52 protein-coding genes and 1 pseudogene (2 of these 53 cut by a window edge) are annotated in these 56,340 nt (G+C 73.9%); 29 read left to right on the plus strand and 24 right to left on the minus strand.

Translation table 11 applies throughout. The annotated features are described in order from the left end of the window. Positions 1-26: the start of a phage tail protein gene (locus tag H1226_RS09355; protein WP_224959754.1), read on the minus strand. The gene continues 415 nt to the left of window position 1, outside the view; the window shows 26 of its 441 coding nt (coding positions 1-26); the start codon lies at positions 24-26; its stop codon lies off the left edge, out of view. Between the two features lie 121 nt (positions 27-147). After that, on the minus strand, positions 148-1,668 hold the full coding sequence (locus tag H1226_RS09360) for a phage tail sheath family protein (protein ID WP_258348442.1): 1,521 nt from the start codon (positions 1,666-1,668) through the stop codon (positions 148-150). Positions 1,669-1,901: 233 nt separating this feature from the next. On the opposite strand from H1226_RS09360, the gene H1226_RS09365 reads away from it, so the two are divergent. Further along, positions 1,902-2,465 (plus strand): eCIS core domain-containing protein, encoded by a 564-nt coding sequence (locus H1226_RS09365; protein ID WP_258348445.1) that lies wholly within the window; start codon positions 1,902-1,904, stop codon positions 2,463-2,465. Positions 2,466-2,550: 85 nt separating this feature from the next. Here the strand turns inward: H1226_RS09365 and H1226_RS09370 are convergent, their stop codons facing one another. Both H1226_RS09370 and H1226_RS09375 read right to left on the minus strand, forming a co-directional pair. Continuing rightward, complete coding sequence (locus H1226_RS09370) at positions 2,551-2,883, minus strand: VOC family protein (RefSeq protein ID WP_258348448.1); 333 nt, start codon at positions 2,881-2,883, stop codon at positions 2,551-2,553. Positions 2,884-3,271: 388 nt separating this feature from the next. After that, positions 3,272-3,505, minus strand: a complete 234-nt coding sequence (locus H1226_RS09375) for an immunoglobulin domain-containing family protein (protein ID WP_258348452.1) — start codon at positions 3,503-3,505, stop codon at positions 3,272-3,274. A 574-nt stretch (positions 3,506-4,079) separates the two neighbouring features. Between H1226_RS09375 and H1226_RS09380 the strand changes: the two genes are divergently transcribed. Then, positions 4,080-4,664, plus strand: coding sequence for a DUF5753 domain-containing protein (locus tag H1226_RS09380; RefSeq protein ID WP_258348454.1), 585 nt, complete (start codon positions 4,080-4,082; stop codon positions 4,662-4,664). Further along, a complete protein-coding gene (locus H1226_RS09385) occupies positions 4,661-4,864 on the plus strand; it encodes a DUF397 domain-containing protein (RefSeq protein WP_258348456.1) in 204 nt (67 codons plus the stop codon). The genes H1226_RS09380 and H1226_RS09385 overlap by 4 nt, the downstream gene beginning before the upstream one ends. Positions 4,865-4,929: 65 nt before the next feature. Here H1226_RS09385 and H1226_RS09390 read toward each other — a convergent pair whose 3' ends face one another. Continuing rightward, entirely contained in the window at positions 4,930-5,991 is a 1,062-nt protein-coding gene (locus tag H1226_RS09390; protein ID WP_258349380.1) for an aldo/keto reductase, read from the minus strand. A 134-nt stretch (positions 5,992-6,125) separates the two neighbouring features. Between H1226_RS09390 and H1226_RS09395 the strand changes: the two genes are divergently transcribed. Continuing rightward, positions 6,126-6,956 carry a helix-turn-helix transcriptional regulator gene (locus H1226_RS09395; protein ID WP_258348458.1) on the plus strand — a complete coding sequence of 277 codons (831 nt, stop codon included), beginning with the start codon at positions 6,126-6,128 and terminating at the stop codon, positions 6,954-6,956. 6 nt (positions 6,957-6,962) lie between these two features. On the opposite strand, the gene H1226_RS09400 is transcribed toward H1226_RS09395, so the two are convergent. Continuing rightward, on the minus strand, positions 6,963-7,580 hold the full coding sequence (locus H1226_RS09400) for a TetR/AcrR family transcriptional regulator C-terminal domain-containing protein (protein WP_258348459.1): 618 nt from the start codon (positions 7,578-7,580) through the stop codon (positions 6,963-6,965). Between the two features lie 49 nt (positions 7,581-7,629). Here H1226_RS09400 and H1226_RS09405 point away from each other — a divergent pair, with 49 nt between their 5' ends. Next, positions 7,630-9,081 (plus strand): FAD-dependent monooxygenase, encoded by a 1,452-nt coding sequence (locus H1226_RS09405; RefSeq protein ID WP_258348460.1) that lies wholly within the window; start codon positions 7,630-7,632, stop codon positions 9,079-9,081. A 6-nt stretch (positions 9,082-9,087) separates the two neighbouring features. Here the strand turns inward: H1226_RS09405 and H1226_RS09410 are convergent, their stop codons facing one another. From H1226_RS09410 to H1226_RS09430, 5 genes are all read right to left on the minus strand, one after another. Further along, positions 9,088-9,483, minus strand: a complete 396-nt coding sequence (locus tag H1226_RS09410; protein WP_258348461.1) for a hypothetical protein — start codon at positions 9,481-9,483, stop codon at positions 9,088-9,090. A 73-nt stretch (positions 9,484-9,556) separates the two neighbouring features. Continuing rightward, positions 9,557-11,518, minus strand: coding sequence for an ATP-binding protein (locus tag H1226_RS09415; RefSeq protein ID WP_258348462.1), 1,962 nt, complete (start codon positions 11,516-11,518; stop codon positions 9,557-9,559). Beyond that, the gene (locus H1226_RS09420; protein ID WP_258348465.1) at positions 11,515-12,207 is read right to left on the minus strand and encodes a DUF4255 domain-containing protein; all 693 of its coding nucleotides are present in this window, start codon (positions 12,205-12,207) and stop codon (positions 11,515-11,517) included. Before H1226_RS09420 ends, H1226_RS09415 begins: the two co-directional genes overlap by 4 nt. A gap of 82 nt (positions 12,208-12,289) precedes the next feature. Beyond that, positions 12,290-15,358, minus strand: coding sequence for a hypothetical protein (locus H1226_RS09425; RefSeq protein ID WP_258348466.1), 3,069 nt, complete (start codon positions 15,356-15,358; stop codon positions 12,290-12,292). A gap of 119 nt (positions 15,359-15,477) precedes the next feature. Continuing rightward, a complete protein-coding gene (locus H1226_RS09430) occupies positions 15,478-16,104 on the minus strand; it encodes a helix-turn-helix transcriptional regulator (protein ID WP_258348467.1) in 627 nt (208 codons plus the stop codon). A gap of 138 nt (positions 16,105-16,242) precedes the next feature. Between H1226_RS09430 and H1226_RS09435 the strand changes: the two genes are divergently transcribed. From H1226_RS09435 to H1226_RS09460, 6 genes are all read left to right on the plus strand, one after another. Then, entirely contained in the window at positions 16,243-17,568 is a 1,326-nt protein-coding gene (locus H1226_RS09435; RefSeq protein ID WP_258348468.1) for a COG1470 family protein, read from the plus strand. A gap of 474 nt (positions 17,569-18,042) precedes the next feature. After that, positions 18,043-19,503, plus strand: coding sequence for a helix-turn-helix domain-containing protein (locus tag H1226_RS09440; RefSeq protein WP_258348469.1), 1,461 nt, complete (start codon positions 18,043-18,045; stop codon positions 19,501-19,503). Between the two features lie 106 nt (positions 19,504-19,609). Further along, positions 19,610-20,515 carry a diacylglycerol/lipid kinase family protein gene (locus H1226_RS09445; protein WP_258348474.1) on the plus strand — a complete coding sequence of 302 codons (906 nt, stop codon included), beginning with the start codon at positions 19,610-19,612 and terminating at the stop codon, positions 20,513-20,515. A 235-nt stretch (positions 20,516-20,750) separates the two neighbouring features. Continuing rightward, positions 20,751-23,861: a DEAD/DEAH box helicase gene (locus H1226_RS09450; RefSeq protein ID WP_258348475.1), complete on the plus strand. Its 3,111-nt coding sequence runs from the start codon at positions 20,751-20,753 to the stop codon at positions 23,859-23,861. Between the two features lie 162 nt (positions 23,862-24,023). Then, the gene (locus tag H1226_RS09455) at positions 24,024-24,977 is read left to right on the plus strand and encodes a DUF4333 domain-containing protein (RefSeq protein WP_258348476.1); all 954 of its coding nucleotides are present in this window, start codon (positions 24,024-24,026) and stop codon (positions 24,975-24,977) included. Between the two features lie 52 nt (positions 24,978-25,029). Then, the gene (locus H1226_RS09460) at positions 25,030-26,250 is read left to right on the plus strand and encodes a GNAT family N-acetyltransferase (protein ID WP_258348478.1); all 1,221 of its coding nucleotides are present in this window, start codon (positions 25,030-25,032) and stop codon (positions 26,248-26,250) included. Positions 26,251-26,274: 24 nt separating this feature from the next. Here H1226_RS09460 and H1226_RS09465 read toward each other — a convergent pair whose 3' ends face one another. Beyond that, positions 26,275-27,186 (minus strand): 5'-3' exonuclease, encoded by a 912-nt coding sequence (locus H1226_RS09465; RefSeq protein ID WP_258349381.1) that lies wholly within the window; start codon positions 27,184-27,186, stop codon positions 26,275-26,277. A gap of 398 nt (positions 27,187-27,584) precedes the next feature. Between H1226_RS09465 and H1226_RS09470 the strand changes: the two genes are divergently transcribed. The 5 genes from H1226_RS09470 (at position 27,585) to H1226_RS09490 (ending at position 34,109) form a co-directional block, all read left to right on the plus strand. Beyond that, positions 27,585-28,733 carry a M24 family metallopeptidase gene (locus H1226_RS09470; protein ID WP_258348480.1) on the plus strand — a complete coding sequence of 383 codons (1,149 nt, stop codon included), beginning with the start codon at positions 27,585-27,587 and terminating at the stop codon, positions 28,731-28,733. Further along, positions 28,730-29,194, plus strand: coding sequence for an Lrp/AsnC family transcriptional regulator (locus H1226_RS09475; RefSeq protein ID WP_373690034.1), 465 nt, complete (start codon positions 28,730-28,732; stop codon positions 29,192-29,194). The genes H1226_RS09470 and H1226_RS09475 overlap by 4 nt, the downstream gene beginning before the upstream one ends. A 455-nt stretch (positions 29,195-29,649) precedes the next feature. Continuing rightward, positions 29,650-31,215: a hypothetical protein gene (locus tag H1226_RS09480; RefSeq protein ID WP_258348483.1), complete on the plus strand. Its 1,566-nt coding sequence runs from the start codon at positions 29,650-29,652 to the stop codon at positions 31,213-31,215. Continuing rightward, positions 31,212-32,645, plus strand: coding sequence for a condensation domain-containing protein (locus H1226_RS09485; RefSeq protein ID WP_258348488.1), 1,434 nt, complete (start codon positions 31,212-31,214; stop codon positions 32,643-32,645). Before H1226_RS09480 ends, H1226_RS09485 begins: the two co-directional genes overlap by 4 nt. A 6-nt stretch (positions 32,646-32,651) precedes the next feature. Next, positions 32,652-34,109, plus strand: coding sequence for a condensation domain-containing protein (locus H1226_RS09490; RefSeq protein WP_258348490.1), 1,458 nt, complete (start codon positions 32,652-32,654; stop codon positions 34,107-34,109). Here H1226_RS09490 and H1226_RS09495 read toward each other — a convergent pair. From H1226_RS09495 to H1226_RS09505, 3 genes are all read right to left on the minus strand, one after another. Continuing rightward, positions 34,096-34,923: a DMT family transporter gene (locus H1226_RS09495; protein WP_225045277.1), complete on the minus strand. Its 828-nt coding sequence runs from the start codon at positions 34,921-34,923 to the stop codon at positions 34,096-34,098. The two genes, H1226_RS09490 and H1226_RS09495, sit on opposite strands and share 14 nt — an antisense overlap. A gap of 360 nt (positions 34,924-35,283) precedes the next feature. Beyond that, positions 35,284-35,715 (minus strand): OsmC family protein, encoded by a 432-nt coding sequence (locus H1226_RS09500; RefSeq protein ID WP_258348491.1) that lies wholly within the window; start codon positions 35,713-35,715, stop codon positions 35,284-35,286. 267 nt (positions 35,716-35,982) lie between these two features. Further along, positions 35,983-36,678, minus strand: coding sequence for a TetR/AcrR family transcriptional regulator (locus H1226_RS09505; protein WP_258348492.1), 696 nt, complete (start codon positions 36,676-36,678; stop codon positions 35,983-35,985). A 174-nt stretch (positions 36,679-36,852) separates the two neighbouring features. Here H1226_RS09505 and H1226_RS09510 point away from each other — a divergent pair, with 174 nt between their 5' ends. From H1226_RS09510 to H1226_RS09540, 7 genes are all read left to right on the plus strand, one after another. Beyond that, a complete protein-coding gene (locus H1226_RS09510) occupies positions 36,853-39,576 on the plus strand; it encodes an MMPL family transporter (protein ID WP_258348493.1) in 2,724 nt (907 codons plus the stop codon). A gap of 20 nt (positions 39,577-39,596) precedes the next feature. Next, the gene (locus H1226_RS09515; RefSeq protein ID WP_258348496.1) at positions 39,597-41,522 is read left to right on the plus strand and encodes a YhgE/Pip domain-containing protein; all 1,926 of its coding nucleotides are present in this window, start codon (positions 39,597-39,599) and stop codon (positions 41,520-41,522) included. Between the two features lie 113 nt (positions 41,523-41,635). Then, positions 41,636-42,358, plus strand: a complete 723-nt coding sequence (locus tag H1226_RS09520) for a dienelactone hydrolase family protein (RefSeq protein ID WP_224966003.1) — start codon at positions 41,636-41,638, stop codon at positions 42,356-42,358. Next, positions 42,355-42,831, plus strand: coding sequence for a pyridoxamine 5'-phosphate oxidase family protein (locus H1226_RS09525; RefSeq protein ID WP_224955466.1), 477 nt, complete (start codon positions 42,355-42,357; stop codon positions 42,829-42,831). Before H1226_RS09520 ends, H1226_RS09525 begins: the two co-directional genes overlap by 4 nt. A 171-nt stretch (positions 42,832-43,002) precedes the next feature. Next, the gene (locus tag H1226_RS09530) at positions 43,003-43,908 is read left to right on the plus strand and encodes a bifunctional methylenetetrahydrofolate dehydrogenase/methenyltetrahydrofolate cyclohydrolase (RefSeq protein WP_258348504.1); all 906 of its coding nucleotides are present in this window, start codon (positions 43,003-43,005) and stop codon (positions 43,906-43,908) included. 257 nt (positions 43,909-44,165) lie between these two features. Further along, positions 44,166-45,164, plus strand: coding sequence for an aldo/keto reductase (locus H1226_RS09535; protein ID WP_258348506.1), 999 nt, complete (start codon positions 44,166-44,168; stop codon positions 45,162-45,164). 371 nt (positions 45,165-45,535) lie between these two features. Then, positions 45,536-45,901, plus strand: coding sequence for a cupin domain-containing protein (locus H1226_RS09540; RefSeq protein ID WP_224955469.1), 366 nt, complete (start codon positions 45,536-45,538; stop codon positions 45,899-45,901). A 152-nt stretch (positions 45,902-46,053) separates the two neighbouring features. Here H1226_RS09540 and H1226_RS09545 read toward each other — a convergent pair whose 3' ends face one another. From H1226_RS09545 to H1226_RS28280, 4 genes and pseudogenes are all read right to left on the minus strand, one after another. Further along, positions 46,054-46,518: an STAS domain-containing protein gene (locus H1226_RS09545; protein WP_258348507.1), complete on the minus strand. Its 465-nt coding sequence runs from the start codon at positions 46,516-46,518 to the stop codon at positions 46,054-46,056. 203 nt (positions 46,519-46,721) lie between these two features. Further along, positions 46,722-47,810, minus strand: coding sequence for an NAD(P)-dependent alcohol dehydrogenase (locus H1226_RS09550; RefSeq protein ID WP_258348508.1), 1,089 nt, complete (start codon positions 47,808-47,810; stop codon positions 46,722-46,724). Between the two features lie 23 nt (positions 47,811-47,833). After that, positions 47,834-48,091: a DUF4334 domain-containing protein gene (locus H1226_RS28115; protein WP_373690072.1), complete on the minus strand. Its 258-nt coding sequence runs from the start codon at positions 48,089-48,091 to the stop codon at positions 47,834-47,836. Beyond that, positions 48,065-48,226, minus strand: a pseudogene (locus H1226_RS28280) (GXWXG domain-containing protein); the annotation flags it as partial. The gene H1226_RS28115 and the pseudogene H1226_RS28280, both read right to left, overlap by 27 nt. A 23-nt stretch (positions 48,227-48,249) precedes the next feature. Between H1226_RS28280 and H1226_RS09560 the strand changes: the two are divergent. The 5 genes from H1226_RS09560 to H1226_RS09580 all read left to right on the plus strand — a co-directional run bounded on the left by H1226_RS09560 (position 48,250) and on the right by H1226_RS09580 (position 52,075). Then, a complete protein-coding gene (locus H1226_RS09560; protein WP_258348510.1) occupies positions 48,250-48,666 on the plus strand; it encodes a hypothetical protein in 417 nt (138 codons plus the stop codon). A 32-nt stretch (positions 48,667-48,698) separates the two neighbouring features. Continuing rightward, on the plus strand, positions 48,699-49,427 hold the full coding sequence (locus H1226_RS09565) for a Clp protease N-terminal domain-containing protein (protein WP_258348512.1): 729 nt from the start codon (positions 48,699-48,701) through the stop codon (positions 49,425-49,427). A gap of 10 nt (positions 49,428-49,437) precedes the next feature. Further along, positions 49,438-49,887 (plus strand): acyl-CoA thioesterase, encoded by a 450-nt coding sequence (locus tag H1226_RS09570; RefSeq protein ID WP_224966006.1) that lies wholly within the window; start codon positions 49,438-49,440, stop codon positions 49,885-49,887. A gap of 69 nt (positions 49,888-49,956) precedes the next feature. Beyond that, positions 49,957-50,781: an SAM-dependent methyltransferase gene (locus H1226_RS09575; RefSeq protein WP_258348517.1), complete on the plus strand. Its 825-nt coding sequence runs from the start codon at positions 49,957-49,959 to the stop codon at positions 50,779-50,781. Positions 50,782-50,884: 103 nt separating this feature from the next. Further along, complete coding sequence (locus tag H1226_RS09580) at positions 50,885-52,075, plus strand: DUF418 domain-containing protein (RefSeq protein WP_258348519.1); 1,191 nt, start codon at positions 50,885-50,887, stop codon at positions 52,073-52,075. On the opposite strand, the gene H1226_RS09585 is transcribed toward H1226_RS09580, so the two are convergent. Beyond that, positions 52,072-52,854: a nuclease-related domain-containing protein gene (locus H1226_RS09585; protein WP_224955478.1), complete on the minus strand. Its 783-nt coding sequence runs from the start codon at positions 52,852-52,854 to the stop codon at positions 52,072-52,074. The two genes, H1226_RS09580 and H1226_RS09585, sit on opposite strands and share 4 nt — an antisense overlap. A gap of 179 nt (positions 52,855-53,033) precedes the next feature. On the opposite strand from H1226_RS09585, the gene H1226_RS09590 reads away from it, so the two are divergent. Next, the gene (locus tag H1226_RS09590) at positions 53,034-53,759 is read left to right on the plus strand and encodes an enoyl-CoA hydratase (RefSeq protein WP_258348522.1); all 726 of its coding nucleotides are present in this window, start codon (positions 53,034-53,036) and stop codon (positions 53,757-53,759) included. A gap of 10 nt (positions 53,760-53,769) precedes the next feature. On the opposite strand, the gene H1226_RS09595 is transcribed toward H1226_RS09590, so the two are convergent. The 4 genes in view from H1226_RS09595 to H1226_RS09610 are tightly spaced (each overlapping or abutting the next) and all read right to left on the minus strand, a layout consistent with a single transcriptional unit that may run on beyond the window. After that, entirely contained in the window at positions 53,770-54,534 is a 765-nt protein-coding gene (locus H1226_RS09595) for an ABC transporter permease (RefSeq protein ID WP_258348524.1), read from the minus strand. Next, on the minus strand, positions 54,531-55,481 hold the full coding sequence (locus H1226_RS09600; RefSeq protein WP_258348525.1) for an ABC transporter permease: 951 nt from the start codon (positions 55,479-55,481) through the stop codon (positions 54,531-54,533). Before H1226_RS09600 ends, H1226_RS09595 begins: the two co-directional genes overlap by 4 nt. Further along, positions 55,478-56,143: a class I SAM-dependent methyltransferase gene (locus H1226_RS09605; RefSeq protein WP_258348526.1), complete on the minus strand. Its 666-nt coding sequence runs from the start codon at positions 56,141-56,143 to the stop codon at positions 55,478-55,480. Before H1226_RS09605 ends, H1226_RS09600 begins: the two co-directional genes overlap by 4 nt. After that, positions 56,140-56,340: the final stretch of an ABC transporter substrate-binding protein gene (locus H1226_RS09610; RefSeq protein ID WP_258348527.1), read on the minus strand. The gene runs 1,308 nt beyond the window's last position; 201 of the gene's 1,509 nt are visible here — the last part of the coding sequence; the start codon falls outside the window, past its right edge; it ends in the stop codon at positions 56,140-56,142. The genes H1226_RS09605 and H1226_RS09610 overlap by 4 nt, the downstream gene beginning before the upstream one ends.

Here is a 56,340-nt window from a genome sequence, read left to right on the forward strand (position 1 = left end):
ACGGAAAGGCTGTCGCCTTCTGCCATGACTACCCCTTCGAGGTGAAGTGTGTCGTGCCTTCGTCTTGCCTGCGGCGAAGCCGCTCAGCGGCGACCACCCGAGCCACCGGCACCGCCGCGGTTCCGCCACCCGGACGGGCGAGCGGAGTCATTCGCTCAGGAGGCTGGAGCTGTCGGAGAACTGGGAGAGGCGGAAGATGACGAACTCGGCGGGCTTCACCGGGGCCACGCCGATCTCGCAGACGACCTGGCCGAGGTCGATGGATTCCTGCGGGTTGTTCTCCCGGTCGCACTTCACGTAGAAGGCCTCGGCGGGGGTGCGGCCGAACAGGGCGCCGTCCCGCCAGGTCTGGGTGAGGAACGCGCCGATGTTGCGCCGGATGCTGGACCACAGCCGGTCGTCGTTCGGCTCGAACACCACCCACTGGGTGCCGAGCAGGATCGACTCCTCCAGGTAGTTGAACAGCCGCCGCACGTTCAGGTAGCGCCACGCCGGGTCGGAGGACAGGGTGCGGGCGCCCCAGATGCGGATGCCGCGGCCGGCGAACGCGCGCACGCAGTTCACCCCGACCGGGTTGAGCAGGTCCTGCTCGCCCTTGCTGAGCGTGGTCTCCAGGTCGACGGCACCGCGGATCACCTCGTTCGCGGGCGCCTTGTGCACCCCGCGCTCGGTGTCGTTGCGCGCCCACACCCCGGCGATGTGCCCGCTCGGCGGCACCATCTTGTTCCGGCCGGAGGACGGGTCGAACACCTTGATCCACGGGTAGTACAGCGCCGCGTAGTTCGAGTCGTAGCCGGTTTCGTCCATCCGCCAGGTCCGCACCTGCTGCGCGTTCAGCCCGGGCGGGGCGTCGAGCAGGGCGACGCGGTCACCGAGCTGCTCGCAGTGCGAGATCGCCGCCAGCTGCACGGTCTTCACGCCTTCGGCGTCGATGAGGCCGCGCTGGTGGGCGCTCATCAGGTCGGGGACGGCGACGATGGTGATCTCGTCGATGGTCTCCAGGCCGCCGAAACCGGTGCGGGCGGCCAGATCGCCCACGTACTCCTGCGCGTCGACCTTCGCCGGGGTGGTGGCGCTGGGCGGCGTGCCGGGGACGGTGACGCTCTGGTTGTCGGGGCGAGCGAGGGCACCGCCGGACGGCTCGGTGACCTCGATGAGCTTCGAGTGCTCCTTGACCTGGTTCACCACGTAGCTCTTGACGTTCTTGCGGGTGGAGACGTCGTGGGTCTCGGCGACCTTGCCGCCTTGGCGCACCACCAGCTTGAACCGGTCGTCCGGCGGGTTCTCGCCGTCGGCGTCGGCGACCTCCACGGTCACGTCGGAGGTGGTCGCGGACAGCGCGGAGACCCGCAGCCCGCCCAGCTCCACCGGCTTCGGCGCGGGAGCGGCGGGTGCCGCGGCCTCGGACGGGCCGCCGATGCGCACCACGTAGGCGGAGCCGCCGCCGTTGGCGAAGTAGCCGTAGACGGCGTGCGCGAGGTACCCGTCGTCGAACCCGCCGAAGTTCTGCACGTACTGGTTCCAGTTCGTGACCAGCGTCGGCTGGTGGAAGGGCCCCTGCGGCGCGAAACCGACGAAGGCGGCCACCGCGGTCCCGACCCCTTCGATCGGCCTGGCCCCGCTCTGGACTTCCTCCACGTACACGCCAGGGGACAGGTACGACGGCATGCTCGCTCCTTCGTCTGCGGCGTTCGTGCACCCAGAGCTTTCGCCACCGCCCGCCCGCGCCACCATGTCCGCCCGACCTGCGCCGAGGGCAGCACCGCTGCCTTCCGGGGCAATCCCGCACTGCCTGCGCAGGCAGGAAGTGGGCGTTGCCCGGAGCTCTGCCCCTTCGTGCATTCCCCGCCGGGCCGCGCTCCCGGTAGGTCTGGAGCCGTTGCCGTGTCCGAGGAGGGACCATGCGGGACCGCGAGCAGCGCGACGCGGCGAAGTCCGAGGCGAGGCCCCAGCAAGCGGCGCGCACCCCCGACCACTCCGGGCCGGTCGAAGAGCTGCTGCACCTGCAGCGGACCCTCGGCAACGCCGCCGTCAGCCGGATGGTCCAGCGGCGGATGGCGCCTCCGGAGCCGGCACCGGAGCCGGTCTGGTCCGGGGAGGACGTGCTGAAGTCGGCCGGGAAGCCGATGGACGCGCCGGTGCGCCAGGAGATGGAGACCCGGCTGGGCGCGGACTTCTCCGACGTGCGGCTGCACACCGGCGCCACCGCGCAGCGCTCGGCGTCCGAGATCGGCGCGCGGGCCTACACCTCCGGCAGCGACGTGGTGCTCGGCTCGGGCGCCTCCGACAAGCACACCCTCGCCCACGAGCTCACCCACGTCATCCAGCAGCGCTCCGGCCCCGTCGCGGGCACCGACAACGGCAGCGGCCTCAAGATCTCCGACCCCTCCGACCACTTCGAGCGCGCGGCGGAGGAGAACGCCCACCGCGCGATGCGCATCCCCCTAGAAGATCAGGACCCCTGATCCCACCGCCAGGTGAGTGGCCTGGCCCACCCGCCCACGCAGCACGGGCGAACGGGACACCCACCTGGGCGCATTCGGGTGACGGTCAGCCGAGCGGTTCGGCGAGGGCGACGAGGCCGCCCGCGGGGTCCACCGCGAACATCACGCTGCGCAGGCCCAGCGCGTTCGGCGGTTGCGAGGTCCCGCCGATCGCGGCCGGGTTGTGGAAGTTCGTCAGTTCCAGCTGACCGTGCCCGTCCGGGATTCGCATCATCACGATGTCGACCCGGACGTCGTCGATCCCGTTGACCCGGTCCACCCACGGCCCCTCGACGGGAGTGCGGCCCGCCTCCTCCATCCCGAGCTCGGTGAAGAACGCGACGGCACCGTCGAGATCCTCGACGTTCACCCCGACATGGTCCATTCGCAGAGTCGCCATCCGGTGACGGTAGAGGCGACCACCGAGATTCGGCGCGGAACACGGCCGTCACCAGCCGATCGAAGCCTCGGCGGAGATCGCTCGGGCCGCTCGCGCAGGCTGCGCGTGCTGAACGAAAACAGCCCGATCGCCGGGTAAAAGGCCAGGTCGAGAAGTATCAGACCTGCGCAGACGGCGACGGCCCCAGCGCACGGTCAGAGCTTTCTGAGGCCGTGCAGCACGCGTTCGTAGAGCGTGATGGTGCGATCCGGGGTGGTGTCGGCCTGAAGGTGACCGGTCAGGTGGAGGACGTACCCGGTCGCCCCAGGTCGGGAGAGGAGACCGGGGCGTCGGCCGGGCGGGGTCGCCGAGTCCGGGTCGGTCGGGGGCTGCTCGGGCATCGCGGGGCTCAGCCGCGGGGGTTGTTCTTGGCCCAGGTGTGGGCCTTTCGGGCGACGTCGTGGTCGTTCACCCAGGGCTGTGCGACGGGAACGGTGTCGATGAGGGCGTGGTCGCCGCGGTCTCCGCGCCGGTCGCCGGAATGCACCGTGAAGACCGGGTCGGGCCGGCCCCAGCGCACGGTGATGTCGCGGCCCGGCTCGTAGTGCCAGGCGCAGGGAAGCCCGTAGGCCCTGGGAATCATGAGGCGTCCTGGGGGGAGGGACCGTCCGGGCCTCTGCTCGGGCGGAAGGGGAAGTCCGGGCGGCGCGCACGGGGATGCGGGAAGCGGGAATCCGGCCGCACGACCGGGGGAGGGAAAGTCGTGCGGCCGGACGTTCCGGGCCGCGCTCGGGGAGGACGCGGTCCGGCCCGGGACCGGCACCGGTCGAGGGGCGTCGTCAGGTGCCGGTCCACCCCGGCGGGACGTCGGTGGACATCCCGCCGGGAACCGGTGGATCAGTGGAACCCCGCCGACCGCCCGAGTTCGGGGCGTCGGCGGCCGACGGGGCGATCACCCACCGGAGCATCGGCACGGCGCGCGACCGGGACCGTTGTCTCACCGCCACCTGCCGGAGGGTGGAACGAGAAACGCGTAGTCGGGTCAGAACGGCAGAGTTCTCCGTTGTGGCAAGGTTTTCCGGCGACGCCGAAGCCGGTGGGCGGAGTGCTCGTAGCAGACGTCCACGGGTACCTCCTGCGACTGGCCGCCTGCGCGAGGGAGGCCCGCGCCGACGGGAAAGATGCGGTCCACCGGATCCCACTGGCTCTCGGTCGGCATGCCGGATCAGCAGCGGCAGGTCGCGACCCTGCTGGAGATCGAGCGCGAGGCCAAACAACTCACGACCGTGTCGCCACTGTTGATTCCGGGACTTCTGCAAACGGCTGAATACGCGCGTTCGATCATGAACCTCGCCGGGGTCCCGGCCGACGAGATCGATACCCGAGTGGCAGTGCGGGTGGGGCGACGCGATGTCATCGCGGGGAGGAATCCCGCACAGTTTCGGGCGTACGTGGGAGAAGCCGCGCTGCGCACGATCATCGGTGGCCCTGCGGCGATGTCCTACCAACTGGAGCAGTTGGTGCAGCTCGGGCAGTGGGACAACGTCGAGCTCCAAGTGGTGCCGCTTCGCGCTGATTGGCATCCAGGGCTGGAAGGGCTCTTCTCGATCGCCTCGTTCGGTGACGGCCGAGATCCCGTGGTGCACCTGGAAAATCGGATCTCAGGGTTGTTCCTGCATGAGACCGCCGAAGTCTCCGCCTACGAAGAAGCACTTGGCAGGATGGACGAAGTGGCGTTGAGTCCGGCAGAGTCGACCAAGTTCATCGTCGGCATCATCGAGGAGACGGAGGCGACGGTATGACGGCGCGGCAGGAGATTCCCAGCGGCTGGCGGAAGTCGAGCCGGAGCAGCCAGACCGACAGCTGCGTCGAAGTCGGCCGGGTGACCGGTGGTGCTGCGGTCCGGGATACGAAGGACCGGGCTGCGGGTCACTTCACGGCGACCAACGCGCAGTGGTCGGCGTTCGTGGGCGCGATCAGGCACGGCCGCTTCGACGCGTGAGCGAGGACGAGCCCTGGCGGAGGAATCCGCCGGGGCTCGTCCCGTAACGCGTGCCTCTGCGCTCGTCAGCGTGGTTCGAGCTTCAGATCTCCCGCCGTCGCTCGGCGGATGTGGTCGCCGGCGAGCATGTCGTGCGGCAGGCCGAGTTCGATCGCGCTGGCCGCGTCGAGGCGGGACAGCTGGGTTTCGGTGAGCTCGACGTCGAGGGCGCCGAGGTTGTCCACCAGCTGCGCGGTCGTGCGGGCGCCGATGATCGGTGCCGTCACGGCCGGGTTCCGCAGGGTCCAGGCCAGCGCGACCTGGGCGGGGCTGTGCCCGAGTTCGGCGGCGACCTCCCGCACGGTCTCGGCGACGGCGAGATTGCGTTCGGTGACGGTGCCGAGGGCGTGGTTGAAGCTCTTGCGGTTGCTGCCCTCGGAGGCGGTGCCGTTCCCGGTGAGGTCCGCGCGGGTGTACTTGCCGGTGAGCACGCCACCGGCCAGCGGCGAGTACGGCACCACGCCGAGCCCCATCTCGCGGGCCATCGGGATCAGGTCGCGTTCCCCGCCGCGCTCGGCCAGGTTGTACTCGATCTCCAGCGCGATCAGCGGTGACCAGCCGCGCAGGTCGGCGATGGCCTGCATCCGCGACACCTGCCAGGCCGGGGCGTTGGAGATCCCCACGTACAGCACCTTGCCGCTGCGCACCAGGTCGTCGAGCCCGCGCAGGATCTCCTCGACGGGCGTCGTGAAGTCCCAGACGTGCAGGTACAGCAGGTCGAGGTGGTCGGTGCCGAGCTGCCGCAGGCTCGATTCGACGGAGCCGACGAGGCTCTTGCGGTGCGCGCCGCGCGAGTTCGGGTCGCCGGGCCTGCGCAGCGTCGTGTACTTCGTCGCCAGCACCAGGCGTTCGCGGTCGTGCCGGGTGAATTCGCCGAGGAGCCGTTCGGAGCTGCCGTCGGTGTAGGTGTTGGCGGTGTCGATGAAGTTGCCGCCGCGCTCGACGTAGGTGTCGAACAGCGCGCGGGATTCGTCCCGCCCGGCGCCCCACCCCCATTCGGTGCCGAAGGTAGCCGCGCCCAGCGCCAGCGGCGAGACCCGCAGCCCGGAGCGGCCCAGCGGCCGGTAGGTGTCCAGGGTGAGCGGCATCGCGTCCTGCTGAGTTCCCATCGTGTTCTCTCCCGTGTTCGTCGTGCTGCGGCGAGCCTGCGCCGACGCGGGGCGGGCGGTAAGGGAAGGCACTTCCTGGGAACACCGGTCCTCCCCCGGCTGTTGGAGCTGTCATGACGACCAGCACGGTGGACCCGACGCGGGAACTGGCCGCGTTCCTGCGGTCCCGGCGCGAACGCCTGGACCCGGACGACTTCGGCCTGCCGAAGCGGCGGTCCCGCCGCACCCCGGGATTGCGCCGCGAGGAGGTCGCCGAGCTGGCGGGGATCAGCATCGACTACGTGGTGCGGCTGGAGCAGGCGCGCGGGATCCGGCCCTCGGTGTCGGTGGTGGAGGCGCTGGCCAGGGCGCTGCGGTTGAACCCCGACGAACGCGCCTACCTGTTCGCCCTCACCCGGCACTACCCGCGCGGGTCCGACGACGTCGCCACCACCGCGCCGCCGCCGCTGGCCGGGTTGGTCGAGGACCTCTCGCCGCTGCCCGCGATGCTGGTGAACCACCGCTTCGACGTCCTCGCCTGGAACGCGGAGATGGCGGGGATGCTGCTGGACTTCAGCACGTTGCCCGCGCCGCACCGCAACGCGATGTGGTTGTGCCTGGCGCACCCGGAGATCCGCGAGTACTACGTCGACCGCGACCGCGTCCTCCGCGACGGCGTCGCGCACCTGCGGACCGCGTGGGCCGCGCACCCGGAGGACCGGGCGCTCACCGGCCTCATCGCCGCGATCACCGAGCACGACGCGGAATTCGCGCGCCTGTGGTCGCAGCGCGACGTGAAGCTCAACGGCCGCGGTGGCAAGGCGATGCGGCATCCCGAACTCGGCCCGATCGAGGTGCAATTCGAAGTCCTGGTCCCGGTGCAGGACTCCGGCCAGCGCCTCATGATCTGCCGCCCGGCCGACGAACCGACCCGCCTGGCCCTGTCCCGGCTGCGAGCCTCCTGACCCCGGTCAGTCCGGGTCGGCGTTCTTCCCCAGCAGCCGCCGGATGCCGTCTTCGAAGCGGTCGTCGAAGGTGTCGGCGGCGAGGGCGTGCAGCGAGGCGATCAGGGCCGGATGGGCCTCGGGGTCCGCTGCGCGGGCGAGGCGGTCCTGATCGGCGTCGCCGGTGGTCTGCTGCTCCTGGGCGAGGCCGAGGGTGAAGTAGACGAGCGCGTAGAAGATCCGGGTGGCGGCCACGGGATCGTCGTGCGATGCGCGGAGGGCGGCGAGCAGCGCTTCGCCGAAGCGCAGCGTGTGCGGTTCGGGGACGTGGGTTCCGGTCACGAGGGCGGCGCCGTCGCGGTGGGCGAGGAGTGCACCCCGGTAGCGGCGGATCAGTTCGGCCGCCCGCTCGTCGGCCGCGTCCGGCAGGCCGGTGTGGTCGATGGTGCCGACGACCGCGTCCGCCATCAGCTCCAGCAGCCGCTTCTTCGTCTTGACGTGCCACAGGACGGTGTTCATCTGCACGCCGAGCCGGTCGGCGACCGCGCGCACCGTCACGGCGTCGAGTCCTTCCTCGGCCAGCAGCCGCATGGCCGCGTCGACGACGTCCGCCGGGGTGAGCGCCGCTCGTTGCGCCTTGGTCATTGACCTAGTTTACTGGAGGAGCCCATTGGTCACTGACTAAGGAGCGCGCGTGGAAGACGTCGTGATCGTCGGAGCCGGACCCACCGGGCTCTGGCTCGCCGCGGAGCTGCGGCTGCAAGGGGTGTCCGCGACCGTGCTGGAGGCGAAGCGCGAACCCGAACCGCACTCCAAGGCGCTCACCCTCCACCCGCGGACCATCGAGATCTTGGGGATGCGCGGCATCGCCGACGAGTTCGTCGACGCGGGGATCCCGCTGCCCACCGGCCACTTCGGCGCGCTGGACGCGCGGCTCGACTTCCGCGGGCTCGACACGCCCTACCCGTTCACCCTGTTCCTGCCGCAGGTCCGCACCGAGGAACTCCTGGCGGCGCACGCGAGCGACCGGGGCGTCCCGATCCACCGCGGACACCAGGTCACCGGCCTCGACCAGGGCCCGGATTCGGTCCGCATCGCGGTCGAGGGGCCCGCCGGGACGTACGAGCTGGCGGCCCGCTACGTCGTCGGCTGCGACGGAACCCGCAGCACCGCGCGGACCTCGGCCGGCATCGGATTCCCCGGCACCGGCAGCACGATCTGGGGCTGGCTCGCCGACGTCGTCCTCGCCGACCCGCCCGCCGGAGCGGTCAGCGCGTTCGGGCCCGACGGCGGCGTCATGGCCGTCCCGATGCCCGGCGGCCGCACCCGGTTCGTCGGCATCGCACCGGAGGACCACCGGGCCGAGCACCCCGGCGAGCTGACCACCGCGGAAGTGCGGGACAAGCTGCGGCGCGCGCTGGGCACGGACTTCGGGCTGCACTCGCCGAGCTGGAGCTCCCGTTTCGGCAACGCCACCCGGCAGGCCGACGCCTACCGGCGGGGGCGCGTGCTGCTCGCCGGGGACGCCGCGCACAGGCACTTCCCGACCGGCGGCGTCGGGCTCAACGTCGGGTTCCAGGACGCGACCAACCTCGGCTGGAAGCTCGCCGCCACCCTCCGCGGCACCGCCGAACCCGGACTGCTCGACAGCTACCACGCCGAACGGCACCCGGTCGGTGCGGACCTGCTCGAATCGACCCGGGCGCAGACCGCGCTCATGACCACCGGGTCCGTCGAAGGGCTGGCACTGCGCGGATTCCTGTCCGGCATGATCCGCGAGGTCCCCGAGTTCTCCCGCGCGCTCGCCGAACGCCTCGGCGCGCTCGACGTCCGCTACCCGGCCGCCGACACCGCGCACCCGCTGACCGGGCGGCGGGCGCCGAACCTGGCGTTCGCGGACGGCGGCGAGCTGTTCCCCCTGCTGCGCGGCGGGAATCACGTGCTGCTCGACTTCACCGCGGGCGGAGCCGACACCGCGCTGCCGCCCGGGACGCGGCGGCACCGGACCGAGCTGCGCGGCGCCGCCGAACCCTGGGCGAGCGCCGAGGCCGTGCTCATCCGCCCGGACGGCCACGTCGCCTGGGCCATCGGCGGTGACGGGCGGTCCGGCGGTGCTGCGACCGAGCAGCCCGACCGGACCTGCTGAGCACGGCTACCGCTGCTCGTCCTGGACGATCCAGGGCATGTTCTCCGGTTCGGCCCGGCCGGGCAGCTGGGCGTTGAGCACCGGGGGCAGCCAGGTCGTGATCGGTGCGCCGAGTTCGGCGGACCACCGCTCCAGCAGCGCGGCCTGCTCGGCGTTCGGGCGGATGCGGACCTGCACCGGACCGGAGCCGAGGTAGTGCACCTCGTCCCTGGCGTGCGGCGACCGGAGCCGCGCCCGCGCGCCGCGCACCACGTCCGGCACCCGGTCGCGCACCGCCTCGATCGCCTCGAACACCACCGCGGTGGCCGTGCGCCCGTCCGCGCAGCACGCGTCCAGCCGCGCCTGCAACGCGTCCGACACGAACACCGTCCAGAGCACCGATCCGCCCTCCCGCAACGCCATGCCGGATGTCTACCAAACGGTGCTCACGGCCTGGTGGCCGAGCCGCACGGGCCAGGTCATGACAGGGCAGCCCCTACTCGAATTCGGCGTCGAGGGTGAGGCGGCCGAGCTTGGCGTACTCCTGGCGGACGGCGGTGAGCAGATCGGCCGTCGTGACCGGGCGGTCGGCTTCGGCGGCGAGGTAGGCGGCGGTGACGGCGCAGGCCCGGATGGAGCCCCCGGCGAGTTCGAAGCGCTCGGCGCAGCGGTCCAGGTCGAGGTCGTCGGCGCGGGGGAGTTCGGCGCCGAGGGTGCGGTCCCAGAGGGCGCGGCGCTGCTCCGCTCCGGGCACGGGGAAGTCGGCGATGACGTCCAGCCGGCGGGTGAAGGCCTCGTCGAGGTTGGCGCGGAGGTTCGTGGTGAGCACCGCGATGCCGTCGAAGGACTCCATCCGCTGCAGCAGGTACGCCGATTCGACGTTGGCGTAGCGGTCGTGCGCGTCCTTCACCTGAGAGCGCTTGCCGAAGATCGCGTCCGCTTCGTCGAACAGCAGCACCCCGTTCACCCCGGCCGCTTCGGTGAAGATGCGCTCCAGGTTCTTCTCCGTCTCGCCCACGTACTTGTCGACCACCGTGGACAGATCGACCACGTAGAGCTCCATGCCGAGGTCGGCGGCGACCACTTCCGCGGACATCGTCTTGCCGGTGCCGGATTCACCGGCGAACAGCGCGACCACACCGCGCCCGCGACCGCCGCCGGGGCGCATCCGCCAGTCGCCGAGCACCCGGTCCCGGTGCCGGGCGCGCACCGACAGCTCCGCCAGCGCCCGCGTCGTCCGCTCGGGCAGCACCAGGTCCTCCCAGCTGACACCGGGTGTGATGCGGCGGGCCAGGCGTTCCAGCCCGGCGCCGTTCTGCGCGCGCACCCCGGCGCGCAGGTGGTCCGCGTCGAGCGGCCGCCCTTCGAAGCGGGCCAGGCGGGTCGCCACCGAGGCGGCCCGGCGCACCTGGTCGGCGCCGAGCCGGTACGCGCTCAACGGCTCGACGTCGACCTCCCCGGCGCCGGCCTCGGCGAGCGCGCGGTGCCACAGCGCGGCGCGGTCCGGTTCGGGCGAGGTCAGCGACAGCGGTGCCTGCCGCGCCCAGGCCGGGTCCCAGCCGCCGGAACCGTGCAGCAGCAGCGGAATCCGCTCCGACTCGTCCAGCAGCCGCCGCAGGAGGCGCGCGGATTCGGGACGCGACGACGACTCCAGCGGCCCGAACACCAGGCCCGCTCGCCGCAGCCGCGCCTCCCGCACCAGTTCCGCCACCGGGGGTTCCGCTTCGGCGTCCAGCGCCGCCGCGTCCAGCACCAGCGCCGCGCGCCCGCTCACCGCCAACGCGTCCACCGCCTGCTGCTCGGCGCCCGCCGCACCGCGCAGGTGGACCGCGCCGATTCCCGCGTCCAGGCCGGTGGCCAGGCGCTTCACCAGTTCCGCCGGTTCCGCGACCGGCTCGTCCACCACCCGCGCCAGGCCGCGCACCGCCGGGTCCGGTTCGTCCCCGCCGAGCAGGTGCGCCACCACGCGGTCCGGCACCCGCAGCGTCCTGGTCAGCAGCGGTCGCTCCGGCTCCTGCACCTCCAGCAGACCGCCCGCCACCAGCGGCGCCTCCGGGACGAAGCGGAACCGGCCCGCGCCCGCCGTCGGCATCCCGCACAGCTCCAGCACCATGCCGGGTGTCGCCCGCCGCCGCGTCACGTCGTCGTTGAGGTAGCCGTAGAGCCGCTCGAACCGGGCGTCCAGCTCGGGGGCCAGCGCGATCAGCAGGAACTCCACGTCCCAGGCGTCCAAGCCGAAATCCGCGGCCAGCCGCGCCAGCCGCGCGCCCGGTTCGGCGACCTCGCCCGGTTCCGCGGACCAGGACGCCGACGGGGATTCCAGCACCCGCCGCACCATCTCCTCGGTGAGGTACAGGCCGCGGTACGGGTCGTCGCGATCCGGATCGGCGCGGGCGTCCAGCGCGAGCCGCACCCGGTGTTCCACCGCGCGCAGCCGCTCCCACAGCTCGCCGCTCACAACGGGCCCCGCATCCGGCGGCGGCCCTGCGGGCGCGGCTTCGGCGAGGAGAACCCGTCGCCCTCGGCGGCGGTCCCGTCGTAGCGCAGGTGCCGCTGCTCGTCGGCGGGCCCCTCCGGGAACGACGCCCGGCCGCGCAGCGCCACGCCCTCCGTGACCGGCGGGCCGACCGGGCGCAGCGCGCCCGCCAGCGGCGCGGTCACCCGCAGCGGGATCGACGGTTTCAGCTCCCCGCCCAGCGCCGACCACACGTCCGTCGGCGACCGGTTCTCCGCCAGCTCCCCGCCCGTCTCCAACGACACCTCCAACCCGAGCTCGCCCAGCGAACCCGTGCGCCACCGCGGATCCAGCGCCTCGTACCGGATGAGGCCGCGCAGCGCCTGCGCCAGCAGCCGGTGCTCGTCCTGCGGACGGTTCGTCCACGCCGTCACCAGGTAGGACAGCTGGAACCAGCGCGGCGGGTCGAAGCGGCCGACGACCTCGCCGGACTCGTCGAACCGGTCCACCGCACCGGACCGGCGCAGCGCCGGCTCCTCCCGGAGGTCGTAGAGGAACACGTTCACCGTCGGGGCGTTGCGCTTCGCCGCCCAGTCCGTGGTGGGCGGGTCGAACGCCAGCTCCACCCCCGAACCGGGCAGGCCCTCCTCGGCCAGCAGCAACCGCAGGCCCTCGTCGACTTCGTGGATCACTGCGCGCTCCTCGCGTTCCTGCGGCAGGCCGGGTCGGGTGGCGGCACCTCAGCGGCCTCGGCGTCGCGCCCGCACCGCTCGATCACCGCCGTCCCATCAGCGGCGGCGGGACCGCCGGGGCGACGACCAGGAACGGTTCCGGGACGTGGACCGGGCTGAAGCCCGCGCCGGTGGCGGTGATGTCGCGCGGGCCGAGCCGGTCCTTCGGCAGGATCAACAGCTGTGCCGCGAACCTCCCGTCCGGGCCGGGGATCGTGGGCGCGGCGGCCGCGGTGATGCCCGGTGTCCAGTTCAGCCGCACCGGCACCCCCGGCGGGAAGTCGAAGCCGCGCACCGAGGTCACGAATCCCGGCTCGCCCACCTCGGGGACCGAGATGATCCGCGGTTGCAGCACCCGGTACGGGGTGCGCGCCACGTTGTCCGCCGGGGTCGTGTCGGTGCCGGTGGTGCGCAGCGTGCCGGTGATCTCGCCGTCCAGCGCCGCCTTCGGCGCCAGCACCAGCACCACCGGCCGTTCCGCGCCCGGCGGCAGGTCCGGCAGCAGGCATCGGCTCGCCGAGCATCCCGGCGGCAGCGCGGTCACCGGGATCCCCGGTGGTAGCGCCATCTCCAGCGTCAACCCGGTCGCGGGGGAGGGGCCGGCGTTGCGCACCGTGAACGTCACGTCGGTGCGACCACCCACGTAGGACGGGTTCGGCTCGGCCCGCACCGTCACCCCCGGGGCCGCGGGCGGCGGAGGCGGCGGTGGCGGTGGTGGGGGCGCAGGCGGTTCCGGCGCGACGACCGGCACGATCGTGGTGGCGGTGTTGTCGGCGGGCCTGCTGTCCCGCATCCGGCTGCGCGCCTGCCAGCGGAGCCGCTGGTCGCCGCCGTCGACTCCGACGACGGTCGCGGTCACCCGCACCTGCCGGCCCGGTTCGAGCAGGCCGAGTTCGCACCGGCCGTCCTGCCCGCAGGTGCCGACCGTCGAGTCGATCCCGGTCAGCCGTGCCCCGTCCGGCACGGTGAGCTCGGCGGTCGCGCCGGGGGCGGCGGCCGGGCCGTTGTTGGTGATCTGCGCCGAGACCCGCACCTCGTCGCCCACGTCGATCTCGTCGGTGCGCTCCGGCGCGGACACGCTCACGTCGACGGTGGCCTGCCAGGTCGCTTCCTTCTGCCTGCCGGGGAAGCCCTGGGTGAGCGGGGTGATCCGGCCGGTCCGCATGTCCACCGCGGACAGGTGTTCGGGGGCGTTCACGCTCGCCCGCTCGGAGAACACCGCGCTGCTCCCGTCCGGGGACCAGCTGAGGTCGCGCGGCTGGTAGTGCTCGGGCGGGTCGTCGCCGTCGCCGGGCTTGTCGCGGCAGGAGTCCTCGGATTCCGGCAGCACCACCGAGCACGACTCGTCCTCGATCTCGTAGCGGTACAGCCCGTGCGGTTCCCGGTTGAACGCCAGGCTCGCGCCGTCGGGGGAGAACGCGGCGCTGTCGTCGACCACCAGCTCGGGGCAGTCGCAGAGCTCCTCGGTGACGTTGCGCTGCTGCTCCAGCTTCCCGACCTGGGCGAACCAGATGTGGTTGTAGCGCTGCTCCTCCGGCACGATCAGCTGCCCGCGGCTGAACGCGAGCCGTTCCCCGTCGGGGGAGAACACCGGCTGGGTGTCGTCCTCCGCCTGGTTCCGCGGCGGCACCCGGCCGAGGACCTTGCCGGTGGCCACCTCCACGATCACGATCCGGCTCTTGCCGCGGTCCTGATCGCCGGGCTGACCGCCGGGGGAGCGGCGCGCCACCGCCAGCTTCGTGCCGTCCGGGGACCAGGCCGCGTCGGTCTCCCAGTCGTCCTGCCCGCGGTCCGCGATGGGCAGTTCCCGCCGGTTCGAGCCGTCCGCGTCCACCAGCTGGATGCGCTGCCGCCGATCCCCCTGCGGGCCGCTGAACGCGCTCACCGCGATCGTCGCGCCGTCGGGGGAGTAGGACTGCCGCTGCGTCCACGGGTCGTAGTCCGGGTCCGGTTCGAACAGCTTGCTGGAATCCTCGGCGGCGGCCGGGTCCTCGTGCAGCACGTCCACGCCGAGGCTGCGCGGATCGCTGCCGTCCGGCCGGATGTCCTGCAGCTGGGCCACGTTGAAGCAGCACGCCGTCGTGCGCGCCACCAGCAGCCGGCCGCCGGGCAGCAGCGCGGGCGAGTCGACCTCCCGCACCTCGTCGAGCATCAGCACCGGGGTGTTCGTGGTCGGTGCCGCCGGGACGTCCACCCGGTACACGTAGTTCGTGGTGAACCGCCCGCTCGGCAGGTCGTGGCTCAGGAACAGCAGGCACTCGCCGTCCGCCCGCCACACCGGCCAGAAGCTCGTCCACGAGGCCCGGTCGCCGCCGAGCAGCGCGTCCCCGGTGGTCTGCCCCGGACTCGACAGCACCCGCACCTGCTGGTCGTAGCTGTCCGCGAGGTTCCCGTCCGGGTCGAAGGTGTAGGCGATCCGGTCCTCGTCCACCGGGTTCCACGCGGGTTGCACCGCGGCTCCGCTCGGCTCCCGGGTGCGCTGCTGCGCGAACGCGCCGGTGACCTCGCGGGTGTAGATCTGCCAGCGCCCGGTCGCGTCGCCCGCGAACGCGATCCGCTCCCCGTCCGGGGAGAACGACGGCCAGGTCTCGTTCGACGCGGACGTGGTGAGCCGGGTCAGCTGCGTGCCGTCGGTGCGCACCCGCCACAGGTCCCGCTGCGTCCGCTGCCCGCCCGCGGGCTCCGCCGAGTCGAACACCACCCACCGGCCGTCCGGGGACAGCTTCGGGTGCGCGGCGTCGCGGCCCTCGGTCAACCGGCGCACCGCACCGGAACCGTCGCGCAGGTACACCTGCGCGGTGGCCTCGTCGCGGAGGCTGGTGAACACCACCAGGTCGCCGCGGGTCGCCGGGTCCTCGTCGAAGTGCGCGGGCCGCTCGTCCAGCAGCGGTTCCGAGGTCTTCCCGTCCGCGGACCCGGAGGTGTCGTCGACGAGGCCGATGCTGCGGTGCCCCGGCCCGGAGAACGCGATGCGGCCCGCCGGCGGATCCTGCGGTTCCTGCTGCGCCGTCGCGGGCGGCAACCAGATCAGCCCGCACAGCACCACGAGCACGCCGAACAGGGCGCCCCCGACGCGCACCCGCCCGCGCCGGAACGCGCCCGACACCTGCATTCCCCACCTCCGAGCTCGGAACCCCGTCCGATCCTGTCCGCAGCCGGGGGCACCGGGGAGGTCCGCTCAGGCACCGGGGCGGGAAGCCCGCAGGGGACTTTCGGGCAACGCGGGGGGAATCAGATCAACCCCTGCCGCATCACGTGGCCGACCGCGTGCGCCCGGTTGCGCAGCTGCAGGCGGGTGGTGACCTCGTGCAGGATGTTCTTCACCGTGCGCTCCGAGTACGACATCTTCCCCGCGATCTCCCCGGTGTCGAAGCCCTCCGAGATCAACCGCAGCACTTCCACCTCCCGCGCCGTCAACGTCGACAGGTTGAAGCCCTGCGCGTCGGCGGAACTGCGCTGCAACCGGCCCACGTGGTCCAGCAGCCGGGAGAGCATGTCGCCGGGCAGCACGCTCTCCCCGCGCACCAGGGCCGTGATCAGCCCGACGACCCGGTCCTGTTCGGCCTCGACCCGCCGCAGCACCGCGGACACCCCGCACTCGATGACGATGCGCAACGCGTTCTGCCCGAACTCGCCGACGATGAGGCCGGTGCGGGTGCTCGGCGTCCGCTGCAACCGCCGCAGCAGCAGCACCGCCTCGTCGTCCACCCGGTCCACCACGACCAGCGACACCTGCGCCTTCTCGTGCTCGTCGAGCTTCAGCACGTCCACCTCGGGTCGCGGGCGCAGCTGCGCGGTCACGCCCGCGTGCAGCAGCGGGTCGCCCGCGTGCACCGCGACGGGCACTCTCGTGGTCATGTCCGCTCTCTCCTCACCTCGTGGGTGGTGGCCGGGAGGTCCGGGCAGTCGGGTTGCGTCGGTGCGGGCAGCCGCCCTGCCCGCCCGCTGCCCCCGAGACCCTGCCGCGGACGGCCGGGGGCACCTAGCTTTCGTCGGGTGAGCACCTCAGCTGTGTGGGAGAACGAGACGATCGTGGTCGCCCCGGGCGGGGAGGCCACCGCGACCCTGACCGTGCACAACGGCACCGACATCGTGGAGGCCTACGAGTTCGAGGTCGTCGGTCGCTGCTCGCCGTGGACCGTCGTCGAACCGGCGCGGCTCTCGCTCTACCCGGGGACGCGGGGCAGCGTGACGCTGCTGCTGCGCCCGCCGAGGTCTCCCGAAGTGCCCGCCGGGGAAGTGCCGCTGGCGGTGCGGGTCACCCCGGTGGAACGGCCCGAGCTGGTGGCGGTGCCCGAGACGACCGTGCACGTCGAACCGTTCCAGCAGCTGCGCGCGTGGCTGGCGCCGCAACGCCGCCGGGCCTGGCGCACCGGCCGCTTCCACGTGGTGCTGCACAACCAGGGCAACACGCCGATCGACGTGCCGCTGGAACCGGGGGACGCCGCCGAGGAACTGCGGTTCCGGCTGGAGGAGTCCCGGCCCCGGGTCGAACCGGACGAGCAGGTGGAGGTGCGGCTGCGGGCGCGCGCCGCGAAGCTGATCTGGTTCGGCGCCCCGGCGCGCACGCCGTTCGTGGTCACCGCCTCGCCGGTCGCGATCCACGACGCGGTGGCGGCGCCCGCGGGTGCCGGTGCGTTTCCGGCGACGGGGTTCGAGGCGTACCCGGAGCAGCTGGACGGGGAGCTGCACCAGCTGCCGATCCTGCCGAAGTGGCTGCTGGCGTTGCTGGCGCTGCTGCTGGCGCTGCTGATCGCCTGGTTCGCGCTGCTGAAGCCGACGCTGGAGTCCGCGGCGAAGGAGGCCGCGGAGGAGCGGGCGCAGGAGATGGCGCGCAACGGCGAACTCGCCCCCGCTCCGCAGCCGCAGCCCGAACCGCCGCCCCCGGCGGAGGAACCAAGCGGGGACCAGCAGGACCGACCGCCCGGAACCGTTCCGCCCGGGAGCAACACCGTGCCGGGCGGCGGGCAGTTCTCCACGACCATTCGAGTGGCCACGAATGGCGGAGAGGCCGGTGCCCAGCCCTACATCGTCCCGGAGGGGAAGGTGTTCTACATCACCGACTTGGTGCTGGCGAACTCCCAGGGCGATGAAGGAGTGCTCACCATTTGGTTCGGCGGTCGCATGGTCACCACGATCGCGCTGGAAACGTTCCGGAACCAGGACTACCACTGGGTCACGCCGATCGAAGTCCCCGCGGGCGGACGCGTCGTCGGCGAGGTGAATTGCGCCCTGCCCGGAACTCCGCCGTCGGGGCAGCGCGCGCCGCGGTGCGTGGAGGTGCTCAACGTCAGCGGGGTGCTGCGGGATCTGCCGCGGTGACCCGGTGTTCCCGGATCCCGGCCGCCCGGAGCACCTCGGCCGCGGGGCGCTCCGGCGGCCCGCTCGGTACCCCGACATGCGCACCCCTCCCCGAATCGATCCCACGCCGCCCGATCGGCGTCCCCTGATCCAGCGAAGCACGAAATGCCGAACCCGGCCAGGAAGATCCACAGGAAGAACGGGCGCGCGCATTTCTTCCGGTCCAGAACCCGTGCACGGCTGATCGAGTGCATTTCCGCTGCCATTCGGGTGCGTCCGTTCGAGCAGTGGGAATGCGTCCGGTGACGGCGGGACCACCGGGACGGGGAATGGCGCGATCGCGGACGTTGTGCCGTGCGAAGCATCTCCGGATAATGGTGTCCGGAGATCATCGGGGGCTCGGGGAGAACGTCGGTACCGCAGCGTGGCGGCCTGAATTCCGGCGCGGTACGTCGGCGGACCCGGTCCGCCGCTGCGGGAGAAGTGGTGGGGTACATGGCGCAGGTCGGTCCCGGCGACACCCCGCACCCCGGTTTCGGGACCGCGCTCCGGCGGCGCCGCGCCCGTGCCGGCCTCACCCAGGAGGAACTGGCCCGGCGCACCGGCATCAGCGCCCGCGCCATCGGCGACATGGAACGCGGGCGGGTGGCCCGCCCGCAGGCCCGGACGCTGCGTTCGCTGGCCGCGGCCCTCGCCACCGACGAGGGGGAGCTGCGGAACCTGTTGCCGCGCCCCGGGATCGGAACGCCGGAGGCCGCACCGGCTCCGCCGGACCCGGGCTGGGGCGGGATGCTGTGCGCGCTGCCGCCCGAGATCGCCGACCTCACCGGCCGCGAGCAGGCGGCCGCCGAGCTGCGGACCGTGGCCGCGGCGGAGCGCCGCCCCCGCAGCGCCCCCGTCGTGGCCGTCACCGGTCCGCCCGGAGTCGGCAAGTCCACCTTCCTGGTGCACACCGCGCACCGGCTCGCCGAGCACTACCCGGACGGCTGCCTCTTCCTGCCGATGCACCGGTACGGGCGGGTGCGCCCGGAGAACGCGCTCGGGGTGGTGCTGCGCGCGCTCGGCGTCGCCGAGAACCGGCTGCCGCCCGGCGCCGACGCGCGCTCCAGCCTGTACCGCTCGCTGTTGCAGGGCCGCCGGGTGCTGCTGGTCCTCGACGACGTCACCGACGAGGCGCAGGTGCGGCCGCTGCTGCCCAGCGACCCGGACTGCCTGCTGCTCGTCGCCGGGCGCGGCGGGCTGGCCGGGTTGGAATCGGTGGCGCGGATCCCGCTGGACGTGCTCGCCCCGGCCGATTCGGTGCGGCTGCTCGGCGCCATCGCCGGGGACGAGCGGATGAGCCGCGAGCCGTCGGCGGCCGTGGCGCTGGCCGAGCTGTGCGGGCACCTGCCGCTGGCGCTGCGGATCGCGGGCAACCGGCTCGCCGGGCGCCCCACCTGGCTGGTGTCCGACCTGCTGCGGCGGCTGGCGGACCGGCGCGGGCGGCTCGACGCGCTCACCGCGGGCGACCTGGCGGTGCGGCCGGTGCTCGCGGCGGTCCACCGGCGGTGCGGTGAGCTCGCCCGGACCGTGTTCCGGCGGCTCGCGCTCGCCAGGGACGGGGAGATCACGGTGCGGCGGGCCGCGCTGCTCGCGGAGCTCGACGTCGACTCCGTCGAACGGGCGCTGGAGGAACTGGTGGACCTCGGCCTGCTGGACTGCGTCGCGGGCGGCGGGCGCTACGCCCTGCCCGAACTGCCGCGGCTGTTCGCCGAGGAACGGCTTCGCGCGGAGGAATCGGGCCGGGAGGAGGCGGTGCGGGCGGCCGACCGCGCCTGCTCGGTCCCGTCGCGCCCTGCCGCGGGCGCCCGGCCGCAGCACCTGCCGCAGGTCGCGGGCCGCGAGCAACGCCGCGTCGCGGAGCCCCCGCTGCTGGGAGCGCTGCGCCTGCCCGAGGGGTTCGTCCGGCCGGACTAGCCGGACTTCCGCACTGGCCGGACTTCCGCGCGAACGGCGGCCGCTGACCGGGGGTTCCCGGTGGTGGCTGGTCACGCGACGGGGGCGTGGGCCACGATGTTGCCCCATGCGCACCGTGGTGTTGATCAATCCAGCTTCCGGCCGGGGCCGCGGCGCGGCCGTCGCCGCGCAGGCCGTCCGGCGGTTCCGCGTGGTCTCGGCGGTCCGCGTCGTGATCGCCGCCGACGCCGCCGAGTTCGCCACCGCCGCCCGCGCCGCGGTGGGCGACGACGTCGACGTGCTGGCCGTGGTCGGCGGGGACGGTGCCGCGCACGCCGCCGTGCAGGCCTGCGCCGGGGCGCGCACCGCGCTGGCGATCATCCCGGTGGGCACCGGCAACGACTTGGCCCGCGCGCTCGGCCTGCCCGCCGACCCGCTGGAGGCCGTGCGCGCCGCCACCGACGCCGTGCAGGGCGGGCACCGGCGGGCGCTGGACCTGGGCCGCGTGGTCGGCGGGCAGCGGTTCGCGACCGTGCTGTGCGCGGGGTTCGACGCCCAGGTCAACAGCAGGGTGAACCGCTCCCGGTTACCCATCGGGCGCGCCCGCTACGACGTGGCCGTGCTGCGCGAGCTCGCCCGGCTGCAGGCCATGCCGCTGCGGGTCGAAGCGGACAACGTGGTGCTCGACGTGGCCGCGACCTGCGTGGCCGTCGGCAACACGCCCTACTACGGCGGCGGGGTGCCGATCTGCCCCGGCGCGGACCCGGCCGACGGCCTGTTCGACGTGACCGTCGTCGGGGAGGTGGGGCGCGCCGACCTGCTGCGGGTGCTGCCCGCGATCCGCACCGGCGAGCACGTCGAGCACCCCGCGGTGCGCACGCTGCGGGCCCGCTCGGTGCGGCTCGGCGGCGGCAACGGCTGGACCGCGTTCGCCGACGGCGAACCGCAGGCCAGGCTGCCGGTGAGCCTGCGCTGCCAGCCCGCCGCGCTCCAGGTGCTCGCCCCGGCCGCGGCGAAGAGCGACGCGGCCTGAGCTGCCCGTTCATCTCGGGTGGCTGGGCCGTTCGCCCCGTTCCCGCCGGTCGAACGGCCCAGCCACCTCGTCGGGCCGCGGGGTTGCGCGGCGGGTCCGGAGCACTGCGCGTGCGACGACGGTCGGTGCGATGTGAAAGCCTGTCAGGGTGGCTGTGAGCCGTTCGCACTCCGACATGTCGCATCCGGATCGCTCGGGATCGGATGAGAAGAACCCCGGTTCGCCCCGTGACCCGGTGGCCCAGAACCCGGCCGCCGAGGACCCGCCCGCGGTGGAGCCCGGTTCCGCCGACGCGTCCTCCGGGAGCGCGGGCCCGCCGCGCCGCAACCGGACCCGGGGCGGCCGCCGCACCGGTGCGCAGGCCCAGGGCGACCGGCCCGCCGGCGCGCGGGACCGGGGCGACCGGCCCGCCGAGCGGAACCGGGAAGACGGGCCCGCTGCCGAGCACGTCCGGGAGGACCGGCCCGCGGAAGCGCAGGACCGGGACGCCCCCACCGGCGAACCGGACCGGGACGGCCGCTCCGCCGCGGAAGGCGCTCGCCGCCGTCCCACCGGCGAGCAGGCCCGCCGCGGCGCGGACGCGGACGACGCCCCCGCCTCGCCCGCCGAGTCCTACGCCGCGCACCGCCGCCGCAGCGCGCACCCGAAGTTCGCCGAGTTCGCCGGTTCGCTGAGCTTCGAGCTCGACGCGTTCCAGCGCACCTCCTGCCAGGCCCTCGAATCCGGCCACGGCGTGCTGGTGTGCGCGCCGACCGGCGCGGGCAAGACCGTGGTCGGCGAGTTCGCGGTGCACCTGGCGCTGTCCGAGGGACGCCGCTGCTTCTACACCACCCCGATCAAGGCGCTGTCCAACCAGAAGTTCGCCGACCTCTGCGAGCGCTACGGCGAGGACGCGGTGGGCCTGCTCACCGGCGACACCTCTATCAACGGGGACGCGCAGGTCGTGGTGATGACCACCGAGGTGCTGCGCAACATGCTGTACGCGGGCTCGCGCGGCATCGACCAGCTCGGCTACGTGGTGATGGACGAGGTGCACTACCTCGCCGACCGGTTCCGCGGTGCCGTGTGGGAAGAGGTGATCCTGCACCTGCCGCAGCACGTGCAGCTGGCCAGCCTGTCGGCGACGGTCAGCAACGCCGAGGAGTTCGGCGAATGGCTCGTGGAGGTCCGCGGCGACACCACCGTCGTCGTCGACGAGCACCGGCCGGTGCCGCTGTGGCAGCACATGCAGGTCGGCTCCCGGATGTTCGACCTGTTCGGCGGCGAGACCTCGGAGCGGGAGCTGTCGCTGAACCCGCGGCTGCTGCGCCACACCCAGGAGCTGTCCCGGGTGCACTCGCCGTACGGCCGCGGCCGCGGCGGTCCCGGTGGCGGCAGGCGCAAGGGGCCCCGGCCGCCGCGGTTCTTCGCACCGTCGCGGGTGGAGGTCCTGGACAGCTTGAACTCGGCGGGCCTGCTGCCCGCCATCGTGTTCATCTTCAGCCGCGCGGGCTGCGACGCGGCCGTGAGCCAGTGCATGCGCGCGGGACTGCGGCTCACCGGCGAGCACGAGGTCGACGAGATCCGCGAGGTCATCGAGGAGCACACCAGCTCGCTGCCCGAGGCGGACCTGTCGGTCCTCGGCTACTGGGAGTGGCGCGACGCGCTGGAGCGCGGGATCGCCGCGCACCACGCCGGTCTGCTGCCCGCGTTCAAGGAGACGGTGGAGGAGCTGTTCGTCCGCGGCCTCGTCAAGGCCGTGTTCGCCACCGAGACCCTCGCCCTCGGCATCAACATGCCCGCCCGCACCGTGGTGCTGGAGCGGCTGGTCAAGTTCAACGGCGAATCGCACGTCGACCTCACGCCCGGCGAGTACACGCAGCTCACCGGGCGCGCGGGTCGGCGCGGCATCGACGTGGAGGGCCACGCCGTCGTGGTGTGGCAGCCGGGCGTGGACCCGAAGCAGGTCGCGGGGCTCGCCTCCACCCGCACCTATCCGCTGCGCTCCTCGTTCCGGCCCGGCTACAACATGGCCGTGAACCTGGTGCAGCGGGTGGGCCGGGACGCGGCGCGCGACCTGCTGGAGCAGTCGTTCGCGCAGTTCCAGGCGGACCGCTCGGTGGTCGGCATGTCGCGGCGGGTGGACCGCAACGCCGACGCCCTGGAGGGCTACGCGGAGTCGATGACCTGCCACCTCGGTGATTTCGCCGAGTACTTCTCACTGCGCCGCCGAATCTCCGAACGGGAGAAGGTGCTGGCCAGGCAGAACCGCGCGTCGAAGCGGGCCGAGGCGGCGAAGTCGCTGGAGAAGCTGCGCAAGGGCGACGTCATCCAGGTGCCCGCGGGCCGCCGCTCCGGGCTGGCCGTGGTCATCGACCCGGGCCTGGAGCCGATGGGGGAGCCGCGCCCGCTGGTGGTCACCGACGACCGCTGGTCCGGCCGGTTGTCCGTCGCCGACTTCACCTCCCCGGTGGAGGCGCTGGGCCGGATGCGGCTGCCCAAGCACGTGGACACCCGGTCGCCGAAGTCGCGCCGCGACCTGGCCTCCAGCCTGCGGGACACCGGGATCTCGGTGGGCGGCGGGCGCGGCGGGCGCCGCTCCGACGTCGGGGACGACGCCGAACTGGCCAGCCTGCGCCGCGCGCTGAAGGCGCACCCGTGCCACGGCTGCGACGAGCGGGAGAAGCACGCCCGCTGGGCCGAGCGGTACGAGCGGCTGCGGTCCGAGACCGAGCACCTGCGGCGCAAGGTCTCCACCACCACGCATTCGCTGGCGCGCGCGTTCGACCGGATCATCGGCCTGCTCGCCGAACGGGACTACGTCACGCCGGACGACCCGGAGCAGCCGGTCACCGAGAACGGCAGGCGGCTCACCCGGCTCTACAGCGAATCGGACCTGCTGGCCGCGGAATGCCTGCGCGCCGGGATCTGGCGGTCCTTGCAGCCGGCGGAACTCGCGGCCGTGGTGTCCGCGCTGGTCTACGAGTCCCGCCGGGAGGGCGCGGTCTCGCCGCCGGTGCCGTCCGGGGCGGTCGCCGACGTGCTGGACAAGACCTGGGACGTGTGGGGCGAGCTGGAGGAGGACGAGCGCAGGCACAAGCTCGACCGCACCCGGGAACCCGACGCCGGGTTCGCGTGGCCGGTGTACCGGTGGGCGCGCGGCGAGTCGCTGGAGCGGGTGCTCACCGCCGCCGAATCCACCGGTCACGAGCTGTCCGCGGGCGACTTCGTGCGCTGGTGCCGCCAGGTGGTGGACCTGCTCGACCAGATCCGCGACGTCACCGGCAAGTCCGATCCGGTGGGTTCGGCGGCGGCGAAGGCCGTCACCGCGATCCGCCGCGGGGTGGTCGCCGCGGGCGCCGTGTGATCGGCCGCCGCGCCCGGATCGGTTGCGGCGGCGGCTGATCGCCGTCGGCCGCGCGACCCGGCGGGGTCATGGCGCGATGGCGCGCTGTGATTGGATTCGGGGGTGCGGTGCGTCGGGGGTCGCGCGCCGCGCCGGAACTTTCAGCTTTCCCGGAGGTACTGGATGAGCGGCCCCAACGGCCCGTCCCAGCAGGGCGGTCGGCCGGCGCAAGGGCACCCCGGTTCCGCGGCCGGTGCCGGTCAGCGGACCAACCCGGGTCTGCCGGTTCCCGGGCGCCGTCCCGGGCGACCGGGCCAGGGCAGGACCGGCCAGGGCGGCGCGGAGCAGCAGGGCAGGGCGACGCAGCCGGGGCAGACCCAGCCGGGTCACACCCAGCCGGGCCACACCCAACCGGGTCAGGCGCAGCCGGGCCACACCCAGCCCGGCCAAGCCCAGCCCGGCCAAGCCCAATCCGGCCAGACTCAGCCCGGCCAGACGCAGCAGACCCAGACCCAGCCGGGGCTTTCCCACCCGGGGCAGGCCCAGCCCGGTCACTCCCACCCCGGCCGGACCCAGCAGACCGGCCAGCACCCGCCGCGCCCGGACCAGCAATCCCGCCCGCGGCAAGGGGAATCCGGTGCGCAGCAACCGGGACCGGACCGCAGGCCCGGCGCCGCGAACCCGGGGCAGCAGCACCGCACCGGCGACGCCGGCGGGCGTCCGCGGGCCACCGGCGCGGAATCCACCCACCCGAACCTGCCGCCGATCGTCGTCGGCCCGCCCGGCCGCGGCTCCGCTCCGCCGCCCGCGCCGCGCACGAGGTCGAAGGTGCCGTGGGTGTTCGGCGGCGCGGTCCTGGTGACCGTCGCCGGGTCGCTGGCCGTCGTCGGCTTCGTGCACCCCGGCGTGCTGGTGCACGACCGCTTCGACCCGGAGAGCGTGCAGCAGGGCGTGGCGCAGACGCTGCGCGACTCCTACCACCTCGGCACCGTCGAATCGGTGAGCTGCCCGGCCGAGCAGCAGGTGGTGCCGGGCAACCGGTTCGACTGCCAGGTGACGCTCGGCGGCGGGACGAAGCCGGTGTCGGTGACCGTCCGGGACGCGAGCGGCACCTACGAGGTCGGCTACCCGCGGTAGGGGAGCCGGGAATTCGCTCGACGCGCGGCCCGGCACTGGGCAGGATGCAGGCGTGACCGACGTCGACGTGCGGCCGCTGGCCGAATCCGAGTACCGCCCGAGCTTCGACCTGTTCCTGGCCTCGCTGCACGAACCGCAGCGCCCCGGGGACGAGCGCTGGCAGCGCTCGTCGACCAGGTACGAGCCGGGCCGGGTGTTCGGCGCGTTCCTCGACGGCGAGCTCGCCGGTACCGCCCTGTCGATGACCTCGGCCCTGGAGGTGCCCGGCGGCGCGGTGCTGCCCGCCGCCGCGGTCACCGGGGTGGGGGTGCGCGCGGACCGCACCCGGCGCGGCCTGCTGCGGGGGCTGATGCGCGCGCAGCTGACCGAGCTGCGGGAGCGCGGTGAGCCGCTGGCGGTGCTGCACGCCTCCGAGACGCGGATCTACCCGCGCTTCGGCTACGGCCTCGGAACCCGGTCGCAACGGGTGCAGGTGGCCCGCACGCACGCCGAGCTGCGCCCGGACGCGCCGATCGGCGGGCAGGTGCGGCTGGTCGACGGGCCCGCGGCGGAGAAGCTGCTGCCCGAGCTGTACTCCCGCATCGCCGCGGGCAGGCCCGGCCTCATCGCCCGCGGCGAGGGCTGGTGGACCACCCGGCTGGCCGGGACGGTGGAGAACGGGGGAGCGCTGCGGGTCGCGGTGCACTCCGACGACTCCGGCACCGACGACGGGTTCGCGCTCTGGGAGCCGTCGAAGACCGACCACCACTTCGGCGACGGGTCGATCCGCATCCTGGTGAGCGACATGCACGGCGCGGACGACGCGGCCACCGCTTCGCTGTGGCGGTTCCTGCTGGGCCTGGACCTGGCGACCTCGGTGATCGCCGTGGACCGCCCGCTGGACGAGCCGCTGCCGTGGTGGCTCGCGGACCGGCGCGGTTGCGGCGTGGACCGCGTCGACGACGACCTGTGGGTGCGGCTGGTGGACGTGCCCGCGGCGCTGGCCGCGCGGTCCTACGGCGCGGCCGAGCCCGTCGTCGTCGAGGTGCGGGACCCGTTCCTGCCGCAGAACTCGGGCCGCTACCGGATCGGGCCGGGTGGCGCGGAACCGGTCGCGGACGCGCCGCAGCTGGGCCTGGACGTGGACGTGCTGGGTTCGCTGTACCTGGGCGACGTCCGGCCGAGCACCCTCGCCGCGGCGAACCGCGTCGAGGTCCACGAGCCGTCGGCGCTCGCCGCCGCCGACCGCCTCTTCGCCGCTGCGCGCCCGCCGTGGTGCGGCACCCAGTTCTGACCGGGACGGTCGAGCGGCACCGGGTCAGAGCGCGGCGATGAGCCGGTCCAAGGGCCCGCCGAGGCCCCACCGGGTGCCGAGCTCGGCCAACCGGTCCGGGTCGGCCGGCGCGGCGGGAGCGGTGTCCGGCCGGTCCAGCACCACGGGCGCGTCCCGCACGACCCGCACCACGGCGGGCGCGGCGGCGAGGTAGTCGGCGGCGTCGGCGAGCTTGCCGCGCACCCGCGGCGTGAGCCGCCGATCGCCCTGCTCGGAAGCGGCCAGCAGCGCCGCCAGCGAACCGAACTCGGTGATCAGCTTCGCGGCCGTCTTCTCCCCGATGCCGGCCACCCCGGGCAGCCCGTCCGAGGGGTCGCCGCGCAGCACGGCCATCTCCGCGTACGCCTCGCCCGCGCGAGCGGGGTCCAGCGCGTAGCGCTCGGCGAGTTCGTCCGGGCCGAAGTCCTGCGCCTTCGCCAACCCGGCCCCGACGTAGCGGACGCGCACCGGTGTCGGTGCCCGGCGCACCAGCTGGAACAGGTCGCGGTCGCCGGTGACGACCTCCACCGGGTCGGTGGTCTCGCGTTCGGCGAGGACGCCGATCACGTCGTCGGCCTCGTAGCCCTCGGCCTCCGCGGTGGCCACGCCGAGCGCGTCCAGCACGTCCAGGATGATCGGGATCTGCGGGCCGAGGGTGTCCGGCACCTCTTCGGCGTCCGGGTCCGCCTCGGCGACCCGGTGCGCCTTGTAGGACGGCAGCGCGTCCACCCGGAACTGCGGCCGCCAGTCGTTGTCCAGGCAGGCCACCACGCGGGTCGGCCGCCGTTCGCCGATGAGCTTCGCGAGCATGTCGCAGAACCCGCGCACCGAGTTCACCGGCGTCCCGTCCGGGGCGGTCAGCGATTCGGGCAGCGCGTAGTAGGAGCGGAACCACAACCCGGCGGAGTCGATCAGCATCACAGAACCCGTCACGGCGCACACTCTGTCACGACCGGCCGACGCCGTCCGGCGGAGCGGGGCCGATCCGGGTTCCGCAGGGCTGTCAGATCACTGTCACCAGGCCGCTCGGGGGACGTCCTACAGTCGCAGCAGCCCGGTGCGCACGCGCCGCGCACCGCGGCTTCCCGGTCCTCGTGGCCGGGGTGCGGAGCGGCCCGTCGCCGACCCCCGACCGGTGGGCGGGCCGTTCCGGCCGGGCACGTCGGTCCTCCCCGGGGCGTCGCAGCCCGGCCGGGCGCGGCGGGCCGGGCGGGTCAGCGGCGTCCCGCCCGGTTCCGGCCCGCGGACCGCGGTGCTGATCTTCGGCCCGCGCACCGCCGGAGGAGCGCGGCGCCCGGCGGTTAGGCTAGGTGGCCATGGCCACTGACTCGCTCAAGCAGGATCCCGCGGTGCTCTCCGCCCGGCTCCGCCGCGCCGCGGAGACGGCGGCGCACGCCGACCTGGACGCCCTGCTGATCACCCCCGGTTCGGACTTGCGGTACCTGCTCGGTGCCCGCGGTGAGTCCTTCGAGCGGCTCAGCACCTTGGTGCTGCCCGCCGCCGGCGGTGCCGCCCCGGTGCTGGTGCTGCCGAAGCTGGAGGCTCCCGGTTACGCGGACGTCCCGGCCGACGAGCTCGGCATCGAGGTCGTGACCTGGGTGGACGGCGAGGACCCGCACGCGCTGGTCGCGGACCTGCTGCGCCGCGGCGGTCGCGCCCCGTCCCGGCTGGGCGTCGCCGACGTGATGCCGGCGCTGCACTGCCTGCCGCTGCGCTCGGCGACGGGTGCCGAGCAGGTGCTGGCCGGTTCGGTGCTGCGCGAGCTGCGGATGCGCAAGGACGCCGCCGAGATCGACGCGTTGCGCGCGGCGGGCGCCGCGATCGACCGGGTGCACGCGCGGATGGGCGAGTTCCTCACCGCCGGGCGCACCGAGGCGCAGGTGGGCGCGGACATCGCCGCGGCCATCGTCGAGGAGGGGCACACCGAGGCGGAGTTCGTCATCGTCGGTTCCGCCGCGAACGGTGCCAGCCCGCACCACGCGCTGTCGGACCGGGTGATCGAGGCCGGGGACGTGGTGGTGGTGGACATCGGCGGTCCGATCGCCTCCGGCTACAACTCGGACTGCACCCGCACCTACGCGGTGGGCGAGCCGGCCCAGCCGGACGTGCTGGAGACCTACGCGGTGCTGCAGGCGGCGCAGGACGCGGCGGTGCGGGCGGTGCGCCCCGGAGCCACCGCCGAGTCGATCGACGCCGCGGCGCGGGAACCGATCGCGGCGGCCGGTTTCGGCGAGCAGTTCATCCACCGCACCGGGCACGGCATCGGCCTGGACGTGCACGAGGAGCCCTACATCGTCGGCGGCAACGCGCTGGAGCTGGAGCCGGGCATGGCGTTCAGCATCGAACCGGGCATCTACCACGCGGGCCGGTGGGGCGCCCGCATCGAGGACATCGTGGTGGTCACCGAGGACGGGGTGCTGAGCGTGAACTCGCAGCCGCACGACCTGGTGGTGCTGCCGGCGTGAGCGACCGGAACACGGGCGAACTGGAAGCGACGGACCGCGCGATCCTGCGGGAGCTGGCGCACGACGGCCGGTGCAGCTTCACCGATCTGGCCGAGCGCGTCGGGTTGAGCGTGTCGGCGGTGCACCAGCGGGTGCGGCGGCTGGAGCAGCGCGGCGCGCTGCAGGGCTACGTGGCCAAAGTGGACGGTGACCAGATCGGGTTGCCGCTGACGGCGTTCATCTCGTTGACGCCGATCGATCCGGCCGCGCCGGACGACTACCCGCAGCGGCTGGAGCACCTGCCGGAGATCGAGTCGTGCTACTCGGTGGCGGGCGACGAGTCCTACATCCTGCAGGTGCGGGTGGCCTCGCCGCTGGGCTTGGAGGAGCTGCTGCGGCAGATCCGGGAGGCGGCGAAGGTGTCGACGCGGACGACGGTGGTGCTGTCCACCCCGTACGAGCACCGGCCGCCGCAGATCTAGCCCTCGACGTGCTCGCGTGGCGGTGCCGATCCGTTCGGCACCGCCACGTTCGCTTTCCGGGGGTCGCCGATTCGCGTGGTGCAGTGATGCGAGTGCGCGGTGAATCGTGCGGCAAGGGCGATGAAACTCGCATTTGGCCGGAAAGTTTTCATGACTCGAACAAATATCAGCATTCGTGAGAAACGTTCCTGAATCGGTCGTGCCGCGTCCCGATCCCGCCCCGCGGATGTGAATTCCGACCGCACTGCGCTGCGGAAACGTTCTCCTCGCGCATCGGGGTCTTGCGGTCGCGCAGTTCCCCGGTTTTGAATGGCCGCCCTAGCGCGCTGGACCGGTGGGGCCCCGAAACCCATTCCGGTCGCCTTGCGGCATCATGACCTCTCCGCGCATCGGAATGGTCCAGTGCGACGACCCGACGCGAGCGGGGCGCGGTATCGGCAACCTGATTGGGTGGCATGAGATTCACGGAGATCGCGGACTACAGCGTCCGGCCGGGCGAGGCGGCGCAGTGGAGCGTGTCCCCCGCGGAAGGGGCGGAACCCGTGCCCGACCCCCGCCCGCCGTCGCACCTGCAACAGGCCCACGTGCGGGCCCGGGCCGAGCGGGGCGCGGCGAGCGACCCGAGCTGGCTGGCGATCGGCTTCGACCTGGACGGCCCGCTGGACGAGCCGGCCTGGCGCGCGGCGCTGCTGCGGTGGGTCGACCGGCACGAGACCCTGCGCAGCGCCCTGCGCTCGGACGGCGGCGAGGTCCGGCGCCGCACCTGGGCCCCCGGTCGATCGGTGATCTCCCGCGACGGGCTGGGTACCTTCCGGGAACCGGCGGAGATCTCCGACGCGTTGCGCGAGCTGTTCAACGCGCGCACCGACCCGACGAGCTGGCCCTCGTACGTGTTCGCGACCGTCACCCGCGCCGACTCGTGCACGGTGTGCCTCGCGTTCGACCACGGCAACGTGGACGGCTACTCGATCCTGCTGGTGCTGCAGGAGGTCCGCGAGCTCTACCTCGCCGCCCGCGCCGGTCGCCCCGCCGACCTGCCCGCCGCGGAGGAGGTCGGCAGCTACGTCGACTTCTGCGCCCGGGAGCGGGAGTACACCGACGGTTTCGAGCGCTCCGACGAACCGGTCGAGCGGTGGGCCGAGTTCCTCGCCGACTGCGGCGGTGCGCCGCCCGGGTTCCCGCTGCCCGCGGGTGCGCCGTCCGCCGAGCCGAGGTCGCGCCAGCACGGCCTCTGCGAGTGGCTGGTGGACGCGGACGGCGCCACCGCCTTCGAGGTGGCGTGCCGCCGCAACGGGGGCAGCGCGTTCTCCGGGGCGCTGGCGGCGCTGGCGCTGGCCGCGGCCCGGCCGGGCGCCCCCGACGCGCCGGAGCAGTTCCGCGCGTTGCTGCTGCTGCACACCAGGTCCGCCCGCCGGTGGGCGCGGTCGCTGGGCTGGTTCGTCGGCCTCGCCCCGGTGGCGCTGCCGCTGCCGGTGGGGGTGGTCGCCGCGGGTGCCGCCGGGGTGCCGGACGGCGTGGACCTGCTGGACCTGCTGCCGGGGGCCGGGGCGGCGCTGCGGCGGGCGAAGCCGCTGTCGACGGTGCCCGTGCCGAAGGTGGCGGAGCTGCTGGGCGTCGAGCTGCCGCCGCGGTTCGTGGTGTCCTACATGGACTTGCGCTCCAGCCCAGGGGCGCGGTGCTGGGCCGAGTCGAAGGCGCGGGCGCTGCACGCGCCGGCCAGCTCCGCCGACGAGGTCTACCTCTGGGTGATGCGCAGCGAGGAGGGGATCTACGTGACGAGCAGGTTCCCCGGTGCGGCGCGGACGGATGCCGCGGTGCGCGAGTACGTCGAGCGGATCCGGTACCTGGTGCGCGCGGCGGCCTCGGCGGCGGATCCGGAGCTGCTGCCCGAGTTCGCGCCACTGTGGACGGACGTCGAACTCCATGATCAAGTAGGGTCCGGTGCGCGCACGCCGGTCGGTGCCGGTTCGCGGCGCGCCGGGCCGGACCACGACGTGGTGCTGAAGGGAACTCGCCCATGAGGATGACCGCACTCCGCGAGTACGAGCCCGCTCCGGGCAGGCTCGTCGAATGGCACCCGACGGAGTCCACTTCGGACTCGTTGGGCGAGGCCCGGGAGCATCCGGCGCCACCGTCCTCGTTCCAGGAGAACCACCTCCGCCGCGCGCTGGCCAACGACGCCGCGGGCGCGGTGCACTCGCCGTGGCTGGCCACCGCGTTCGACCTGCCGGGTGAGCTGGACCCGGTGGCGATGGCCGGTGCCTGGCAGCGCTGGGTGCGCAGGCATGCCACCTTGCTGACCTGGTTCGAGAACACCGGCGACGAGCTGCGCCGCTGCGCGCTGGACGCCGCGGACGTGGCGTTCGCGCCCGTCGAGGTCGGCGAGTACGGCAGCGGTGCCGACATCCGGGACCACCTGCTGCACCGGTTCGCCACCGCCACCAGCGCGCTGAGCTGGCCGCCGTTCGTGCTCGGCGGGGTGCTGCGGCCGGAGTCCTCCACCGTGTTCTTCGCCGTCGACCACGCGCACACCGACGGCTACTCGATCTTCCTGGTGTTCGACGAGCTGCGCCGCCTCTACTGGGAGCAGATCACGGGCGAACCGGCAGAGCTCCCGGAGGTCGGCGACCACGCCGACTTCGCCGCGCTGGAGCGCGACCGCGAGATCGGTGCCGAGGAGCAGGCCGCGGCCGTGCGGACCTGGAGCGAGTTCTGGCTGGAGGGCGGCAGCAGGCCGCCGTCGTTCCCGCTGCCGCTGGGGCTCGGCGACGAACCGCGCGGCAAGCTGCTCACCGAGCGCGAGCTGTTCGACGCCGCGCAGGCCACCGCGTTCGGCAAGCGCTGCCGGGAGCACCGCGGCAGCTTCCCGGCCGGGGTCTTCGCGGCGCTCGCGATCGCCGCCGCCGAGCTGGCAGGCGCGGAGTCGTACCGCACGCTGACTCCGGTGCAGACCCGCGACGAGCCGCGGTGGGCCGCCGCGCAGGGCTGGTTCGTGAACCTGGTGCCGCTGCACTTCTCGCTGGCCGGGCTGCGCACCTTCGGCGAGGTGCTCGCCGCCGCCGACGAGGCGTTCGTCCGGGCCCGTGCGATCGCGGGCGTGCCGGTGGTGAAGTTGGTGGAGATGCTGGGGTCGCGGCTGCGGCTGCAGGAGGACGCGCGCACCGTGCTGCCGATCGTGTCGTTCATCGACCTGCGCCGCGTCCGCGGCTCCGAGCTGTGGGAGGCGGCGGGCGCGCGAGTGCTCAGCGGTCCGGGGGAGGGTTTCGACGTGCCGATGTGGATCAACCGGTTGCGCGGGCTGACCTACTTGAAGGCCAGCTACCCGGACACCCCGGTCGCGGCGGAGAACGTGGCCCGCTACCTGGACCGCGTGCAGGCCGTGCTGCACCGGGTCCTCGCCGAGGGCGACCACGAGTTCCGCGGCGCCGCGCCGCTCGCGGCCGTGGAGTGATCGGCGGTGCACGTCACGACGACCAGCGCGTTCGACCCGCCGCCCGGCGAGGTCGTGGAGTGGACCGCGTTCCCGTTGCCGGGCCACGAGTTCGCGCCCAGCGAGGTGCCGCCCTCGCTGAACCAGCGCTTCCACCTGGACGGGGTCCGGGCGGGCGGGGCGCCGCAGTGGCTGGCCGTCGCGTTCGACCTGCCGGGGGAGCCCGACACCGCGGCGCTGGAGGTGGCGTTCGGGCGCTGGGTCCGGCGGCATCCCGGGTTGCTGAGCCGGTTCGCCGAGCACGGCGGTGAGTTCCACCGCGCGGTGCTCGCCCCCGATGCGGTGGCGCTGCGGCGGCGCGAGGCGGGTGCGTTCCCGAGTTCGGCGGCGGTGCGCGCGCACCTGGCGCGGCGGTTCGCCGAGCGGTGCCACCCGCTGCGGTGGCCGCCGTTCCTGCTGGGCGCGATCCGGCACGAGCGGGGGATGACCGCGTTCGCCGCGTTCGACCACTCCTGCGCGGACGCCCAGTCGATGGCAGTGGTCGCGCACGAGGTCCAGGTGCTGCACCGCGCCGCGGTCCGCGGCGAGCAGGCGGCGCTGCCCGCGGTCGGCGACTTCGTGGACCACTGCGCGGCGGAGCACGCGGCGGTCACCGCGGCCCGGGTCGGCGCGGTGCGCACCGCACCCGGGCCGGAGTGGGACGCGCCCGGCCCGGAGGTGCTGGACGCACCGCCGGCCCCCGAGGTCGAACATCCGGCGGTGACCTACTGGCGGGATTTCCTGCTGGAGCGCGGTGGCACGACGCCCGGCTTCCCGCTGGAGCTCGGGGTGCGGCCGGGCGAGCCGGTGCCGCAGCGCTCGACGACGGGCCGGCTGCTGGACGCGGAGTGCGCGGACGCGTTCGACGCGGCCTGCCGGTCGGCGGCGGGCAGCGCCTTCACCGGGCTGCTGGCCGCCGCCGGGCTGGCGCTGCGCGAGCTGGGCGCCGCGGACCGGATCGGGCTGCTCGTCCCGCTGCACACCCGCCACGAACCGCGGTGGCGGCACGCGGTCGGCTGGTTCACCACGAACGCGCCGATCGCGTTCAACGTGGTGGAGGGCCGGTTCGCGGAGACCCACACGCACGCGAAGGTCGCGTTCCGGGAGGCGTTGGGCACGCTGGGGGTGCCGCTGCCGAACGTGCTGGCCGCGGTCGCCGAGGACTACCGGCGGGAGCGCCGCGACGTCTTCATGCTGTCCTACGTGGACTACCGGGCGATGCCGGTGTCGCTGGAGTTCCCGGAATCCCGGCCGCGGCACATCAGCAGCGAGACGGTGGCCGACGACGTGCAGCTGTGGGTCTCGCGCACCGACGACGGGTTGTTCCTGCGCGCCCGCTTCCCCGGGACGCCGGCGGCGGAGGCGGCGGTGCGCGGGTTCCGCGCCCGGCTCGTCGCGGTCCTCACCGCGGCGGCGCGGCGCCCGGTCGCGGTCAGGGCAGGTTGAGCAGCACGATCCCGGCGAGCACGACGGCGCTCGCGAGCACGCGCCCCCGGCCGAGGCGTTCGCGGAACAGCACCGCCCCGATCAGCGCGCCGAACACGATGCTGGTCTCGCGCAGCGCGGCGATGGGCGCGAGCGCGCCGCGGGTCTGCGCCCACAGCACGATGCCGTAGGCGGCCAGCGACAGCACCCCGCCGAGCAGCGCGCCGCCGGATGCGGACCGCAGCTGGGCGGGCAGCGCCCGGCCGCGCACCGCCAGCGCCAGCGGTGGCAGCGCGAGCCCTTGCAGCAGGAACAGCCAGGCGGCGTAGGTGAGCACGTCGGTACGGTGCACGCCGACGCCGTCGAGCACGGTGTAGAGCGCGATCACCAGCCCGGTGCCGAACGCGGCGGCCAGCGCCGGGAACCGCGCGGCGGTGGGCCGCCCGCCGACGAGCACCAGGCTGGTCAGCCCGGCCGAGATCACCAGCACCCCGGCGAGCTCGGGCACCGAGATCCGCTGTCCGAGCAGCGCGGCGGAGGTCAGCGCCACCACCCACGGCGCGGTGCCGCGCGCGAGCGGGTAGACCTGGCCGAACTGGCCGAGGCGGTAGCTGAGCATCAGCCCCACCTGGTAGAGCACGTGCGCCGCGGCGGAGGCGAGCACGTACGGCCACGCGGCGGCCGTGGGGAACCCGGTGACCAGGGCGGCGGCGCCGCCGATCGCGGCGTAGACCAGCGACATGAGGGTGAATCCGGCGAGCCGGTCGTCCATGCCGTGCGCGAGGGCGTTCCAGGTGGCGTGCAGCAGCGCCGCGCCGAGCACGGCGAGCACCACGTCGACGCCGATGGCCGCCTCCCTGAATCGGACCGCGTCCCGATCCTGCCCCGCCCGCGGCCCGTCGCGCTCGCGCGGCCGGAGCAGTCGGCTCGTCCGTCCGGAGCGGCCCGCGGGCGGATCGTCCGTTCCGTCCGATGTGGTCGTCCGGAGTGGCCGGTCTGCCGCGGGTTCCGGACGCGACCGGGGTGCCGGGCGATCCCGGAGTGACCGGCGCCCCGGGCTCCCGGAGCACCGGTCGCCGTGCGGCTCCGCAGCGCCCGGGTCGCCGGGTTCCCCGAAGCCGCCGGGCCGCCCCTCACGTGAACGGCCCGTCCGCCCGGTCCCACCGGTCGAACGGGCCGTTGCTCCCGGGGAGCGTCAGGACAGGGTGGCTTCCAGGGTGATGGTGGTGCCGGTCAGGGCGGCGGAGACCGGGCAGATCTCCTTGGCCTTCTGCGCGGCCTGCTGGAAGGTGGCGTCGTCGGCGCCGGGCACGGTCGCCTGCACGGTCAGCGCGATGCCGGTGATGGCGAAGCCGCCGCCGGACTTGCCGAGGGTGACCTCGGCGCTGGTGTCGATCCGTTCCGGGGTGAGGCCGGCTTCGCTGAGCAACCCGGACAGCTGCATGCTGAAGCAGGACGAGTGCGCGGCGGCGATGAGCTCTTCGGGGCTGGTCTGCCCGGCCGGGTCCTCGGCGCGGGTCGCGAACGACACGGGGAACTGCCCCGCGTTCGAGGAGTCCAGGGTGACGAGGCCCGAACCCGAGCCCAGGTCGCCGGTCCAGCTAGTCGTGGCGTTGCGGTCGGCCATGACCTCTCCTTCTGCGTCGGTGTCGTCGGGTGCGCGCGGTGGCGCACCCGGGATCAAGAACGTCCCGACCTTCGCAGAGCTTCCACTCCCACGCCGTGCGGAATCCCACCCACCCCCCGACCGGCCCCCACCCACCCCGGCTCCGAACTTCTTCCGGGGACGTCCACGTGGACGTGCATCAGAAATCGCGGCCGCACCGAAAAGCGGGCAGCGAGGAAGCCGCTGAGGTTCCGCTACCCGACCCGCCCCGCAATGAAAAGACGCTCGTCAGTCCCCGTCCAGCGTGGTGGTGAGGCTGTGCACCAGGAGGGGGAGCGTCCGCATCACCTTCTCGCGCACGCTGCGGTCGGGGTCCTCGTCCCCGGCGAGGATCGCCTCCTGCATGGCCGAGTCGAACTGGTCGACCAGCAGCCGGGTGAGGTCGAGCGCGTCGATCCGGAAGCGGACGCCGACGGCCCGCACCGCGGTGTCGATCATCGTGGCGAGCTCGCGCTGGAAGGACTGCGCGGCGGCCAGGAACCGCGGGGCCACGTCCGGGTCGCGCAGCGCCAGCAGCCGGAACTCGCTCTGCATCAGGCACCACTGCCGGATGTCCGGCTGGAACGACATGACGTCGGCGATGATGCCTTCGATGTGGGCGGGCGCCGGTTTGCCGCCGGTCTCCCCGAGCGGCGCCACCAGCCGGGAGAAGTGTTCGCGCAGCGTCTCCAGCCGGGCCCGGTTCTCCCGCTCGGTGAGCGCGAAGAACAGCTCCTCCTTGCTGCCGAAGTTGGAGTAGAACGCGCCGCGGGTGAAGCCCGCGTCGTCGGCGATGGCCTCGATGGAGGCGCCGTTGATGCCGTGCTCGCTGAACTGCCGGTAGGCGGCGTCCAGCAGCCGTTCCCGGGTCCGGGCGCGCCGGGCGGTCTCGCGCGCGGGCGCGTCCGCGCGCCCCTCGGGTGCGACGAGCTTGTTCGCGCTCATCACGAACCTTCCTTCCTGCGGTGTGCACCTGCGGATTTCCCGCCGATCGCGGCCCGCGTGGAACCGTCCCATCGTATCCGATACGCTCATGTATCGGATACAGCGTTGTATCCACTTCCCCTGATCTGGTGATCCGCCGTCCGGCGAGAACCTTCCCGGCGACAGGAGTGTGGCGTGTCCTCGTTCCTCTACACACTGGGGCGGAGGGCCTACGCGGCCCGCAAGACCGTCCTCGTGATCTGGCTCCTCGTGCTCGTCGTGACCGGCGGCGCGGCCGGTCTCCTGTTCAAAGGAATGGACAACAACGTCACGATCCCCGGCACCGAGGCGCAGAACGCCCTCGACCGGCTGTCGGTGACCTTCCCGCAGACCAGCGGCGCCTCCGCGCAGATCATCGTGGTCGCCGACGACGTGCGCGCCCCGGCCGTGCAGCGCGAGGTCGAGCGGTCCGTGGACGAGCTCGAAGGCATGGACGAGGCCGCCTCCATCGTCTCGCCCTACAACGCGGACCTCGGCGGATCGATCAGCGAGGACGGCGAAGCCGCCCTGATCATGATCCAGCTGGAGGGGCAGACCATGGAGATCGGTCAGCCCACCAAGGACCACATCGCCCAGATCACCGCCGACCTCCAGCAGCGGCTCCCGGAGGGCTCCCAGTCCTCCTACGGCGGGCCGCTGTTCGCGCAGAGCTTCCCCGGCATCAGCATCGTCGAAGCGCTCGGCCTGGTGATCGCCATCGTGGTGCTGATGATCACGCTGGGCTCGTTCCTCGCCGCGGGCATGCCGCTGGTGAACGCGCTGATCGGCGTCGGCGTCTCCACCGCGCTCATCCTCGTCTCGACCGCGTTCGGCTCCGTCACCGCGACCACGCCGCTGCTGTCGCTGATGCTCGGCCTCGCCGTCGGCATCGACTACGCGCTGTTCATCGTCTCCCGGCACCAGCAGGAACTCGCCCAGGGCGTGTCGCCGCAGGAGGCCGCGGCGCGGTCCACCGCCACCGCGGGCTCCGCGGTGATCTTCGCCGGGCTGACCGTGGTGATCGCGCTCGTCGGCCTCGGCGTCGCGGGCATCCCGTTCCTCACCACGATGGGCGTCGCCGGTGCCGTCGCCGTCGCCATCGCCGTGCTCGTCTCGCTCACCCTCATCCCGGCGCTGCTCGGCTTCGCCGGGGCCCGGCTCACCCCGCGGTCGGCGAGGGCGGGCAAGCGCGCCCGCGCCGACCGCGCCAAGCCGCCGGTGGGCGAGCGGTTCTTCGCCGGCTGGGTCCGCGCCGCGACCCGCTTCCCGATCGTCACCGTGCTCATCGTCGTCGGCGTCCTCGGCATCGCGACCGTGCCCGCCGCCGGGCTCCGCCTCGGGCTCCCCGACGCGGGCGCGCTGCCGCACGGCGACCCGGCGCGGGTCACCTACGACCTCACCGACGAGCACTTCCCGCAGGGCTTCAACGGGCCGCTGATCGTCACCGGCAGCATCGTCACCAGCGAAGACCCGCTCGGCCTGATGAACGACCTCAAGGCCGAGATCGAACGGCTGCCCGGCGTCGCCGACGTGCCGATGGCCGTGCCGAACCCGACCGCGGACACCGGCATCGTGCAGGTGATCCCGGAGGGCGCCCCGGACTCGCAGCAGACCAAGGACCTCGTCGAGGAGATCCGCTCGCTGCGCGGGCACTTCCAGGAGGCCTACGGCATCGACATCTCCGTCACCGGCTTCACCGCCGTCGGCATCGACGTCTCCGACAAGCTCGGTGAGGCGCTGCTGCCGTTCGGCGTCGTCGTGGTCGGGTTGTCGCTGGTGCTGCTGACGATGGTGTTCCGCTCCATCGCCGTGCCGATCAAGGCGACGCTGGGCTACCTGCTCAGCATCGGCGCCTCGATGGGCATCGTGACGCTGATCTTCCAGGACGGCTGGGGCGCCGAGGCGCTCAACGTCGCCCGCACCGGGCCGGTGATCAGCTTCATGCCGATCGTGCTGATGGGCATCCTGTTCGGCCTCGCCATGGACTACGAGGTCTTCCTGGTGTCCCGGATGCGCGAGGAGTACGTGCACACCAAGGACGCCCAGGCCGCGATCCACACCGGCTTCGTCTCCTCCGGCAAGGTCGTCACCGCGGCCGCGGTGATCATGTTCGCGGTGTTCGCCGCGTTCGTCCCCGACGGCGACGCCAACCTCAAGCCCATCGCGCTGGGGCTCGCGGTCGGCGTGTTCGTCGACGCGTTCATCGTGCGCATGACGCTGGTGCCCGCGGTGCTCGCGCTGCTCGGCGAGAAGGCGTGGTGGATGCCGCGGAAGCTGGACCGGGTGCTGCCCGCCTTCGACGTCGAAGGGGAGAACCTGCGCGAGGAGATCGAGCTCGCCGACTGGCCGCGCCCCGGTTCGAACGAGGCCATCGCCTGCGCCGGGCTGCGGCTCGACGACCCGTCCACCGGCGCACCCGTCTACCGGGACGTGGGCTTCCTGGTGGAGCGCGGCGGCACCCACGTGGTGCGCGGCGTGCACGAATCCGCGATCACCGCGGTGCTGCTGACGCTGTCCGGCAGGCTCCAGCCCGACTCCGGGCGGCTCAAGGTCCTCGGCTACGTGCTCCCCGCCCGCGGCTCGGCCGTGCGGTCCCGGGTCGCCTACGTCGACGCCGGTGCGGGCGGCGCGGACGCGGTGCGGGCGGCGCTGCGCGAAGAACCGGAGGTCCTGGTGCTCGACCGCACCGACCGGGCCTCCGACCCCGGCGAGCGCGGCCGCATCCGCGAACTGCTCACCGGCGCCGGGACCACCGTCATCGCCGGCACCACCGGGCTGGCCGAGGCGCGCGACGTGCTGCCCGCCGGTGCCCCCGCCACCCTCACCGAACTGCGCGACGACGCCGCGATGCCCGACGTCCTCTCCGCCGCGATCCGCTAGAAAGCAGAGGTAATCAGACGATGGCGAAGCGCCGCTTGATCCTCCCCCTGATCGGCCTGCTGCTGGTACCGCTGGCGATCGCGGGCCTGCTGATCTGGTCGCTGGGCAAACCCGAGGACCGGTTGAAGGACGTCAAGGCCGCCGTCGTGAACAACGACGAACCGGTCGAGGTGAACGGCCAGCTCACCCCGCTCGGGCGGCAGCTGTCCGCGAAGCTCGTCGGCGGCGAGATCGAGAGCAACTACAGCTGGGAGTTCGCCACCCCGCAGACCGCCGCCGACGGCCTGGCGGACGGCAGCTACGCCGCGGTCGTGACGATCCCGGAGAACTTCTCCGCCGCCGCCACCTCCTTCTCCGGCGACCCGGCGCAGGCGAAGAAGGCCACCATCGACGTCAGCACCGGCGGCCGCAGCAAGTTCGCGGACGAGGCGATCAGCCGGGTCGTCACCAACACGGCCGCTGACCTGCTCGGCAGGCAGCTGACCACGACCTACCTGGACAACGTGTTCGTCGGGTTCAACACGCTCGGCGACAAGCTCGGCGAGGCCTCCGACGGGGCGACCTCGCTCGCCGACGGCGCGCAGCAGCTCGCGGGCGGCACCGACCAGCTCGCCGGTGGCGCCGACCAGCTCGCGGACGGTTCGCGGGCGCTCGCCGACGGCATCGGCGCGCTCGAAGGCGGCGCGCAGCAGCTCAAGACCGGGATGGGCGGGCTCGCCGACGGCATCGGCCAGCTCAAGGAGCAGACCGCGCAGCTGCCCGGCCAGGTCGGCCAGCTCGCCGACGTGTCCGCGCAGGAGGCCCAGGGCGTGCAGCAGCTCTCCGGTGGTCTCCAGGGCATGTCCGAAAGCCTCGCCGAGATGAGCAAGGAGTGCCCGCCCGGCACGCTGCCCATCTGTAACAAGATCGCCATCCAGGCGGCCACCGCGAAGGCGCTCGGCGACGGTGCCGGGCAGCTGCAGCAGGCCAGCACCGGCGTGTCCGGCGGGCTCGCCGCGCTCGCCGGGAAGACCCCCGAGTCCGGTGGCGGGCTCGTCGCCCTGTCCGGCGGCATCGACCAGCTCCACGACGGTGCCCAGCAGCTCGACGGCGGCGTGGGCCAGCTCGCCGACGGGATCTCGCAGACCGGGGGCGGTGCCGGGCAGCTCGCCGACGGCGCCGACCAGCTCGCCCAGGGCGTGCGCGGGCTCTCCGACGGCGCGCACCAGCTCGGCGACGGCACCGGGCAGCTGTCCTCCGGCCTCGACCAGGCCGTGGACCAGCTGCCCAGCTACCCCGACGGCGACCGCGACAAGCTCGCCAAGACCGTCGCCAACCCGATCACCACCGCGGAGGGCAGCAGCCTCGGGTTCGGTTCCTCCGGGATCGCGCTGTACGCGGTGCTGGCGCTGTGGGTCGGTGCGGTCGCCACGTTCCTGGTGCTGCGCGCGGTGCCGCGCCGGGCGCTGGAATCCACCCGGTCTTCGTTCTCGTTGGCGCTGCGGCAGTTCCGGCTGCCCGCGGTGGTCGGGCTCGCGCAGGGGCTGCTGGTCGCGGTCGTCGTCGGCATCGCGCAGGACCTGTCGGTGGGCGGCTGGTTCGGCTGCGCCGGTCTGGCGATGCTCACCGCCGTCGCGTTCACCGCGGTGAACCAGGCGCTGGCGGGCGCGCTGCGCGGCACCGGCCGGTTCCTGGCGATGCTCGTCGCGGTGGTGCTGCTGGCGACCGGGTTCATCACCGCGGTGCCCTCCGCGTTGAACTCGGTGCTCGCGGCGCTGCCGGTCGGGCCCGCGCAGGACGCGCTGCGTGCCGTGGTGGACGGCTCCGCGCCGGGCGGCGGCACCGTGGTGCTGCTGGTGATCTGGGGGCTCGCCGGTCTGGTGGTGACGTACCTGGCCGTCGAGCGCGGGCGCACCGTGCGGGCCACCCGGCTCACCGGGTTCACCGCGCGGACGGCGGAGGCGTGATCCGCTGAAGTCCACTGCGGACGTGTGGCGCGGTCCCTCCCGGGGCCGCGCCACACCTGTCCGGGGCGGGCGGACGAGTGACAGCACCGCGACGAGGAGTTAGGTTCGATCCCGTGACCACGACCGTGCCCACCTCGGACGGCGACCTCCGCGTCCACCTCGCGGCGCCCTACCCCTCGATCTCCGGGGCACCACCGTGGCCCGGCGTGGTCGTGGTGCACGACGCGTTCGGCATGACCGAGGACGCGCGGGCCATCACCGACCGGTTCGCCGCCGAGGGCTTCCTCGCCATCGCACCCGACCTCTACACCCGCGGCGGGTTCGCGCGCTGCGTGCGCACCGTCTTCCGCCAGCTCAGCACCGGCAGCGGCCAGGCCTTCGAGGACGTCGAAGCCGCCCGGCGCGCGCTCGCCGACCGCGAGGACTGCACCGGGAAGGTCGGCGTCGTCGGTTTCTGCATGGGCGGTGGCTTCGCGCTGCTCGCCGCGCCGCGCGGGTTCGACGCCGCCGCGCCCTACTACGGGCAGGTCCCGCACGACCGGTCCGTGCTCGACGGCGCCTGCCCCGTCGTGGCCAGCTTCGGCGGGAAGGACCGCGCGCTCCGGGGCGCGGCGGACCTGCTCGAATCGCACCTCACCGAGCTCGGCGTGCCGCACGACGTCGAGGAGTACCCCGACGCCGGGCACGGTTTCGCCAACAAGCTGAAGGTCGGCCCGTTCGGCCCGCTGCTGCGGGTCGCCGGCATCGGCTACGACCGGGAAGCCGACGAGGACGCGTGGCGCCGGGTCCTGTCGTTCTTCGCGGAGCACTTGGGACCGGAAGGGGAGCGGGGATGACCGACGAACTCCGGCCGCAGAAGCGCGGCCGCCGCATCGCCATGAGCCGCGAGGAGCTCGACGCGTTCCTCGCCGCCGAACGCACCTGCCGGGTCGCGACCATCGGGCCCGACGGACCGCACGCCACGCCGCTCTGGTTCGGCTGGGACGGTTCCGCGCTGTGGCTGAACTCCCTCACCCGCAGCAAGCGCTGGGCGGACCTGCGGCGCGATCCGCGGATCAGCGTCGTCGTCGACGCGGGCACCGAGTACCAGCAGCTGCGCGGCGTGGAGATCAGCGGCACCGCCGAGGTCGTCGGCGAGGCGCCGCGCACCGGCGAACCCGAACCGGCCCTCGCCGAGATCGAGCCGCTGTTCGCCCGCAAGTACCTCGGCGGCGACGAGATGATCCACGACGGCAGGCACGGCTGGCTGCGCGTCACGCCGACGAAGATCAGCAGCTGGGACTTCCGGAAGCTCGCCGAGCTCCGCTGACCCCGCGCGCACCACCCGATCTCGCGCTTCCGGCGGTTGACATCCGACACACCACCGCTGGCCGATGCCGCCCGCGGCACCAGGAAGATCGGTGGAACAGGAGGTCAGCGCGCTGCGGGCCACTCCGGGGCGGCGTCGCCGAGCACCGGCCGCTGTGCTAGAGAACTACCCGTGGCCGCTCGACTCCTCAATCCCAGTGCCCTCGCCGACACCTTCCGCGCGGAGATCCGCGCCGAGGTGGCCGCGCTGCCGGAACCGCTGACGCTGACCGGTTTCCGCGTCGAAGGGGACGGCCCCACCCAGACCTACGCCGAGTACACCCGGCGCGGCTGCGAGAGCGTCGGGATCCGCTTCGACCAGCGGGTGCTGCCCGCGGGCGAGGTCGAGCGCGCGGTGCACGAGGCGGGCAGCGACCCGGGCGTGCACGGCATCTTCCTGTACTACCCGATCATGGGGCTGGCGCAGGACCGCTGGTTGCGCGAGCTCGTCGACCCTCGCAAGGACGTGGAGGGCCTGCACTCCTTCTGGAGCCGCTGCCTCTACGAGAACCGCCGCTACATCGACGCCGAGCGCACCAAGCGCGCCGTGCTGCCGTGCACCCCGCTCGCGGTGCTCAAGCTCGTCGAGCAGGCCGGGATCACCCGCACCGGTGCCGCGCAGCCGCTGGCCGGGCTGAAGGCCTGCGTGTTCAACCGCAGCGAGATCGTGGGCCAGCCGCTGGCGGCGATGATGGCCAACGACGGCGCCGAGGTCACCTCGTTCGACATCGACGGCCCGCTGTCCTACCTGCCCGCGCGGGAGGAGGGCGCCTTCCAGGTCCGGCCGACCGGCGTGGACCGCGCCACCGCCCTCGCTGAGGCGGACGTGGTGGTGACCGGGGTGCCCTCCCGCGAGTTCCCCGTGGTGCGCGCCGCCGAGATCAAGCCGGGCGCGACCTGCATCAACTTCTCCACGTTGAAGAACTACGACGAGGACGTCGTGGACGCGGCCGGGGTGTTCGTCCCGCGCATCGGCCCGATGACGGTGACGATGGCGTTGCGCAACGCGGTGCGGCTCTACCGCAACTGGCACAGCTGACCTCGGCGGACACCGCTCCGGGCCCGGCTGAACGGCCCGCGCGCCCGGTGGTCTCCGGCAGGTGCGTGGCCGGGCGGGCAGCCGATCCGGCAGGTGGCGGACTCCCACCTGGCGGGGGCGCCGCCGGCCCGGTGGGGCCCACGATCCGGGAACATCGGGCCGAGCGGGAACGGTCGGGGCCGTCGCGTCGTTGCGCCGGACGAACGGGTGTCCGCGCAGCGGGCGCGGACGACGGCGACGAGGAAGGTCACCGACTGATGACTGTGGCTCGACGAGACGACATCCCGCAGCACCGGCTCGGCGCGGGCGGTCCCGCGGTCAGTGCCCTCGGGTACGGGGCGATGGGGCTGTCCGGGGTGTACGGCGCGGCCGACGACGCGGAGTCCGAACGGCTCATCCACCACCTCGTCGAGGCCGGGATCACGCTGATCGACACCGCCGACGTCTACGGGAACGGGCACAACGAGCAGCTGATCGGCCGGGCGCTGTCCGGCGGGCTGCGGGACCGGGTGGTGCTGGCCACCAAGACCGGCGCGGGCGGCGGCGAAGGGCTGGGGCGTCCGGAGCGGATCCACCAGGCGATCGACTCCAGCCTGAAGCGGCTCGGCACCGACCGGATCGACCTGTACTACCTGCACCGGGTGGACCCGTCCACTCCGATCGAGGACAGCGTCGGCGCGATCGCGGAGGCGGTGCAGCAGGGCAAGGTCGGGCACATCGGGGTCTCCGAGGTCTCCGCGGACACGCTGCGGCGGGCGCACTCGGTGCATCCGATCGCCGTCACGCAGGAGGAGTACTCGCTGTTCACCCGGGACGTGGAGGCGGAACTGCTGCCCGCCGCGCGGGAGCTGGGCGTGGGCCTGGTGGCGTACTCGCCGCTGGGGCGCGGCGTGCTCGGCGGGTCCATCCGCAGCGCCGCCGACGTGGAGAACCTGGAGGGCAGGCAGGCGCGCTACCCGCGGTTCGCCGCGGACGCGCTGGAGCAGAACCTGACCAGGGTGGACCGGTTGCGCGCCCGCGCCGAGGAGCTCGGCACCACCCCGGCCGCGCTGGCGCTGGGCTGGCTGATCGCCCAGGGCGAGGACGTGGTGCCGATCCCGGGGACGCGGCGCGCGGCGAACCTCGACGCGAACCTGGAGGCGGCCCGGCTGGTGCTGCCCGCCGAGGTGGTCGCCGAGCTGTCCGAGATCTTCCCGCCCGGTTCCACGGCGGGGGAGCGGTACACCGCGAACCTGCGCGGCGGTCTCGGCCGCTGATCGTGCCCGCGGGTGGTCGCCCGGCGCGGCGGCCACCCGCCGGTACGGCGGTTCCGCCCGTCGGTGGAACGCGGTTCACCGGTTCGGGGGCGGAGTTCCGCGGGGAGCTCGCGGTGGCCATTGTGGACTGATCGCGAAGATCCGGGACCGTGCGGTGCGAACCGGCGTCCGTTGGTCCTATGTGGACCGTGAATCGGCGCCGTCCGCGAGTTCTCCGGTTCCGACGGTGAGATGATCTCGGCCGAGGCATAAAACCGCAGGTATATTCCGAAAAACGACGCGGGGTGGGTGGATCTCCGGTGGTCGCGGCGGGGCACACTGTCCGTCGAACGAAGCGTGCCGACCCGGTTCCCGACTGGAGATCCACCACGATGAGCATCGACGACGCCCCTGCCGTGTGGGCGAAGGTCCTCGACGAGGAACCGTGGGTTCCGTACGAGGACCCGCACCTGCCCGGCGGCGACCAGGCCGCCCAGGTGAAGATCCTCGCGCCGAACGTCTTCTACGCCTGGTTCCCGCCCGGCTACGCCGCGCCCGAGCACAGCCACCCGTTCAACACGACCTACCACCTGGTCAAGGGCGCGCTGCGGTTCGGCGACGAGGGCTGGGTCCGCGCGGGCTCGGTGCGCGGCGTCCGGGCCGGGCACGTGTACGGACCGGAGGAAGCCGATCCCGCCGAGGGCTGCGAATTCCTGCTCGTCTCCGACGGGCCGATCGGCATCGACTGGGCGGCCTGACCGACCGGGCGGCCTGCTCCACCAGGCCACCCGGCCGGCCGCCTGCTCCACCAGGCCACCCGTCGGCCACCTGCTTCACCGAGCCGCCTGCTCGACCGACGGCCTGCTCGACCGGCCGCCTGCTCGACCGGGCTGGTTGAGCGGCCCGGACGTCAGCGCAGCGCGCTCGGCAGGTCCGCGAAGGTCAGGAACCGCACCCGCGCGTCCGCCAGCTCCAGCAGCCGGTCCAGCAGGCCGCGCTCGTCGAGCACCACCCGGAACGAGATGTCGTGCTGGTCCGCCCGGCGCTGGCACTGGTCCAGCAGGTGCAGGCAGGCCGTGTCGACGAAGGTGATCGCGGCCAGGTCCAGCACCACGGTCCCGGTGCACGACGAGAGCCGGTGCCACAGCAGTTCGCGCAGCCGCCCCGCGCTGCCCGCGTCGATCTCGCCGCGGGCGGAGAGCAGGATCGTGCGCGGGTCGGGGCGGTGCAGCTCCAGCTCCAGCGCCCCACCCCCGGCGCGCGGCGGCGGGGAGGCCTCGGGCGGGCGTCGGTCCGGGATGCCGGGGCCGGCGCCGACCGGGACGTCCAGCGCCGGCGCGTCGGTGGTGGTGGTGCGTACGGGAGTCACAGGCATGCCGCCTCCTGGGGGAAACCGAGAGCGGACGGCAGCAGCGGGCGGTGATGGCCGAGCGCACGCCCTCGGTGGCGAAAAACTTGTCGCGGCTGTGGGCTCAACCGATTCCCACGCTACCTGCCGGTGCAACCCCGGGGGGCGGAACCGGGACGCGCGGTCCGGGCGCGGAACCCGTCGCGGCGCCGCGGTGAAGCCGGACCGGATCACCAGGTGAGCACCGGTTTGAGCACCCGTCCCGCGCGCTGGTCGGCGACGGCCCGGTTGATGTCCGCGAAGGCGTAGGCGGTGACGAGCTCGGCCACCGGGAACCGCCCGGCCGCGTGCAGCGCCAGCAGCTCCGGGATGAACCGCTGCGGCACCGCGTCGCCTTCGATGCAGCCGCGCACGGTCTTGCCCCGGTGCAGCAGGTCGCGCAGGTCCAGCCGGGCCGACGCCGCGCCGAGCCCGACCACGGTCAGCGCTCCGGTGGCGCCCAGCGCGGCCAGCGCCTGCTCGAACACCGGGGCCAGCCCGGTCGCCTCCAGCGCGTGCGTGGCGCCGCCGCCGGTGAGTTCCCGCACCCGCGCGACCAGGTCGTCCGCGCCCGGGTCCAGCGCCGCACCGGCACCGAGCCGCAGCGCCAGCGCGCGGCGTTCGGGCAGCACGTCCACGGCGATCGTGGTGCGCACCCCGGCCGCTCGGGCGGCGAGCAGCGCGGCCAGGCCCACTCCGCCGGCGCCGAAAACCACCAGGGAGTCCTCGGGCGCGGGCCGCAGCACGTTGAGCACCGCCCCGGCCCCGGTCTGGAACCCGCAGCCCAGCGGCGCCGCCACCAGCGGGTCCACCGCGTCCGGCAGCACCACCGCGTTGTCCGCGGTCGCCAGCGCGTAGGTGGCGAAACCGGACTGCCCGAAGAACGAGCCGCCGAGCGGTGCGCCGCGCCAGGTCAGGGTGGGGGAGCCGTCGGGCCGCCTGCCGGATCCGTTGAGCCGCCGCGCCCGCGCGCAGTAGGCCCGGTCGCCCGCCGCGCACCGGCGGCACGCGCCGCAGCTGCGGTAGCTCAGCGCCACCCGGTCGCCCGGCCGGATGCCGGTGATCTCGGCGCCGACCCGCTCGACGGTCCCGGTGCTCTCGTGGCCGAGCACGACCGGTTCGCGCCGGCGCGGATCGTCCTTGGTGATCAGATCCGTGTGGCACAGGCCGGAGGCGGTGACGCGGACCAGGATCTCGTCGGCGCGCGGCTCGTCGAGCTCGACGGTCTCCAGCACGAACTCGGCGCCCGGTTCCGGGGCGACCGCCGCGGTGATCTGCACGGGGATCTCCTGCGCTGCCGGGGTCAGTCGCGTTCGAGCAGGAAGTAGTAGTGGCGGCCGTCGTCGAGCACCTGCTCCGGCCTGCCGTTCATGATCCCCATCAGCGTGGCCGGGTCGACCTGCTTGAAGTGGTCGAGCACGGGGCGCCCGTCGTAGACCATCGTCGCGGTCACCTCGCCGCGGAACTCGACGTTCCACAGCGTGGCCTCCCCGCCGCCGAGCCGGACGTCGGAGAACAGCTCGCCGGATTCGTCGCGGCAGATGAGCGGTTTCGCGTCCAGCGCCGAGCGGAAGGTCTTGCCGTGCCAGCGCGCGGCGACCAGTTACCGGGAGAGTCGGTGCCCGGTGGCGAAGTCCGCGCCGCGCCACGCGCCCAGCACGTCCGCGGCGGCGACGGTGGGCAGCGCCGCCCAGATCTCGTCGAGTTCGTCGGGCGGTCGTGCGCCGCTGGGTCGCCGAGATCGACGAGCGCACGGCGCTGCGCGGCGAGGACGTCCCGGGCTACGTGGGCCGGCTGTTCGACCACTACCTGGACCACCCGCAGAGCGCCCGGTTGCAGGCGTGGATCGACCTGGACGAACCGAAGCGGCTGGGTGCCGACGACCTGCGGCTCACCGCGCTGCGGCCGAAGATCGACGAGATCCGGCGCGGCCAGGCCGAGGGGCACGTCGACCCGTCCTGGCACCCGGCGGACCTGCTGATCGTGCTGCTGGGCATCGCGCGGTCGATGGCGCTGTCCGCGCTGGCGATCGGGAAGCTGGACGGCGGGGCGCGCGGCCGGGACGCCGCGGGGATCCGGCGGGCCGCGGTGGTGGCCGCGCAGCGGATCGCCGAGCTGCCGTCAACTGGAGGTTGACGATTGGCATTCGGTCAACCTAGGGTTGACGCATGAGCGAACCCCTCCAGCTGTCCCCTCCCGTCCGGCTCGACGACCTGATCGCGGCGATCACGAGCGTGCACACCGACGCGCTCGACCGGCTCTCCGCCGCCGTCCTCACCGCCGACCACCTCGGCGAGATCTCCGACCACCTCATCGGCCACTTCGTCGACCAGGCCCGCCGCTCCGGCGCGTCCTGGAAGGACATCGGCGTCGGCATGGGCGTCACCAAGCAGGCTGCGCAGAAGCGCTTCAAAGGCCCCGACCTCTCCTCGGAGCAGGGCTTCAGCCGGTTCACCGGCCCCGCGCGCAGCGCCGTCGTCGCCGCGCAGAACGAGGCGCACGCCGCGGGGCACGTCGAGATCCGCACCGAGCACCTGCTGCTCGGCCTGCTCGCCGCGCCCGACGCGACCGCCGCCCGGGTGCTGGCCGCCGACGGCGTCACCCCGGAAGCGCTGCGCCGCGCCGCCACCGCGCCGCTGCCGCCCGGCGGAACCGACGTCCCGGCCCTGATCCCGTTCGACGCGGGCGCCAAGAAGGCGCTGGAACTGACCTTCCGGGAAGCGCTGCGCCTCGGCCACCAGCACGTCGGCACCGGACACCTGCTGCTGGCCCTGCTGGAGCACGAGGGCGGCGCCGGCGTGCTCACCGCCCTCGGGCTGCGCAAGCCCGAGATCGAGGAACGCGTGCGCGCCGAGGTCGCCGACCGGCCGGAGCAGCCCGCCGTTACCGGCGAGTAGGCTGCGCGGCATGGCCGAACCCGCCGAAGGACTTCCCCGCCGCGGCGACTTCACCGTGCTGTGGCCCATCACCACCAGGTGGGCGGACAACGACGTCTACGGCCACGTCAACAACGTCGTGCACTACTCCTGGTTCGACACCGCGGTCAACGGCTGGCTGATCCGCGCCACCGGTGCCGACATCCGCGACTTCCCCGAGATCGGGCTCGTCGTCGAGACCAACTGCCGCTACCTCGCCGAGCTCGGCTTCCCCGAGGACGTCGAAGTGGGTGTGGGCCTGGAGCGGGTGGGCAATACCAGTGTCGTGTACCGCCTCGCCGTCTTCGGCGGGGGAGCCGACGAACCGGCCTCGGTGGGCCGGTTCGTGCACGTGTACGTCGACCGTGAGACGCGACGCCCGGTCCGCGTGCCCGAGCGCATCAGGACGGCGCTCGCCGGACTGCGGTCGCTCGGTAGCTGAAACCGCGGCCGGACCGTCGCGGCCGACCGCCGCCGGCGACTCCGGTGCGGGTGAGTCGGAGGTGGGTCCATGGACCGGTGGCCGGGAGGACGTCCCGCCGACACCGAGGGCATCGACCTGCGGCGCCCCAACTCGGCCCGCATGTACGACTACTACCTCGGCGGATCCACCAACTTCGAAGCGGATCGGGAGGCCGCGGACCGGGCCCTCGCCGCCAATCCCGACGTGGTGCCCTCGATCCGCGCCAACCGGGGCTTCCTCGGCCGCGTCGTGCGGTACCTCGTCGACCAGGGCATCGACCAGTTCCTCGACCTCGGTTCCGGCATCCCGACCGCGGGCAACGTGCACGACATCGCGCACCGGCTCGACCCGGCCGTCCGCGTCGTCTACGTCGACAACGAGCCGGTGACGGTCGCGCACGCCCGGCAGCTGATCACCGACGTGAAGCAGGTCGAGATCGTCGACGCCGACCTGCGGGACCCGGAGACCGTGTTCGAACGGGCCGAGGAGACCAGGCTGCTCGACTTCAGCCGCCCCTTGGGCCTGCTGATGGTGTCGGTGCTCAACTTCATCGAGGACGACGCCGAGGTCGCCGAGCTCGTGCGCCGCTACGTCGCCCAGCTCGCCCCCGGCAGCTACCTCGCCGTCTCGCACTCCACCGCGCAGTGGCTGGCGCCGGAGACCGCCGCCCGCATCGCCGAGCTGTACCGGGACGTGAACCCGCCCAGCTACTGGCGGTCGCCCGAGCAGATCGGCCGGTTGTTCGCCGGCATGGAACTCGTGCCGCCGGGCGTCGTCGCGCCCTCGCACTGGCGCCCCGAAGCGGAACCGCAGCTGCCGCCGGAACGGATCGTGTACCGCGCGGGCCTGGCGCGCATCGGGGACCCCGCGTAGACCGATCAGGCAAGGCCTCGGAGCCCATCGTCGGCCCGAAGTCGTAGGCGCGGTGGCCTGGAGGACGATTCGGCGATCGGCCCCGCCCGGCGAGCATGATCGGGTGAGCACGACAGAAATTTCATCCCAGAAGACGGAACGGATCAGCCGGCCCGGGACCGGGCGGCTGATCGGAGTGGACATCGCGCGGGGGCTCGCCGTGCTCGGCATGTTCGTCGCGCACACGGGGCCACCGCAGAGCTGGCTGTTCGGACTCGTGTCCGGCCGGTCCGCCGCCCTGTTCGCGGTGCTGGCCGGGCTGTCGATCGCCCTGCTCAGCGGCGGGACGGCGCCGGTGGAAGGCGTCCGGCGGCGGCAGGTGGCGGTGCGGATCGCGGTGCGCGCGGTCGTGCTGTTCGGGCTGGGACTGGTGCTGAGCATGCTCGACGCGCCGGTGATGGTGATCCTCACCTCGTACGGCGTGCTGTTCCTGCTGGCCCTGCCGCTGCTGCGGCTGCGCGCCAGGACGCTGGGCGTGCTGGCCGGGGTGCTGGCGATCGCGGCCCCGCTGGCGTCCTACCTGATCCGGGACGCGATGCCGCCCGCGGGCGAATTCGGTGCGATCCCGCACCTCGGCGACTTCACGTCCTGGTCGGGGGCGGCTGCCGCGTTCCAGCACGTGCTGCTGGACGGCGGCTACCCGGTGCTGACCTGGCTGCCGTTCGTGCTGGCCGGGATGGCGCTGGGCCGGATCGACCTGCGCGCCGCGCGCGGACCGGTCGCGCTGCTCGGGGCCGGGTTGGCGCTGGCCGGCTACGGCGGGTCGTGGCTGGCGATGAACGTGTTCGGCGGCCGCGAGCAGGTGCTGGCGTCCTACGGCGACGCGCTGCCGCCGGAGCTGGTGGACGTGCTGCTGAGCAGGGGTTTCGGTGCGGTCCCGACGGGCAGCCCGGTCATGCTGCTCTCGGCGGGCGCGCACAGCGGCAGCCCGTTCGAGGTCGTCGGGGCCACCGGGGCGGCGTTGCTGGTCATCGGGCTGTGCATGTTCGTGGAGCGGGCGCGGGTGCTGGCGCCGATCGCGGCCGTGGGTGCGCTCGCGCTCACCGCCTACGCCGGGCACATCGTGCTGCTGGCCGCCATCGGGACCGACGGCCTGACGGCGATGCAGCGGACCGGGCCGCACCTGACGTGGCTGCTGCTGACCGCGATCGTCGTGGTGTTCGCCGTGGTGTGGCGGGCGCTGCTCGGGCGCGGACCGCTGGAACGGGTGCTGCACCTGGTCTCGGCGGCGCCCGCCGCCCGGATCGGCCGCTAGCCGTCGCGCTGGGCCCGGCGCTTCTCGTGGAACGCGTGATCGCGGCGCACCAGCCGCGCCACCTCCTCCGCGGACGCCGGGCCGAGCGTCGGTGGTGCCTGCCGCAGGGTGCGCACCAGCTCGTCGAGGCTCGCGGTGACCAGCGCCAGCCCGCTGCGCCGCACCGAACCGATCTCCGCGCGCGGGTTCACCACCACCAGCACCGGCCGCACCAGCACCTGGCGGCCCCGCTGGCGCAGGAAGTCGGCGAGCGCCTTCGACACGTCGCGGACCTGGCGGCCCCAGCTGCGGCCACTGCGGTCCGCGAGGGTGCGGTCCTCCACGTGGTTGCCGTAGCGGTCGAACACCTCCGAACGCCAGGAATCGCCGTCGGCGTGCACCCGGCCCGAGTGGTTCTTCACCTCGACCGCCCACACCCCGCCGGGGCCGACCACCAGGTGGTCCACCTCGCCGCGTCGGTTGCGGTAGCCGCGGAACAGGACCCAGTCGTCGGAGAGGCGTTCCAGCGCGGTGGCCACCGCGTCCTCCGCCTCGATGCCCGCTTCCTGCTGGGCGAGCCGGTTCTGGACCGCCGCGTCGTCGGTGGGGCGCAGCTCCCGCAGCCGCCGCAGTTCCCGCCACTGGGCGGGCAGCTTCCAGACCTGCCACCAGCGGCGGCGGGCGTGGCGCTCCCGCGTCCGCGCCACCTCCTGCTCGTAGCGGGCGTGCCGCTCCCGCGCGGCCTGTTCGGTCCGGCGGGCCTCGGACCGCGGATGATCGGAGAGCACCTCGACGCGCACCCCGGAACCGTACTGCCCGCGGTCCGCACCCCCTGAGCTGGTCCCGCCGCGCAGTCCCGCGGGGCACGGCCCACCGGGGGAGCGGGCGGATGTGATCTGGTGCGGGGAGGGGACCGTCCGCGGAGCGGGAGTGGTGCACTGGCCGGTGCAGGACCACCGCTTCGGGGAGGACGCGCGCGATGATCAGCACCGGGTGGGACGGGACGGTCGGGCTGATCGCGCTCGACCGGCACGAACGGCGCAACGCCCTCGACCTGGAGCACTGCCGCGGGCTCGCCGCCGCCGTCGCCGAGCAGGTCGAGCAGGGCGCCCGCGCGCTCGTGCTCACCGGCGAGGGCAGCACGTTCTGCGCGGGCGCCGACCTGGACGGCGTGTACGGCGACGAGTTCCGGGACGCGCTCTACACCGCGCTGCGGTCCGTGCTCGATGCGCCGGTGCCGGTGCTCGCCGCGATCAACGGGCCCGCCGTCGGCGCCGGCGCGCAGCTCTCGCTCGCCGCCGACCTCCGGGTCGCCGGCCCCGAGGCCTACTTCGCGGTGCCCACCGCGCGCAACGGCCTCGCCGTGGACCCGTGGACCGTGCGGCGGCTGTCGCTGCTCGCCGGTGGCGGGCCCGCCCGCGCGCTGCTGCTCGCCGGGGAACGCCTCGCCGCCACCACCGCCCACGAGCGCGGCCTGGTGGACCGGATCGGGTCGCACGCGGACGCGGTGAGCTGGGCGCGGGAGATCGCCGAGCTGGCACCGCTGTCGCTGCGCTACGCGAAGCTCGCGCTGAACTCCCTCGACACCGAGGTGCCGGACGCCGACCTGGAACGGGCCTACGACGCCTGCTGGGCCAGCGAGGACGCCGCCGAGGCGAGCCGGGCCCGCGCCGAACGCCGCGCGCCCCGCTTCCACGGCCGGTGAGCAGCGGCCGCTAGCGCTCCGCAGCCAGGGCCGCCACGATCGTCTGCACCGCCACCAGGGCGAGCACCGGCGCCGCCAGCAGCCACGGGGCGGTGCCCAGGTGGTCCACCGATTCGGCGATCATCGCGCCCCACTCCGGCCGCGGCGGCGGTGGCCCGAGGCCGAGGAAACCCAGCGCCGCCACCGTGTTCACCAGCGCGGGCAGCCGCACCGCGGCCAGCGCCCCCGCCGCCGGAGCCAGGAACGGCAGCAGCGACCGCCGCCAGATCAGCAGCCGGCCCGCGCCGAGCGCCCGGTGCGCCAGCACCCAGTTCCGGGTCCGCAGCTGCGCGGTCATCGCGTCGGCCTGCCGCGCGAACGGCAGCCAGCTCACCCCGGCCAGCGCCAGCAGCAGCGCCGCCGTGCTCGGCCCGGCGATCAGCGTCGTCACCAGCGCGACGATCAGCGGCGGCAGCGCGGTGGCCACGTCCACCCCGGCCCGCACCAGCGCGGCCACCGGCGAGGAGCTCCACCCGGTCGCGCACCCGGCGAGCAGTCCCAGCAGCACCGCCACGACCAGCGCGGACCCCGCGGTGCCGAGGGTGAGCAGCGCGCCGTGCGCCAGCCGCGCCAGCACGTCCCGCCCGAGCTCGTCGGTGCCCAGCGGGTGCGCGAGCGACGGCGCCCGCAGCACCGCGCCCATGTCCGTCACCAGCGGATCGCCGGTCAGCCCGACGCCCAGCACCGCCACGCCGATCCCGGCGGCGACGAGCGCGGCCCGGCGCCGCGCCCTCACGTCCGGGCCTCCCGCCGCGCGCGGGGTTCGGCGGCCAGCCCGAGCAGGTCGCCGACCGCGCCGACGGCCAGCGCGGCCAGCGCCGCCACCACCAGACCGGCCTGCACGACCGGCACGTCCTGCGCCCGCACCGCCTCCACCACGGTGCTGCCGAGCCCGGGGATGTCGAAGACGACCTCGATGGCGGTGGTGCCGGAGATCGCCCCGGCCGCGTTGTAGGTGAGCAGCGACAGCGCCGCGGGCAGCGCGGGCCGCGCCAGGTGCACCGCCCAGATCCGGGTCTCGCCGAGCCCGCGGGCTCGGGCGGCGACCGCGAAGTTCTCCCGCCGCAGCGCCACCACCTGCTCCCGGGTGACGGCCGCGATCGGCACCGCCAGCGACGGGACCAGCGACAGCAGCGGCAGCACCGCGTACTCCGGCCCGCGCCAGCCCGAACTGGGCAGCGCGTGCAGCCCGACCGCGAACACCAGCACCAGCAGCGGCGCGAGCGCGAACTCCGGCACCGCCGAGAACACCCGCACCAGCCCCGAGATCGCCCGGTCCAGCACCGAACCGGGCCGGCGCGCGGCCACCAACCCCGCCAGGTGGCCGACCAGGAACGAGAGGACCGCGGCGCCGAGCATGATGCCCACCGACACCCGCAGCGCGGGCCCGACCAGCGCCGCGACCGGTTCGCCGGACACCCACGAGGTGCCCGGATCGCCGCCGAGCAGCGCGCCGAACCGCGCCGCGATCCGCTGCGGCAGCGGCAGGTCCAGGCCCAGCTCGGCGCGGATCCCCGCCAGCAGCGCCGGATCCGGGTCGGCGTCGGCGTAGCGGGCGGCGAGCACGGTGCGGGCCGCGTCGACCCCGGTCAGCTCCGGCAGCAGCACCGCGACCAGCACGACCAGCGCCGCCACCACCGGCGCCACGCCCAGCCGCAGCAGCAGGCCGCGACCGCCGGTCACCGCCGTGGGGCGCGGGCGGACAGCAGGAAGAACCCGGGGGCGCTCGGGTAGGGGGCGCCGTCGAACAGCGCCGTGCGGTCGGTGCGGTCGACGAAACCGGCGCCCTCGACGAGGTCGGCGCAGCCCGCGAAGTCCACGCCCATCGGCAGTTCCGGCGCCGCGTCCGAGTAGGACGAGCTGAACCGCTCCTCGGTCGCGTCGTCGCCGACCGAGGCCGCGTCCCACCGGCCGTCGCTGATCAGCAGCAGCCCGCCGGGGCGCAGCACCCGCGCCCACGCGTTTACGGCGCGCTGCGGTTCCGGCAGCGTCCACAGCACGTTGCGGGTCACGACCACGTCGAACGGCCCGGCGGGCGGTTCTTCGGCGACGCCGGTGAGCCAGTCGACGGCGAGGCCGTCGGCTGCGGCGCGTTCGGCGGCGACCGCGAGCATGCCCGGGGAGGCGTCCTGCCCGGTGACGCGGTGCCCGTCGGCGGCGAGGATGCGCGCCAGGAATCCGGTGCCGCAGCCCGAATCCAGCACCCGGGCGCCCGGCCCGGCGGCGTCCGCGACGAGCGGGCAGATCCGCTTCGCCCACAGGTCCAGCGCCGGGTCCTGCCCGGGCTGCTGGTCGTAGCCGCGGCGGGCGCGGTCGTTCCAGTAGTCGACGATCGGCGCGCTCATCCGAGCTCGACCTCCTTGGTGAGGAATTCCCGTTCCAGCGGGTCGGCGGGCACCCCGCGCACCGCGTCCCGGTAGGCGAAGCGCTGCTGCTCGTGCACCAGCGGGATGCCGGCGATCCGGTCGGCGAGCAGGTCGTCGGCGCGGCGGAACACCTCGGCGCGCCGCGCCGGATCGCTGATCGCGGGCAGTTCGGCGAG

The sequence above is a fragment of the Saccharopolyspora gregorii genome (assembly GCF_024734405.1).
Classification (GTDB): Bacteria; Actinomycetota; Actinomycetes; order Mycobacteriales; family Pseudonocardiaceae; genus Saccharopolyspora_C; species Saccharopolyspora_C gregorii.

Coding starts and splice junctions, on each gene's coding strand:
- H1226_RS09360 (WP_258348442.1), bottom strand. CDS start 1,668: ATGCCGTCGTACCTGTCCCCTGGCGTGTACGTGGAGGAAGTCCAGAGC.
- H1226_RS09365 (WP_258348445.1), top strand. CDS start 1,902: ATGCGGGACCGCGAGCAGCGCGACGCGGCGAAGTCCGAGGCGAGGCCC.
- H1226_RS09370 (WP_258348448.1), bottom strand. CDS start 2,883: ATGGCGACTCTGCGAATGGACCATGTCGGGGTGAACGTCGAGGATCTC.
- H1226_RS09375 (WP_258348452.1), bottom strand. CDS start 3,505: ATGATTCCCAGGGCCTACGGGCTTCCCTGCGCCTGGCACTACGAGCCG.
- H1226_RS09380 (WP_258348454.1), top strand. CDS start 4,080: ATGCCGGATCAGCAGCGGCAGGTCGCGACCCTGCTGGAGATCGAGCGC.
- H1226_RS09385 (WP_258348456.1), top strand. CDS start 4,661: ATGACGGCGCGGCAGGAGATTCCCAGCGGCTGGCGGAAGTCGAGCCGG.
- H1226_RS09390 (WP_258349380.1), bottom strand. CDS start 5,991: ATGCCGCTCACCCTGGACACCTACCGGCCGCTGGGCCGCTCCGGGCTG.
- H1226_RS09395 (WP_258348458.1), top strand. CDS start 6,126: ATGACGACCAGCACGGTGGACCCGACGCGGGAACTGGCCGCGTTCCTG.
- H1226_RS09400 (WP_258348459.1), bottom strand. CDS start 7,580: ATGACCAAGGCGCAACGAGCGGCGCTCACCCCGGCGGACGTCGTCGAC.
- H1226_RS09410 (WP_258348461.1), bottom strand. CDS start 9,483: ATGGCGTTGCGGGAGGGCGGATCGGTGCTCTGGACGGTGTTCGTGTCG.
- H1226_RS09425 (WP_258348466.1), bottom strand. CDS start 15,358: ATGCAGGTGTCGGGCGCGTTCCGGCGCGGGCGGGTGCGCGTCGGGGGC.
- H1226_RS09430 (WP_258348467.1), bottom strand. CDS start 16,104: ATGACCACGAGAGTGCCCGTCGCGGTGCACGCGGGCGACCCGCTGCTG.
- H1226_RS09440 (WP_258348469.1), top strand. CDS start 18,043: ATGGCGCAGGTCGGTCCCGGCGACACCCCGCACCCCGGTTTCGGGACC.
- H1226_RS09445 (WP_258348474.1), top strand. CDS start 19,610: ATGCGCACCGTGGTGTTGATCAATCCAGCTTCCGGCCGGGGCCGCGGC.
- H1226_RS09455 (WP_258348476.1), top strand. CDS start 24,024: ATGAGCGGCCCCAACGGCCCGTCCCAGCAGGGCGGTCGGCCGGCGCAA.
- H1226_RS09465 (WP_258349381.1), bottom strand. CDS start 27,186: ATGCTGATCGACTCCGCCGGGTTGTGGTTCCGCTCCTACTACGCGCTG.
- H1226_RS09470 (WP_258348480.1), top strand. CDS start 27,585: ATGGCCACTGACTCGCTCAAGCAGGATCCCGCGGTGCTCTCCGCCCGG.
- H1226_RS09480 (WP_258348483.1), top strand. CDS start 29,650: ATGAGATTCACGGAGATCGCGGACTACAGCGTCCGGCCGGGCGAGGCG.
- H1226_RS09485 (WP_258348488.1), top strand. CDS start 31,212: ATGAGGATGACCGCACTCCGCGAGTACGAGCCCGCTCCGGGCAGGCTC.
- H1226_RS09500 (WP_258348491.1), bottom strand. CDS start 35,715: ATGGCCGACCGCAACGCCACGACTAGCTGGACCGGCGACCTGGGCTCG.
- H1226_RS09505 (WP_258348492.1), bottom strand. CDS start 36,678: ATGAGCGCGAACAAGCTCGTCGCACCCGAGGGGCGCGCGGACGCGCCC.
- H1226_RS09515 (WP_258348496.1), top strand. CDS start 39,597: ATGGCGAAGCGCCGCTTGATCCTCCCCCTGATCGGCCTGCTGCTGGTA.
- H1226_RS09525 (WP_224955466.1), top strand. CDS start 42,355: ATGACCGACGAACTCCGGCCGCAGAAGCGCGGCCGCCGCATCGCCATG.
- H1226_RS09535 (WP_258348506.1), top strand. CDS start 44,166: ATGACTGTGGCTCGACGAGACGACATCCCGCAGCACCGGCTCGGCGCG.
- H1226_RS09540 (WP_224955469.1), top strand. CDS start 45,536: ATGAGCATCGACGACGCCCCTGCCGTGTGGGCGAAGGTCCTCGACGAG.
- H1226_RS09545 (WP_258348507.1), bottom strand. CDS start 46,518: ATGCCTGTGACTCCCGTACGCACCACCACCACCGACGCGCCGGCGCTG.
- H1226_RS09565 (WP_258348512.1), top strand. CDS start 48,699: ATGAGCGAACCCCTCCAGCTGTCCCCTCCCGTCCGGCTCGACGACCTG.
- H1226_RS09570 (WP_224966006.1), top strand. CDS start 49,438: ATGGCCGAACCCGCCGAAGGACTTCCCCGCCGCGGCGACTTCACCGTG.
- H1226_RS09575 (WP_258348517.1), top strand. CDS start 49,957: ATGGACCGGTGGCCGGGAGGACGTCCCGCCGACACCGAGGGCATCGAC.
- H1226_RS09590 (WP_258348522.1), top strand. CDS start 53,034: ATGATCAGCACCGGGTGGGACGGGACGGTCGGGCTGATCGCGCTCGAC.
- H1226_RS09605 (WP_258348526.1), bottom strand. CDS start 56,143: ATGAGCGCGCCGATCGTCGACTACTGGAACGACCGCGCCCGCCGCGGC.